The organism is Pseudomonas sp. GW531-T4, from assembly GCF_017349615.1.
GTDB lineage: Bacteria > Pseudomonadota > Gammaproteobacteria > Pseudomonadales > Pseudomonadaceae > Aquipseudomonas > Aquipseudomonas chlororaphis_I.
In genome coordinates, this window is record NZ_JACMZT010000050.1 from 1 (window position 1) to 40,403 (window position 40,403).

Annotated in this window: 45 protein-coding genes; 25 read left to right on the forward strand and 20 right to left on the reverse strand. The window is 63.4% G+C overall.

What is annotated here, in order from left to right:
- Window positions 1-21: 21 nt before the first annotated feature.
- Window positions 22-1,167, reverse strand: coding sequence for a sugar diacid recognition domain-containing protein (locus J4D28_RS26820; RefSeq protein ID WP_041983438.1), 1,146 nt, complete (start codon window positions 1,165-1,167; stop codon window positions 22-24).
- A 181-nt stretch (window positions 1,168-1,348) separates the two neighbouring features.
- On the opposite strand from J4D28_RS26820, the gene J4D28_RS26825 reads away from it, so the two are divergent.
- Both J4D28_RS26825 and J4D28_RS26830 read left to right on the forward strand, forming a co-directional pair.
- Window positions 1,349-2,659 carry an MFS transporter gene (locus J4D28_RS26825; protein ID WP_041983437.1) on the forward strand — a complete coding sequence of 437 codons (1,311 nt, stop codon included), beginning with the start codon at window positions 1,349-1,351 and terminating at the stop codon, window positions 2,657-2,659.
- Between the two features lie 204 nt (window positions 2,660-2,863).
- Window positions 2,864-4,765 (forward strand): acyl-CoA synthetase, encoded by a 1,902-nt coding sequence (locus J4D28_RS26830; protein WP_038632834.1) that lies wholly within the window; start codon window positions 2,864-2,866, stop codon window positions 4,763-4,765.
- A 258-nt stretch (window positions 4,766-5,023) separates the two neighbouring features.
- Here J4D28_RS26830 and J4D28_RS26835 read toward each other — a convergent pair whose 3' ends face one another.
- Window positions 5,024-5,434, reverse strand: coding sequence for a hypothetical protein (locus J4D28_RS26835; protein ID WP_009049326.1), 411 nt, complete (start codon window positions 5,432-5,434; stop codon window positions 5,024-5,026).
- Between the two features lie 160 nt (window positions 5,435-5,594).
- Here J4D28_RS26835 and J4D28_RS26840 point away from each other — a divergent pair, with 160 nt between their 5' ends.
- The 3 genes from J4D28_RS26840 to rarD all read left to right on the forward strand — a co-directional run bounded on the left by J4D28_RS26840 (window position 5,595) and on the right by rarD (window position 8,672).
- Window positions 5,595-6,494, forward strand: a complete 900-nt coding sequence (locus J4D28_RS26840; RefSeq protein ID WP_038578565.1) for a LysR family transcriptional regulator — start codon at window positions 5,595-5,597, stop codon at window positions 6,492-6,494.
- 103 nt (window positions 6,495-6,597) lie between these two features.
- The gene (locus J4D28_RS26845) at window positions 6,598-7,605 is read left to right on the forward strand and encodes an aldo/keto reductase (protein ID WP_023965756.1); all 1,008 of its coding nucleotides are present in this window, start codon (window positions 6,598-6,600) and stop codon (window positions 7,603-7,605) included.
- Window positions 7,606-7,790: 185 nt separating this feature from the next.
- Window positions 7,791-8,672: an EamA family transporter RarD gene (rarD, locus tag J4D28_RS26850; RefSeq protein ID WP_009049329.1), complete on the forward strand. Its 882-nt coding sequence runs from the start codon at window positions 7,791-7,793 to the stop codon at window positions 8,670-8,672.
- 123 nt (window positions 8,673-8,795) lie between these two features.
- Here the strand turns inward: rarD and hpaR are convergent, their stop codons facing one another.
- From hpaR to J4D28_RS26865, 3 genes are all read right to left on the reverse strand, one after another.
- Entirely contained in the window at window positions 8,796-9,218 is a 423-nt protein-coding gene (gene hpaR, locus J4D28_RS26855; protein WP_007921772.1) for a homoprotocatechuate degradation operon regulator HpaR, read from the reverse strand.
- A 144-nt stretch (window positions 9,219-9,362) separates the two neighbouring features.
- Complete coding sequence (hppD, locus tag J4D28_RS26860) at window positions 9,363-10,439, reverse strand: 4-hydroxyphenylpyruvate dioxygenase (protein WP_016702457.1); 1,077 nt, start codon at window positions 10,437-10,439, stop codon at window positions 9,363-9,365.
- Between the two features lie 252 nt (window positions 10,440-10,691).
- Window positions 10,692-11,639, reverse strand: a complete 948-nt coding sequence (locus tag J4D28_RS26865; protein ID WP_016702456.1) for a DMT family transporter — start codon at window positions 11,637-11,639, stop codon at window positions 10,692-10,694.
- A 79-nt stretch (window positions 11,640-11,718) separates the two neighbouring features.
- Here J4D28_RS26865 and J4D28_RS26870 point away from each other — a divergent pair, with 79 nt between their 5' ends.
- The 3 genes from J4D28_RS26870 (at window position 11,719) to J4D28_RS26880 (ending at window position 14,852) form a co-directional block, all read left to right on the forward strand.
- Window positions 11,719-12,594, forward strand: a complete 876-nt coding sequence (locus J4D28_RS26870; RefSeq protein WP_103331551.1) for a LysR family transcriptional regulator — start codon at window positions 11,719-11,721, stop codon at window positions 12,592-12,594.
- A 108-nt stretch (window positions 12,595-12,702) separates the two neighbouring features.
- The gene (locus J4D28_RS26875) at window positions 12,703-14,241 is read left to right on the forward strand and encodes an EAL domain-containing protein (protein WP_028682537.1); all 1,539 of its coding nucleotides are present in this window, start codon (window positions 12,703-12,705) and stop codon (window positions 14,239-14,241) included.
- Between the two features lie 245 nt (window positions 14,242-14,486).
- The gene (locus J4D28_RS26880) at window positions 14,487-14,852 is read left to right on the forward strand and encodes a histone-like nucleoid-structuring protein, MvaT/MvaU family (RefSeq protein WP_009049335.1); all 366 of its coding nucleotides are present in this window, start codon (window positions 14,487-14,489) and stop codon (window positions 14,850-14,852) included.
- A gap of 223 nt (window positions 14,853-15,075) precedes the next feature.
- Here the strand turns inward: J4D28_RS26880 and J4D28_RS26885 are convergent, their stop codons facing one another.
- On the reverse strand, window positions 15,076-15,603 hold the full coding sequence (locus J4D28_RS26885) for a DUF4946 domain-containing protein (protein WP_009049336.1): 528 nt from the start codon (window positions 15,601-15,603) through the stop codon (window positions 15,076-15,078).
- Between the two features lie 200 nt (window positions 15,604-15,803).
- On the opposite strand from J4D28_RS26885, the gene gloA reads away from it, so the two are divergent.
- Window positions 15,804-16,325, forward strand: coding sequence for a lactoylglutathione lyase (gloA, locus tag J4D28_RS26890; protein WP_009049337.1), 522 nt, complete (start codon window positions 15,804-15,806; stop codon window positions 16,323-16,325).
- A 150-nt stretch (window positions 16,326-16,475) separates the two neighbouring features.
- Here gloA and ahpF read toward each other — a convergent pair whose 3' ends face one another.
- From ahpF to J4D28_RS26905, 3 genes are all read right to left on the reverse strand, one after another.
- Complete coding sequence (gene ahpF, locus J4D28_RS26895) at window positions 16,476-18,041, reverse strand: alkyl hydroperoxide reductase subunit F (RefSeq protein ID WP_009049338.1); 1,566 nt, start codon at window positions 18,039-18,041, stop codon at window positions 16,476-16,478.
- Window positions 18,042-18,164: 123 nt separating this feature from the next.
- Window positions 18,165-18,728, reverse strand: coding sequence for an alkyl hydroperoxide reductase subunit C (gene ahpC, locus J4D28_RS26900; protein ID WP_007921754.1), 564 nt, complete (start codon window positions 18,726-18,728; stop codon window positions 18,165-18,167).
- Between the two features lie 151 nt (window positions 18,729-18,879).
- A complete protein-coding gene (locus tag J4D28_RS26905) occupies window positions 18,880-19,818 on the reverse strand; it encodes a site-specific integrase (RefSeq protein ID WP_103331552.1) in 939 nt (312 codons plus the stop codon).
- 179 nt (window positions 19,819-19,997) lie between these two features.
- Between J4D28_RS26905 and J4D28_RS26910 the strand changes: the two genes are divergently transcribed.
- Window positions 19,998-21,032, forward strand: coding sequence for a DNA-binding protein (locus J4D28_RS26910; RefSeq protein ID WP_103331553.1), 1,035 nt, complete (start codon window positions 19,998-20,000; stop codon window positions 21,030-21,032).
- Here J4D28_RS26910 and gorA read toward each other — a convergent pair.
- Together gorA and galU are read right to left on the reverse strand one after the other, a co-directional pair.
- Window positions 21,029-22,387, reverse strand: a complete 1,359-nt coding sequence (gene gorA / locus J4D28_RS26915) for a glutathione-disulfide reductase (protein ID WP_103331554.1) — start codon at window positions 22,385-22,387, stop codon at window positions 21,029-21,031. The genes J4D28_RS26910 and gorA overlap by 4 nt on opposite strands.
- A gap of 131 nt (window positions 22,388-22,518) precedes the next feature.
- A complete protein-coding gene (galU, locus tag J4D28_RS26920; RefSeq protein ID WP_009049342.1) occupies window positions 22,519-23,358 on the reverse strand; it encodes a UTP--glucose-1-phosphate uridylyltransferase GalU in 840 nt (279 codons plus the stop codon).
- A 293-nt stretch (window positions 23,359-23,651) separates the two neighbouring features.
- On the opposite strand from galU, the gene J4D28_RS26925 reads away from it, so the two are divergent.
- Both J4D28_RS26925 and J4D28_RS26930 read left to right on the forward strand, forming a co-directional pair.
- A complete protein-coding gene (locus J4D28_RS26925; protein ID WP_016702449.1) occupies window positions 23,652-23,840 on the forward strand; it encodes a hypothetical protein in 189 nt (62 codons plus the stop codon).
- Between the two features lie 155 nt (window positions 23,841-23,995).
- Window positions 23,996-24,277 carry a hypothetical protein gene (locus J4D28_RS26930; protein ID WP_007921741.1) on the forward strand — a complete coding sequence of 94 codons (282 nt, stop codon included), beginning with the start codon at window positions 23,996-23,998 and terminating at the stop codon, window positions 24,275-24,277.
- A 12-nt stretch (window positions 24,278-24,289) separates the two neighbouring features.
- Here the strand turns inward: J4D28_RS26930 and J4D28_RS26935 are convergent, their stop codons facing one another.
- The 4 genes from J4D28_RS26935 to J4D28_RS26950 form a co-directional block, all read right to left on the reverse strand.
- A complete protein-coding gene (locus tag J4D28_RS26935; protein WP_007921740.1) occupies window positions 24,290-24,520 on the reverse strand; it encodes a hypothetical protein in 231 nt (76 codons plus the stop codon).
- A gap of 68 nt (window positions 24,521-24,588) precedes the next feature.
- On the reverse strand, window positions 24,589-25,512 hold the full coding sequence (locus J4D28_RS26940; protein ID WP_103331555.1) for a c-type cytochrome: 924 nt from the start codon (window positions 25,510-25,512) through the stop codon (window positions 24,589-24,591).
- Window positions 25,509-26,180, reverse strand: a complete 672-nt coding sequence (locus J4D28_RS26945; RefSeq protein ID WP_038636667.1) for a cytochrome c — start codon at window positions 26,178-26,180, stop codon at window positions 25,509-25,511. The genes J4D28_RS26940 and J4D28_RS26945 overlap by 4 nt, the downstream gene beginning before the upstream one ends.
- Window positions 26,181-26,364: 184 nt before the next feature.
- Entirely contained in the window at window positions 26,365-26,715 is a 351-nt protein-coding gene (locus J4D28_RS26950) for a hypothetical protein (protein ID WP_009049346.1), read from the reverse strand.
- Between the two features lie 176 nt (window positions 26,716-26,891).
- Here J4D28_RS26950 and J4D28_RS26955 point away from each other — a divergent pair, with 176 nt between their 5' ends.
- The 5 genes from J4D28_RS26955 (at window position 26,892) to ada (ending at window position 30,043) form a co-directional block, all read left to right on the forward strand.
- Complete coding sequence (locus J4D28_RS26955) at window positions 26,892-27,194, forward strand: DUF1883 domain-containing protein (RefSeq protein WP_007921735.1); 303 nt, start codon at window positions 26,892-26,894, stop codon at window positions 27,192-27,194.
- A 34-nt stretch (window positions 27,195-27,228) separates the two neighbouring features.
- Window positions 27,229-27,399 (forward strand): hypothetical protein, encoded by a 171-nt coding sequence (locus J4D28_RS26960; protein ID WP_007921734.1) that lies wholly within the window; start codon window positions 27,229-27,231, stop codon window positions 27,397-27,399.
- Between the two features lie 102 nt (window positions 27,400-27,501).
- Window positions 27,502-28,218, forward strand: a complete 717-nt coding sequence (locus J4D28_RS26965; RefSeq protein WP_016702446.1) for a 2OG-Fe(II) oxygenase — start codon at window positions 27,502-27,504, stop codon at window positions 28,216-28,218.
- Window positions 28,208-28,882, forward strand: coding sequence for a DNA oxidative demethylase AlkB (gene alkB / locus J4D28_RS26970; RefSeq protein ID WP_103331556.1), 675 nt, complete (start codon window positions 28,208-28,210; stop codon window positions 28,880-28,882). Before J4D28_RS26965 ends, alkB begins: the two co-directional genes overlap by 11 nt.
- A gap of 87 nt (window positions 28,883-28,969) precedes the next feature.
- Window positions 28,970-30,043: a bifunctional DNA-binding transcriptional regulator/O6-methylguanine-DNA methyltransferase Ada gene (gene ada / locus J4D28_RS26975; RefSeq protein WP_028682528.1), complete on the forward strand. Its 1,074-nt coding sequence runs from the start codon at window positions 28,970-28,972 to the stop codon at window positions 30,041-30,043.
- Here the strand turns inward: ada and J4D28_RS26980 are convergent.
- Both J4D28_RS26980 and J4D28_RS26985 read right to left on the reverse strand, forming a co-directional pair.
- On the reverse strand, window positions 30,007-30,495 hold the full coding sequence (locus J4D28_RS26980) for a GyrI-like domain-containing protein (protein WP_041983416.1): 489 nt from the start codon (window positions 30,493-30,495) through the stop codon (window positions 30,007-30,009). The genes ada and J4D28_RS26980 overlap by 37 nt on opposite strands.
- A 49-nt stretch (window positions 30,496-30,544) precedes the next feature.
- The gene (locus tag J4D28_RS26985; protein WP_038632862.1) at window positions 30,545-31,528 is read right to left on the reverse strand and encodes an MDR family oxidoreductase; all 984 of its coding nucleotides are present in this window, start codon (window positions 31,526-31,528) and stop codon (window positions 30,545-30,547) included.
- A gap of 318 nt (window positions 31,529-31,846) precedes the next feature.
- Here J4D28_RS26985 and J4D28_RS26990 point away from each other — a divergent pair, with 318 nt between their 5' ends.
- The 6 genes from J4D28_RS26990 (at window position 31,847) to J4D28_RS27015 (ending at window position 37,801) form a co-directional block, all read left to right on the forward strand.
- Window positions 31,847-32,911, forward strand: coding sequence for a nitronate monooxygenase family protein (locus tag J4D28_RS26990; protein WP_103331558.1), 1,065 nt, complete (start codon window positions 31,847-31,849; stop codon window positions 32,909-32,911).
- Between the two features lie 173 nt (window positions 32,912-33,084).
- Window positions 33,085-33,852: a molybdate ABC transporter substrate-binding protein gene (gene modA, locus J4D28_RS26995; RefSeq protein WP_028682525.1), complete on the forward strand. Its 768-nt coding sequence runs from the start codon at window positions 33,085-33,087 to the stop codon at window positions 33,850-33,852.
- The gene (gene modB, locus J4D28_RS27000) at window positions 33,853-34,533 is read left to right on the forward strand and encodes a molybdate ABC transporter permease subunit (RefSeq protein WP_009049354.1); all 681 of its coding nucleotides are present in this window, start codon (window positions 33,853-33,855) and stop codon (window positions 34,531-34,533) included.
- Window positions 34,534-34,536: 3 nt separating this feature from the next.
- Window positions 34,537-35,625, forward strand: a complete 1,089-nt coding sequence (gene modC, locus J4D28_RS27005) for a molybdenum ABC transporter ATP-binding protein (RefSeq protein ID WP_103331559.1) — start codon at window positions 34,537-34,539, stop codon at window positions 35,623-35,625.
- A gap of 255 nt (window positions 35,626-35,880) precedes the next feature.
- The gene (locus tag J4D28_RS27010; protein ID WP_028682523.1) at window positions 35,881-37,521 is read left to right on the forward strand and encodes an ABC-F family ATP-binding cassette domain-containing protein; all 1,641 of its coding nucleotides are present in this window, start codon (window positions 35,881-35,883) and stop codon (window positions 37,519-37,521) included.
- A 70-nt stretch (window positions 37,522-37,591) separates the two neighbouring features.
- Window positions 37,592-37,801 carry a hypothetical protein gene (locus J4D28_RS27015; RefSeq protein ID WP_009049357.1) on the forward strand — a complete coding sequence of 70 codons (210 nt, stop codon included), beginning with the start codon at window positions 37,592-37,594 and terminating at the stop codon, window positions 37,799-37,801.
- A gap of 244 nt (window positions 37,802-38,045) precedes the next feature.
- On the opposite strand, the gene J4D28_RS27020 is transcribed toward J4D28_RS27015, so the two are convergent.
- Complete coding sequence (locus tag J4D28_RS27020; protein ID WP_028682522.1) at window positions 38,046-38,366, reverse strand: YbjQ family protein; 321 nt, start codon at window positions 38,364-38,366, stop codon at window positions 38,046-38,048.
- Window positions 38,367-38,576: 210 nt separating this feature from the next.
- Between J4D28_RS27020 and J4D28_RS27025 the strand changes: the two genes are divergently transcribed.
- The gene (locus tag J4D28_RS27025; RefSeq protein ID WP_009049359.1) at window positions 38,577-38,903 is read left to right on the forward strand and encodes an isochorismate lyase; all 327 of its coding nucleotides are present in this window, start codon (window positions 38,577-38,579) and stop codon (window positions 38,901-38,903) included.
- Between the two features lie 63 nt (window positions 38,904-38,966).
- On the opposite strand, the gene J4D28_RS27030 is transcribed toward J4D28_RS27025, so the two are convergent.
- Both J4D28_RS27030 and J4D28_RS27035 read right to left on the reverse strand, forming a co-directional pair.
- A complete protein-coding gene (locus J4D28_RS27030) occupies window positions 38,967-39,167 on the reverse strand; it encodes a hypothetical protein (protein WP_016704205.1) in 201 nt (66 codons plus the stop codon).
- A gap of 114 nt (window positions 39,168-39,281) precedes the next feature.
- Window positions 39,282-39,485: a DUF6021 family protein gene (locus J4D28_RS27035; RefSeq protein WP_009049361.1), complete on the reverse strand. Its 204-nt coding sequence runs from the start codon at window positions 39,483-39,485 to the stop codon at window positions 39,282-39,284.
- Between the two features lie 406 nt (window positions 39,486-39,891).
- Here J4D28_RS27035 and osmE point away from each other — a divergent pair, with 406 nt between their 5' ends.
- Entirely contained in the window at window positions 39,892-40,251 is a 360-nt protein-coding gene (osmE, locus tag J4D28_RS27040; protein WP_103331560.1) for an osmotically-inducible lipoprotein OsmE, read from the forward strand.
- Window positions 40,252-40,403: the final 152 nt, after the last annotated feature.

A 40,403-nucleotide genomic window follows, 5' to 3' on the forward strand; every position in this document is an offset into this window, starting at 1 on the left:
TACAGGGGTGGGCGCAAGGTTTTAAGGCGTGGTGGCGGGCGCATCGGTCTGCGGCAACAGCTGCACCCCCAGGTACAGCGCCAGCATGCCGTCGAGCTTGAGCGGGTCGACGCCGCTGAGTTCGGCGATGCGCTCCATGCGGTAGCGCAGGCTGTTGCGGTGGATGCCCAGGGCGTCGGCGCAGGCCTGGCTCTGGCCGTCGTGGTCGCACCAGCTGCGCAGGGTCGCCAGCAGCTGGCCATTGCTGTCCTTGGCGATGACCTTGCGCAAGGGGCTGAGCAACTCGTCCAGGGCATCGTCATTGCGATGGCGCCAGAGCATCACCGGCAAACGGAAACGATTGAGGGTCAGCAAGCGCGACTGGGGCAGCACGTCGCGGCCATAGGCGAGCAAGTCGCCGACCCGCCGGTAGCAGCGGCGCAGCCCCGCCAGCCCATCGGCCTGGCCGCCCACGGCGATGCGCAGGATGTTCCAGCCCAGGCTGTCGAGCTTTTCCAGCAGCCGCGGGTTGTCGACGCTCAGGGTCGCCGGCCGGCACCACAGCAACGAGGACTTGGCCGAGCTGACGCACCAGCTGTCCGGGTAACGCGACATCAGCCAGGCGCTCAGAGCTTCGACGGTCTGCCCCGCGCCCTGCGCCGCTCCTTCCTGGTCCGGGCCCAGCTCGAACAGATAAGGCGTGCGCGGCAGCTGCGGCTTGAGCCCCATCTGCTGCGCCTCGTCCACCAGCCGCGGCGAATCCCCGCTGTCGCTGAGCAGCAGCGCCAGCAGGTCGTCGCAACGCTGGCGGCGCCATTGCTGTTCGGCCTGCTGGTGACGCTGGCCCACCAGCATCTCGGCGGTCATGCGCACCAGCTCGGCATAGGTGCGCAGCAGTTCCGGCTCGCCGGTGATGCCCAGCACGCCGATCAACCGCTGGTCGTGCAACAGCGGCAGGTTGATCCCCGGCTGCACGCCCTTGAGGTGCTTGGCGGTCTGCGCGTCGATCTCCACCACCCGGCCGTTGGCCAGCACCAACTGCGCGCCTTCGTGGCGGGTATTGATGCGCTCGGGCTCGCCGCTGCCCAGGATCAGGCCCTGGCTGTCCATGACGTTGACGTTGTAGGGCAGGATGGCCATCGTCCGGTCGACGATATCCTGCGCCAGGTCGTGATCCAGTTCGAACATAGCGGCGTGATCCTAGGAAAGCGGGCTCGGGGCGATGACAAAGGCTTGTTCACCGGCACAGGGGATGCCGGCAAACCCTGTGCGCCGGCACAAAGACAGCGGCCCATGGGGTGACCGAGACTCTCGGGGCGATCAACGTTAACCTCGCATCGCAAAAAATCATAATAAAGAGAGACACGCCATGTCACAGAGCGCCGCTGCCACCCTGGCCACCGATGACGATAAAAACGCCGTCTACAAGCGCATCACCCTGCGCCTGATCCCCTTCATCTTCATCTGCTACCTGTTCAACTACCTCGACCGGGTGAACGTCGGCTTTGCCAAGCTGCAGATGCTCGATGCCCTGAAATTCAGCGAAACCGTCTACGGCCTCGGTGCCGGGATCTTCTTCATCGGCTACGTGCTGTGCGGCGTGCCGAGCAACCTGGCGCTGAACAAATTCGGCCCGCGGCGCTGGATCGCGCTGATGATGATCACCTGGGGCACGCTGTCGACCTGCCTGCTGTTCGTCACCACGCCGACCCAGTTCTACACCCTGCGCCTGTTCACCGGCGCCGCCGAGGCCGGCTTCTTCCCCGGCGTGGTGCTGTACCTCTCGCAGTGGTTCCCGAGCTTCCGTCGCGGCCGCATCATGGCCCTGTTCATGTCGGCGATCCCGGTGTCCGGCCTGCTCGGCAGCCCGTTCTCCGGCTGGATCCTCAACCACTTCGCCGCGGGCCAGGGCGGCATGGCCGGCTGGCAGTGGATGTTCCTGCTGCAGGGCATCCCTACCGTGATCCTCGGCGCCCTGGCGTACTTCCTGCTCAATGACAATTTCGCCCACGCCAAGTGGCTAAGCCCGCAGGAACGCGCGCTGCTGGAAGCCGACCAGGCCGAAGACGCCGCGCGCAAGCCGCGGACCACTGGCGACTCCCTAACCGCGGTGTTCAAGAACCCGGCCATCTGGGCTTTCGGCCTGATCTACTTCTGTATCCAGAGCGGCGTGTACGCCATCAACTTCTGGCTGCCGTCGATCATCAAGAACCTGGGGTTCAGCGACAACCTGGTGATCGGCTGGCTCAGCGCCATTCCCTATCTGCTGGCGGCGCTGTTCATGCTGATGGTCGGGCGCTCGGCCGACCTGCGCCAGGAACGCCGCTGGCACCTGGTGGTACCGATGCTGATGGGCGCCATCGGCCTGCTGATCGCGGTCAACTTCGCCGCCAACCCGACCGTCGCCATCCTCGGCCTGACCCTCGCCACCATGGGCGCCCTCACCGGCCTGCCGATGTTCTGGCCGGTGCCGACGGCGCTGCTGAGCGCCGGCGCCGCTGCGGGTGGCCTGGCACTGATCAACTCCATGGGCCAGATGGCCGGCTTCCTCAGCCCCTACATCGTCGGCTGGGTCAAGGACAGCACCGGCTCCACCGATGCCGCGCTGTACCTGCTGGCGGGTGTCATCGTCGCGGGTAGCCTGCTGGCCCTGCGCATGACCCGCACGTTGAAACGCTGACCGGCTTTACCGGGCTCACCTTCTGGTGGGCCCGGCTTCCCGGGACAAACCACGGGTTTGTTACCGCCTCGCTACAAAAAGCAACAGCCCGCCCGAGCACACCCGTGGTATATCGGACAGACGTCCGGCCGCGGCAGTTTTCCATTGGCTGGATCGATTGATGACCTCCCTCGCAGACCTTACCGAAGGAAGACCCACACGATCATGACCGCGCCCATCTCCCTCGCCCGCCTGAGCGACATCCAAGCCCTCGAACAACAGCAGCCCCTGGCCCAGCGCAATCTTCCCGCCAGCACCTATGAACTGTTGCAACGCTCGGCCAGCCGTTTCGGCGAGCGCACCGCCCTGACCTTCCTGCCCCAGGGCAGCATCCAGGACCAGCCCTGGAACATCAGCTACGCCGAGTTGTTCGCCCAGGTCACCCGCACCGCCAACGCCCTGCACCGGCTGGGCATCCGCCCGGGCAAGGCGGTGTCCTTCCTGCTGCCCAACCTGCCGCAGACCCATTACGTGATCTGGGGCGGCGAGGCCGCCGGGATCGTCAACGCCATCAACCCGCTGCTGGAGCCGGAACACATCGCCGAACTGGTCCGCGCATCCGGCACCACGGTGCTGGTGACCCTGGCGCCCTTCCCCGGCACCGACCTCTGGCAAAAGGTCGCCAACCTGCGCGAGCGCCTGCCGGAGCTGGAAGCCATCGTCACCATTGACCTGGCCAACCTGCTGCCCGAGCCACAACGCAGTGCGATCAAGAGCCAGCGCCCGGCGATGCCGGAGGGCGTGCTGGACTTCGACACCCTGCTCGCCGCCTGCCCCGCCGACCACCTGGAAAGCGGCCGGGTGATCCAGCCGGACGACATCGCCTCGTACTTCCACACCGGCGGCACCACCGGCACGCCGAAACTGGCACCCCACAGCCACCTCAATGAAGTGGCGATGGCCGAGATCATTGGCCTGCATGGCGATTACAGCAGCCACGACGTGCTGCTCTGCGGGCTGCCGCTGTTCCACGTCAACGGGGTGATACTCACTGGCCTCGCCGCCTTCCACCGCGGCGCCCGGGTACTGCTGGCCGGGCCCCAGGGCTACCGCAACCCGACGCTGATCAAGGATTTCTGGCACCTGGTGGAGCGTTACCGGATCAGTTGTTTCAGCGGTGTGCCGACCATCTTTGCCGCCTTGCTGCAGGTACCCAACGACGGCATCGATGTCTCCAGCCTGCGCTTTGCGGTGTGCGGCGCCGCGCCCATGCCGGTGGAACTGATCCGTCAGTTCGAGGCGCGCTCGGGGCTGAAGATCATCGAAGGTTACGGCCTCACCGAAAGTACCTGCGCCACCAGCTGCAACCCTCGGGACGGCGAGCGCCGGATCGGCTCCATCGGCCTGCGCCTGCCGTATTGCGAGGTCAAGATCGCCGTGCTCGACAGCGACGGCCATTACCTGCGCGACGCCGCCACCGACGAGCCCGGCAATGTCTGCCTGCGCGGGCCGACGGTGTTCAAGGGCTATCTGCAGGCCGACAAGAACCAGGGCCTGTGGCTCGACGGCGGCTGGTTCAACACCGGCGACCTGGGGCGCATCGACCGCGACGGCTACATCTGGCTGACCGGGCGCAGCAAGGACCTGATCATCCGCGGCGGCCACAACATCGACCCGCAGATGATCGAAGAAGCCCTGCACCGCCACCCGGCCGTGGCCATGGCCGCGGCGGTGGGCAAGCCGGACATCAAGGCTGGCGAGCTGCCGGTGGTGTACGTCCAGCTCAAGGCCGGCGCCAGCGCCGATCCGGCCGAGCTGCTGGAGCACGCCGCGCGGCATATCCATGAACGGGCCGCGCTGCCCAAGGACGTCTGGCTGCTCGAGCAGATCCCCCTGACGGCCGTGGGCAAGACCTTCAAGCCGGCCCTGCGCCTGGACGCCATTCGCCGGGTATTCGAAGACGAGGTGCGCCAGGTTGCCGACGGTATCCGCGTCGAGGCCGTCAGCGACGAGCGCCACGGGCAACGGGTGGATATCCATGTGCCTGACCTGGATGCGACCCGCCGCGCGGCCCTGGACCAGCGCCTGAGCGGTTACGCGGTGCGCTACCAGTTGCATTCGGCCTGAGTCGCCGGCGGCCCCGGCCATCGGGGTCGCCGCGCTGCAAGGCATTCACCTGTAGCCGCTGCCGCGGGCTGCGATCGGTTTGGGCGGCACTCCGTGCGAAGCGGCCGTGACCGGAGAGAAGCCGTTTTACTGACAGACCGCGTCATGGCTGATGGCGAGTCCTGCGGCCTCGATCGCAGCCTGCGGCAGCGGCTACAGTTTCGGCTTCTGCGCTGACGGACCAGATGCTTGCGCCCCCCGTATTGGTACGGCCATGTTTCATTCAGGCGCGCCGCCATCCGCTTCATAGCGATACCCCGGATGCAGGTCGGCGCCCGCCGGCGCATCCAGTTCCAACACCAGGCCACCCGGCATCTGCACGAAAATCTGCCAGGTGCCGTCCTGCGGCACCTGCGCCACCTGATGCGGCAGGCCGCTGGCCTGAACCCGCTGCAACACCACTGCGGCATCCTCCTCGGTCCTGAAGGCGATATGGCTAAGCGCCGTCTCGGCGAAGGTCGGCTGCTCGATCACATGCACCAGCGCCTGGCCGTCCTGGTACAGCCAGCGCCCGGGAAAGGGAAACGGCGGGCGCCGTCCGGCCTGCAGCCCGAGCAAGGCCTGGAAGGCCTGCTGCAAGGCGTCGCCCTCGGCGGTGTTGAAGGCCAGATGATCGAAATGCCAGGTCATGACGCACCTCCACCGCCGATAGCGGCGGTGCGATCCGGCAAGAACGTACTGAGCGGTTTCATGAGTTCACCCTGTGCGATGGAAGTGACTGCATATTCACAGCTTGATAAGCGAGGAAAAATCCCGGTAAAACGCAAGGATCTTTAAAGGATTTTTAGCAATGAGCTCGATTCTCGACCTTGAAGTCTTCGTCCGTACCGCCGACTCCGGCAGCATTTCCGCCGCCGCCCGCAGCCTGGAGTTGACCCCCGCCGCCGCCAGCATCGCCCTCAAGCGCCTGGAAACCCGCCTGGGCATGCGCCTGCTGGCGCGCTCGACCCGCAGCATGCGCCTCACCGAAGAAGGCCGGCGCTACCTGGACAGCGTGCGCGTGGCACTGGCGGCCCTGGCGGAAGGCGAGCAGGCCCTGAAGCAGCAGAGCCAGGGCCTCAGCGGTGTGCTGCAACTGGCGGCGCCATCGGACTTCGGGCGCAACCTGCTGCTGCCCTGGCTGGACGACTTCAAGCGCGAACACCCGCATATCCGCCTGCAATTGTTGCTCAACGACCGGCACAGCGACCTGTTCCGCGAGACCGTCGACGTCGCCCTGCGCTTCGGCGTGCCCAGCGACTCCAGCCTGGTGGCCCTGCCGATCCTGCCCCGGCATCACCGGCTGGCCTGCGCCAGCCCCGACTACCTGGCGCGCCACGGCACCCCGCAGACCCCCGCCGAGCTGAGCGAGCACAGCGCCCTGATCTATCTGCGCAACGGCCGCCCCTACAACAGCTGGCACTTCAGCCGGGATGGCGAGGTGCAGGAAGTCCAGGTGCGCGGCGACTACCTCAGCGACGACGGCGAAGTGGCGCGACGCTGGGCCCTGGCCGGCCACGGCATTGCCTACAAGGCCTGGCTCGACGTGGCCAGCGACATTCGCGCCGGGCGCCTGGTGCCCCTGCTCGGCGACTGGCAAGGCGAAAGCGTGCCGCTCAACCTGTTGTGCCCGCACCGTTTGCAGGTCTCGGAACGGGTGAAGGTGCTGCAAGGTTTTTTACAGGCCCGCTGCCAACTGCTGGCCGGATAATTCAGATTGCTCCCTACACCCGTTCTGGTATTTGATGGGCGTCCCATGACCGGTCGCTGGCCGCTGTCGCGCCGGCCTTACCTCACGCACAAGGATTTCGTACATGAGCTATCGCATCCTCGGCCATTCCGGGCTGCACGTGTCCCCCCTGACCCTCGGCACCATGATGTTCGGCGAACAGACCAGCACCGAGGACTCCCTGCGCATCATCGACAAGGCCTGGGACCAGGGCATCAACTTCATCGACACCGCCGACGTCTACACCGGCGGCCGTTCCGAAGAGATCGTCGGTGAAGCCATCGCCAGCCAGCGTGACCACTGGGTGCTGGCGACCAAGGTCGGCTTCGGCCCCGCCGATGGCGTGCCCAACCGCAGCGGCCTGAGCCGCAAGCACATCTTCAACGGCATCGACGCCAGCCTGACCCGCCTGGGCACCGATTACATCGACATCTACTACCTGCACCGCGAAGACCACAACACGCCGCTGGAAGTCACGGTGTCGGCCATCGGCGACCTGCTGCGCCAGGGCAAGATCCGCTATTGGGGCCTGTCCAACTACCGCGGCTGGCGCATCGCCGAGGTGATCCGCATCGCCGACCGGCTCGGCGTCGACCGCCCAGTGATCAGCCAGCCGCTGTACAACATCGTCAACCGCCAGGCCGAGACCGAGCAGATCACCGCGGCCCAGGCCTACGGGCTCGGCGTGGTGCCCTACAGCCCGCTGGCCCGCGGCGTGCTCAGCGGCAAGTACGCGCCGGATGTCGCCCCCGACAGCAACAGCCGCGCCGGTCGCCAGGACAAACGCATCCTGGAAACCGAATGGCGCGTCGAGTCGCTGCGCATCGCCCAGCAGATCCAGCAGTACACCCAGGGCCGCGGGGTCGGCATGGTCGAGTTCGCCATCGCCTGGGTGCTGAACAATGCCGCGGTCAGCTCGGCGATCGTCGGCCCGCGCACCGAGGCACAGTGGGACGCCTACACCAAGGCGCTGGAGGTGAAGATCAGCGCCGAGGATGAAGCCTTCATCGATTCGCTGGTCACCCCGGGGCATGCCTCGACCCCGGGCTTCAACGACGTCAGCCACTTCGTCTCCGGACGCACGCCACGCTGATCTCCCCACAGCGGTGGCCCCTTCCGCGGGCCACCCGCTGCCCCACTGCCGGTGAGTGGCGGCAAACGGGATATTTTCCCGCAACTTGCGATAAATCCGAGTAAACGTCTCGCGCCAAACCCTCTATATTCCCCGCAGTTTTTCCCTCCATCCCATTTGCCTGGTTCAGGTCACACGAGGACAGCTTGTCTAAAGGTATTGCTCTATCGGTCTTGGCGTCGGTGCTGTTTGCCGTCATGTATTTCTACACCTCCTTGCTGGCGCCCCTGACCGGAGTGGAGATTTTCGGCTGGCGCATGTTGCTCACCGCGCCGTGCATGACCGTGTTCATGCTGCTGAGCGGCGAATGGCGGCATGTCGGGGCGATCCTCAAGAGACTGCTGGGCCAACCGCTTCTGCTGCTGGCGCTGCCGCTGTCCGCGGCGCTGCTCGGGGTACAGCTGTGGCTGTTCATGTGGGCGCCGCTGAATGGCTACAGCCTGGATGTGTCGCTGGGGTATTTTCTGCTGCCACTGACCATGGTCCTGACCGGGCGCATCGTCTACGGCGAACAGCTGTCGCGGCTGCAAAAGATCGCCGCCGGCCTGGCGACCCTGGGGGTGCTCAACGAGCTGTATCAGGTGGGCAGTTTTTCCTGGGCGACCTTATTGGTGGCCATCGGTTATCCGGTCTATTTCGTGCTGCGCAAACGCCTGGCCTCCGACAACCTGGGCGGCCTGTGGCTGGACATGGCCCTGCTGTTGCCGATCGCGCTGTGGTTCGTGCAAGGCGGCGAGCAGGGTTTTGCCGTGGTCGATCAACACCCCTGGCTGTACCTGCTGATTCCGTTGCTGGGGTTGATCAGTGCCTCGGCGCTGGTGGCCTATATCATCGCCAGCCGCCTGCTGCCCTTCAGCCTGTTCGGCTTGTTGAGCTATGTCGAACCGGTGTTGCTGCTGGGCGTGGCCCTGCTGCTGGGAGAAAGCATCCAGGCCGGGGAATGGCTGACCTACCTGCCGATCTGGCTGGCGGTACTGGTGCTGGTGTACGAGGGGTTCAAGCATCTGATGCGCCAGCGCAGAAGCTGACGCGGCTGTTGCTGTCGCTGTTGTAGGAGCGAAGCTTGCTCGCGATGAATGCGACGCGGATCACCTGTTGCACCGCGTTGCCGGCATCGCGGGCAAGCCTCGCTCCTACAGAAGAAGATCGGGTCAGGGTTTGATTTGCTTCAGCTCATTGAGCAGGGCCAGCAAGGCCTGCATCTTCTCTTCGCCGAACTGCTGCTGAATGCGTTGGTAGTTGATTTCCATGTCGCCGCTCATGGACTCGAAACAGGCCTCGCCCTTTTCCGTCAGGGTGATGAACAGGCGGCGCTGGTCCTCGGGGGATTTGCGCCGACTGACGTATTCGTCGCGCTCCAGGCGGGTCAGCACGCCGGTCATGCTCGGCGGCAGGATGCAGGCCATTTTCGCCAGCTGATGGCTTTCCAGCTCGCCGTTCTGGCGCAGGATGCGGATCACCCGCCACTGCTGCTCGGTCAGGTCGTGCTGGTTGAGGGACGGGCGAAAGAATGCCATGGCCGCTTCGCGGGCCTGAAGCAGGGTCAATGTCAGGGAAGGTCTTGGGTTGGTCATGTGCGGGTCGTTCACAGGGCTGGATGGCGACGCTCGGCGTCACGAAGGCCGAACATTAACACATTCACAATTGCCAACCGACAGGCAAAACAAAGCCCGGTCGAGGATTCCCCGACCGGGCTTCATCGTCAGGCAGGTGGCGGCTTAGTCGGTGGACAGCACGCCACGACGGACCTGGTCGCGTTCGATCGATTCGAACAGTGCCTTGAAGTTGCCTTCGCCGAAACCATCGTCGCCTTTACGCTGGATGAATTCGAAGAACACCGGGCCCATCAGGGTTTCCGAGAAGATCTGCAGCAGCAGGCGCTTGTCGCCCTCTTCCGAGGAACCGTCCAGCAGGATGCCCCGCGACTGCAGCTCGTTCACCGGCTCGCCGTGGTTCGGCAGGCGGCCTTCGAGCATTTCGTAGTAGGTGTCCGGCGGCGCGGTCATGAAGCGCATGCCGATCTTCTTCAGCTGATCCCAGGTCTTGACCAGGTCGTCGGTGAGGAAGGCCACGTGCTGGATGCCCTCGCCGTTGAACTGCATCAGGAACTCTTCGATCTGCCCGGCGCCCTTGGACGACTCTTCGTTCAGCGGGATGCGGATCATGCCATCGGGCGCGGTCATGGCCTTGGAGGTCAGGCCGGTGTATTCGCCCTTGATGTCGAAGTAACGGATCTCGCGGAAGTTGAACAGCTTCTCGTAGAAGCCGGCCCAGTAGGCCATGCGCCCGCGGTACACGTTGTGGGTCAGGTGGTCGATGATCTTCAGGCCCGCACCTTGCGGATGGCGGTCCACGCCTTCGAGGTAGACGAAGTCGATGTCATAGATCGAGCTGCCTTCGCCGAAACGGTCGATCAGGTACAGCGGCGCGCCGCCGATGCCTTTGATCGCCGGCAGGTGCAGCTCCATCGGGCCGGTTTCGATGTGGATTGGCTGGGCACCCAGTTCCAGGGCGCGCTTGTAGGCCTTTTGCGAATCCTTGACGCGGAACGCCATGCCACACACGGACGGGCCGTGCTCGGCGGCGAAGTACGAAGCGACGCTGTGGGGCTCGTTGTTGAGGATCAGGTTGATCGCACCCTGGCGATACAGGTGCACGTCTTTAGACCTGTGGGTCGCGACCTTGGTGAAACCCATGATCTCGAAGATCGGCTCGAGGGTGTTGGGGGTAGGTGATGCGAATTCGATGAATTCAAAGCCCATCAGGCCCATCGGGTTTTCGAAGATATCTGCCATGGTTGGCGCCTCATCATGCTTTTAGAAATTAACGGATCGTTAGTTGCTAGCAATGCTGAGGCAGGCAGGTGGCGCGCAAGAGATGCCCCGCACGCTGCGCGCGAGGAAATCACCGTAAATCAGTTGAAACCCGAGAATCTTCATGTCGACCCTGTCTTACCGGCTGGGGGGCGAGGCTTCTGCTGCCAGAAGACTTTATTATTGTATGCGTAACCAGATTCTACACAGCGTAAAACTGTTTGTCCGCACTCTCTATAAAATCCGCTTTTTTTCCAGGCTCGCAAGGGGTTTGTTGCACTGGTAAATGCCCCACAGGATCAGCACGCCGCCCAGGCACATGGCCAGGCTCAGGCGCTCGTCCAGCAGCAGCGCGCCAAGGATCACCGCGGTCAGCGGATTGAGCGCGATAAACACCCCCGAACGGGTCGCGCCGATCTTGCGCAGGCCGTCGTAATACCAGATATACGCCAGGGCCGAGCCCAGCACGCCGAGGTACAGCAGGCTCAGGCCCTGCTCCAGGGTCAGGCTCGCCAGCGCCTCGAGGCGCACCTCGCCGCGCAGGGCGGTGGTGCTCCAGAGCATTGCCGTGCCCAGCAGGATCGAATAGGTCACGGTCTGCAACGGGCCCAGGGTCTGGTTCAGGTTGCGCGAAAACAACGAATAGACGCCCCAGCCCAGCACACAGCCGAAAATCAGCAGGTCCCCGCGCCCACTGCCCGGGCCGCTGGACAAGGCCCCCGGGTCGCGACTGAGGATCACCACCCCCGCGCCCCCCAGGCACAAGGCAATGCCGAACAGCTTGGCGCCGCTCAAGCGCTCCTTGAACAGCGCCCAGGACGCCAGGGCAATCACCGCCGGATTGAGCGCGACGATCAGCGAAGCACGGGACGCATTGATCGACTGCAGGCCCTCGAAGAAACACAGGTTGTAGAAAAAGATCCCGAAAAACCCCAGCACCGCCAACTGGGCGAACTGCGCCAGGCTCGGGCGCACCAGGGCAATCCGGGCGATCGCCATGAACAGCAGCAAGGCCAGGCTGGCCAGGAGAAAACGCAGGCTGGCGGCCAGCAAAGGCTCCAAGGTACCCGCCAATAGCCGCCCGGCAACAAAGGTGCCGCCCCAGATCATGGTGACCGCCGCCAGCTTGCAATACACCGGCAGATCGGAAGGCCCGGCACAGGTTTGATCGACAGTTTTCATAAGGCCCCGAGGCGCGGATCAAGGAAAGTTCGGGTATTCTTCGACTAATGCCCGATCATCGTAAAATGAGCTTTTACTCATGACCCTGAGCCAACTGCAGATCTTCTCCCTGGTGGCCGAGCTGCGCGGTTTCACCAGCGCCGCCAGCCGCCTGGGCATCAGCCAGTCGGCGGTGTCCCACGCGCTCAAGTCCCTGGAGCAGGAACTCGGGGTCGAGCTGATCCGCCGGCATCAGTCGCTGGTGGAACTCACCGATATCGGCCAGCAACTATTACTGCGAGCCCGCGCCATCCTCGGCCTGGCCGCCACCATGGAACAGGAAGCCGCCGATGCCCGCGGCATGAAACGCGGCACCTTGCGCATCGGCTCGTTCGGCCCGACCTCGTCGATGAAGCTGCTTCCGGCGATCCTCCAGCGTTACCGCGCGGCCCATCCCGGTATCGAGGTGCACATCGACGAGGGGCCCGACCGCCAAGTGCTGCAATGGCTGGAAGAACGGCGCATCGATGTCGGTTTCGTGGTGCTGCCCCAGGAGCGCTTCGACTGCTTCGCCCTGGTGGAAGACCAGATGGTGGCGCTGATCCCCAGCCAACATGGGCTGGCCGCCAAGGACTCGGTGAGCCTTGCCGAGCTGTGCGACGACCCGTTCATCCTCACCGAGGCCGGTTCCGCCGAGCTGGTTTCCCGGCTGTTCCTCGCGGCCAGGCTCAGCCCCAACATCCGCTATCGCAGCTCGCAACTGCTCAGCACCCTGGGGACCGTGGCCCGCGGCGATGCCCTGACCCTGGTCGCCCAATTGTCGCTGCCCGAGGCCAACGACCCGCGTTATCGGATCAAGGCGCTGTCACCCCCCGCCCGGCGCCAGGTAGGGCTGGCGGTGCTGGACCGGCGGCAGGCGTCGCCGGCGACCCTGGCCTTTATCGAGCAGGCGCGGAGTCTGTATCGCCGTGACTGAGCGCAACCCGGGGCCACCGTCTATCATGCCCATGGACCGGATGCCGCCGTACCGTCCAGCGGCTTTTGAGTGTTTTCTGGCCTCCATTTCGCCACAGGTTTTTCCTCCATGCCATTGACCGCCAAAGGCCCGCTGAAACGCTCTACCCGCAATCTGTGGACCCTGCTGATCGGCTTGCTGCCGGTAGCGCTGGGCGTGGTCATCCTCTATATGCAGGCCGAGCGCGCGCTGATCCACAGCAGCCAGCAGACCGCCGAGGAAGCGATCCGCCAGTTCGACCTGATGCTCGACAACACCGACATCGCCGCCCGGTCGCTGATGGCGCAAGTCGGCCAGCCCTGCGACGATTTCCGGCAACTGGCCCTGCGCGAACAGGTGACTCGCCGCCCGTTCGTGCGCTCGACCAATCTGGTGTGGCGCAATGACAATTACTGCAGCTCGCTGCTCGGCCCGTCCTCGTTCGAGCTGGACCCGGCCAACTATGTCGACGGCAAGCTGTGGTTGATGGACGGCAACCCGGTCACGCCCAACACCGCGCTGCTGGTCTATCGCCTGCAAGAGGGCGAACGCGCGGTCCTGGCCAGCATCGACGGTTATCACCTGAGCAACGCCTTGCGCCTGATCAGCCGCTTTGCCGAGCTGCAACTGCAAGTGGGCCCCTACTGGCTGGCCGACGATGGCCAGGTCCACGAATCCGTCGCCCCGCCGCCCCCGGTAGCCCCTTATCGGATGGCCTCTTCGCGCTTTCCCTACAGCGTCAACGCGGGGTTCCCCGAGGGCGATATCTGGCTCTACATGAAGTCCCAGTACCCTGCCCTGTTCAGCCTGCTGATCTTTTTCGGGGTGCTGGCGGCGGTCCTTGGCCACTGGCTGCAAAAGCGCTCGTCGTCCCCCAGTCATGAACTGCAACGCGCCCTGGAAGCGGCCGAGTTCATCCCGTACTTCCAGCCCGTGGTGCGTGGCGACACCAAGCAGTGGGCCGGCATCGAAGTGCTGATGCGCTGGAAACACCCTCGTGAAGGCCTGGTGCGTCCGGACCTGTTCATTCCCTTCGCCGAGCATTCCGGCCTGATCGTGCCCATGACCCGTTCGCTGATGCAGCAGACCGCCCTGCTGCTGGCGCCTCATGCCCATACCTTCATCGACGACTTTCATATCGGCATCAATATCACCGCCAGCCATTGCCAGGACCTGGAGTTGCTCGAGGATTGCCGGGAGTTTCTCGACCTGTTCCCGCCGGGCAAGGTGCGCCTGGTCCTGGAGTTGACCGAACGCGAACTGGTGGAGCCGACCGCGATCACCCACAGCCTGTTCGAGGAACTGCACAAGTTGGGGGTGATGATCGCCATCGACGACTTCGGCACCGGCCATTCAAGCCTGGGTTACTTGCGCAAGTTCAATGTCGACTATCTGAAGATCGACCAGAGCTTCGTGGCCATGATTGGGGTTGACGCCCTGTCCCGCCACATACTCGACAGCATCATCGAACTCTCGGGCAAACTCGAACTGGGGATAGTCGCCGAGGGTGTGGAAACAGCGGAACAACAGGACTATCTGGCCGCCCATGGAGTCGATTTCCTACAAGGCTACTTATTCGGCAGACCGATGCCCGGGGAAGATTTCCTACAAGCGCTGGCGCGCCATTAAATAGCCATTTCTGATGAAAATTTATTGAACTCGGCAATTGTTTCACGCACCAATTTGAATCAGAAGATGACAAATTGTGTGCACCAACAACGCCATGATTTACTTGCGCCAGATTAACTACTACAATTTTTCCAGCCTGTACAAGATTCGCAGGTGGGCCATTATAATCGAGTCGTTCTAAGGCTCTTGGCTTATAGCTTTGTTTGCGGTTGGTATCAGCCAAATACACTATTGGAGTAAAGATATTGTCCAGACTCGCTGAATTTCGTGCAGCAGAAAAGGCCCTTCAAGAACAGCTCGCCCAGCTGGAATCCCTGAAGAACGACGCCGGACTCAAGAAAGAAATCGAGTTCGAGGAAAAGCTCCAGGGCCTGATGAAGACCTACGGCAAAAGCCTGCGCGACATTATCGCCATTCTCGATCCTCATCCGGGCAAATCCGCTCTGCCGCTCTCGGGCGCGCCGAAAACCCGTCGTGCACGCGTGGTCAAGGTTTATCAGAACCCGCACACCGGCGAGTTGATCGAAACCAAGGGCGGCAATCATCGCGGCCTTAAAGCCTGGAAAGAACAGTACGGCGCTGCCACTGTAGATTCCTGGCTGCGCAGTTAAGTAACCGATGTATATAAAAGACCCTGCCTATGCAGGGTCTTTACCTTTAAACGAAGGCTGTTTGTTTCGAAATCGAATAAGTTGCAGCCCATAGATTGCCTGAGCGGCAATAAACACCCAGCCGAAACTGCAGCTGCACCCCCAATCCCCCTGCCCGATCCTACAACTTTGTATTTAGTTCAAAGGCGCGAACCGCGCTGGCCGACGTAGCACAATCGTCCTGTTAAAGTTTCAGGCTACTTCGCACCCCGCGGATTTCCTCCTGGCTTTCGGCATAAACCGCAGCCTGTCCGGCATAAGACAATACATAGGCCTTATCGCCATCGACAGCCGCCACCAGTGTTTGCGACAACACATGGCGGCCGTTTTCGGTAATGGTGCAAGTGGTTTCCAGCGCCGCCAGACGACTCAATGTCGTGTCATGAATGCGCGTGCACACACTTTGATAACCGCCGCGCCCAAAGTCCTTCTGCACCGACTTGCGCATCTCCAGCAAGACCGCCTGCAAATTGACCTGATGCCCACTTTCAACTTGAGTCATGGTCAACTCCATGACCATCAACGGTGTGCCGCCGGCATCGTTCTTCACCGCGCGCTGGCGGAATACCTTGGCCGGTTGTTCTTGCGCCTGTGGCAACTCTTCGATCTGCCAGCCGCTGGGCCAGGTGATCACCGGGTCCGCCGCCTCGGCCAGGGCCGGAAGCAGAAGCCAGGACGCAAGCAGGCACAGGGTTTTGAACGATAAACGCATGGTCATGAACACATAAGGGACGGGCCCTGAAGTCTGAGGCTGGCAGGAGTATCGAGCAACAGGTTCGTAGCTTTGTGTTTGGTGCGCCCTGCCGCTCTTGCGTATCATTGCCCGACCGCAAGGACGCCCGAAGCCCTGCAAGCCAAGGGACTGCTCGTCAGCGCGAGCGCCGTTTGCCCCACTTCTTTTCCGGAGGGCCCATGAGCCTGCACGAACTCAATACTTTCCCCGGCGTGACTGCCCAGCCTGACACCGCCACTACCAACTTTGTGTTCAACCACACCATGTTGCGGGTCAAGGACATCACCCAGTCCCTGGATTTCTACACCCGCGTCCTGGGTTTCTCGCTGGTGGAAAAACGCGACTTCCCCGAAGCCGAATTCAGCCTGTACTTCCTCGCCCTGGTGGACAAGGCGCAGATCCCGGCCGACGCCGCGGCCCGTACCGAATGGATGAAATCGATCCCTGGCATCCTCGAGCTGACCCACAACCACGGCACCGAGAACGACGCGGCTTTCGCCTATCACAACGGCAACACCGACCCGCGCGGCTTTGGCCATATCTGCATTTCGGTGCCGGATATCGTCGCCGCCTGCGAGCGCTTCGAAGCCCTGGGCTGCGATTTCCAGAAGCGCCTGAACGACGGCCGCATGAAGAGCCTGGCCTTTATCAAGGACCCGGACGGCTACTGGGTGGAGATCATCCAGCCAGCGCCGCTGTAACCCACCTGTATTGCCCGCGATAGGCACAACGCGGTTTGCCTGACTCACCGCGTTATCGTTGATCGCGAGCAAGCTTCGCTCCTACAGAAGCCACCAACAAAAAACCCCATGAGCCAAGGCTCATGGGGTTTTGTTTTTTCCGCTGTCGACTCAGGCCGGCGCGGAGGTGCGGATCAGGTGGTCGAAGGCACTCAGCGAAGCCTTGGCGCCCTCGCCTACCGCGATCACGATCTGCTTGTACGGCACGGTGGTCACGTCACCGGCGGCAAACACGCCGGGCAGCGAAGTCTCGCCACGGGCATCGACAATGATCTCGCCACGGGGCGACAGCTCGACAGTGCCCTTGAGCCAGTCGGTGTTCGGCAGCAGACCGATCTGCACGAAGATCCCTTCCAGGTCGACGGTGTTGAACTCGCCCGAATCGCGGTCCTTGTACACCAGGCCGGTGACTTTCTGGCCGTCACCCTTGACTTCGCTGGTCAGCGCGCTGGTGATCACTTTGACGTTCGCCAGGCTGTACAGCTTGCGTTGCAGCACGGCGTCGGCGCGCAGCTTGCTGTCGAACTCCAGCAGGGTCACGTGGCTGACGATACCCGCCAGGTCGATGGCCGCCTCGACGCCGGAGTTACCGCCACCGATCACCGCCACACGCTTGCCCTTGAACAGCGGACCGTCGCAGTGCGGGCAGAAGCACACGCCCTTGGCCTTGTATTCCTGCTCGCCGGGCACCCCCATCTCGCGCCAGCGGGCACCGGTGGCCAGGATCAGCGACTTGGCCTTGAGGCTTGCGCCGCTTTCGAAACGCACTTCGTGCAGGCCGCCGACTTCCTTGGCCGGCACCAGCGCGCTGGCGCGCTGCAGGTTCATGATGTCGACGTCGTACTGGCGAACGTGCTCTTCCAGGGCGCTGGCCAGTTTCGGCCCTTCGGTTTCCTGGACCGAGACGAAGTTCTCGATGGCCATGGTGTCCAGCACCTGGCCGCCGAAACGCTCGGCCGCGACACCGGTGCGGATGCCTTTGCGGGCCGCGTAGATAGCCGCCGACGCACCGGCCGGGCCACCGCCGACCACCAGGACATCGAAGGCGTCCTTGGCGCTGATTTTTTCCGCCTGCTTCTCGATGGCGCCGGTGTCGAGCTTGCCGAGGATTTCTTCCAGGCCCATGCGGCCCTGGCCGAAGTTCACGCCATTGAGGTAGACACTGGGAACCGCCATGATCTTGCGATCGTTGACTTCGTCCTGGAACAACGCGCCGTCGATGGCGACGTGGCGGATGTTCGGGTTCAGCACCGCCATCAGGTTCAGCGCCTGGACCACGTCCGGGCAGTTCTGGCAGGACAGCGAGAAGTAAGTCTCGAAGTTGAACTCGCCTTTGAGGGCGCGGATCTGTTCGATCACTTCGACACTGGCTTTCGAGGGGTGGCCGCCGACTTGCAGCAAGGCCAGCACCAGGGAAGTGAATTCGTGGCCCATGGGAATGCCGGCGAAACGCAGGCTGATGTCGGCACCCGGCCGATTGATCGAGAACGATGGTTTACGTGCATCGTTACCGTTGTCGAGCAAGGTAATCTGGCTGGAAAGACTGGCAACGTCTTTCAGCAATTCGAGCATTTCCTGGGATTTCGCACCGTCGTCGAGAGAGGCAACGATCTCGATCGGCTGGGTGACCCGTTCCAGGTATGACTTCAACTGGGCTTTAAGATTGGCGTCCAACATACGGGCGATTTCCTTTTATTCAGATCGAAAAAAAACGCCCGAGCGAATCTCGCCCGGGCGTTCTTGAGGGCGGTGCAGCTGACTTAGGTGCGGCGGTCCGCCCTGCTGTAGCGAGTCACAGGCTTAGATCTTGCCGACCAGGTCCAGGGAAGGAGCCAGGGTAGCCTCGCCTTCTTTCCACTTGGCTGGGCAGACTTCGCCTGGGTGGGCAGCGACGTATTGAGCGGCCTTGATCTTGCGCAGCAGCTCGGAAGCGTCACGGCCGACACCGCCGTCGTTGATTTCAACGATCTTGATCTGGCCTTCCGGGTTGATCACGAAGGTGCCACGGTCAGCCAGACCGGCTTCTTCGATCAGCACGTCGAAGTTGCGGGAGATGGCCAGGGTCGGGTCGCCGATCATGGTGTAGCGGATCTTGCCGATGGCTGGCGAAGTGTTGTGCCAGGCGGCATGGGCAAAGTGGGTGTCAGTCGAAACGCTGTAGATTTCCACGCCCAGTTTCTGGAATTCGGCGTAGTTGTCTGCCAGGTCTTCCAGCTCGGTTGGGCAAACGAAGGTGAAGTCGGCCGGGTAGAAGAACACGACGGACCATTTGCCTTTCAGAGTGGCGTCCGACACTTCGATGAACTCGCCATTTTTGAAAGCGGTTGCTTTGAACGGTTTGACTTGGCTGTTGATGATAGGCATCGGTGATTCTCCATCAGTGGGTAAAAACTTGGGTTGAAAACTTGATGGGGAGAATCCTAACCAATGATCCCAGCCGAGGCTCATTGGCAAAGCTGATGCTGCTGATTAGGTTTGGCTATTAGCGTGCAGTATTAATAGAAGAAATGCGTATTTACTCGGCGACCGGCTTTTCCTGGGTCAGGGCCATGCCGAGAAACGGACTGGCTTCGACGTAGCGCATCGCCGACTTGATGTCCTTCCAGCCGACATAGCTCATCAGCGACTTGAGGTCCCAGCCACTGCGATGGGCCCAGGTGGCAAAGCCGCGGCGCAAGGAGTGGCTGGTGTATTGCTCGGCGGCGACCCCGGCGCGCTCCAGGGCCTGGCGCAATAACGGAATCACACTGTTGGCGTGCAGGCCCTCCTCGCTCAGATGGCCCCAGCGGTCGATGCCACGGAACACCGGCCCGCGTACCAGGGCGGCGACATTGATCCACTCGATATAGGCCTGGACCGGGCACAGCCGGCGCAGCGCCGGGGTGTGCCAGGTCTTGCCGAGGTTGTCGCGGTCGCTCTTGCTGCGGGGCAGATACAGGCTGATGCCGGAACCCGCCACCGCCTGCACATGCTCGATCCGTAGCCGGCACAGCTCATCGCTGCGAAAGCCGCGCCAGAACCCCAGGAGAATCAGCGCGCTGTCACGCCGCGCGCGCAGCAGGGCCGGTTGATTGTCATCGAGCCGGGCCTGGCTGGCTTCCTGCTCCAACCAGGCGATTACCTGCTCCAGATGCTGCAACTGCAAGGGTTCGGCCTGTTTCTCCTGGGCCGGGTGCAGCGCGCGAATGCCCTTGAACACCTGGCGCACCACTGGCGCCTTGGTCGGGTCGGCGAAACCCTGGCTGTTGTGCCACTGCGCCAGGGCCGAGAGCCGCAGCTTCAGGGTGTTGATCGACAGCTCCCCCGCGTACGCCACCAGATAACGCGCCACGCTGTCGCTGGTCGCCGGCAGAAACCCGCCCCAGGTCACCTCGAAATGCTCGATGGCTGCCCGGTAACTGCGCCGGGTGTTGTCGCGGGTCGCGGCGTGCAGGTAACGATCCAGTTCACTCATGGCTTGCTCGACTCGTGTTGCGGTACGGAAATGGCGGGCTGAAACAGGGCGATCTAGCTATGACACGGGGTAATACCAGTATATCCCATGTCAATAATTCGAATATTTATCTTTGTTTTTATTGTACAATTACACTTTATACATACCACGTAAAAAAGTACGTAATCGTAGGAGATCCCATGGCTCGTGGCGGCGTTAACAAGGCGGTGGTGCAAATCGCCCGTTCGGCAATCCTCGCCCGCGGCGAACACCCCAGCATCGATGCGGTGCGCATCGAAATGGGCAATACCGGCTCGAAGACCACCATCCACCGCTACCTGAAGGAGCTGGAGCAGAGCGAAGCCCGCCGCGCCGCGCCCCAGGAAGCCCTGGAAGAAGAGCTGACGGAACTGGTCCAGCGCATGGCCCAACGCCTGCGCGAACAAGCCCAGGAGCCTGTGGAGCAGGCACAGGCACAGGTGGAGGAAATGAATCGGGAGCTGGTGGCGCAGCAGGCCACAGCCGAGCAGGCACAGGCCCAACTGCGGCAACAACTGCAGACCCAGGCGTCAGCCCTGGCCAGCGAAAGCGCGCTGCTGCAGGAGACCCGCTCCATGCTGCAGAGCGAACAGACGCGCAATGCCGGGCTGAACCAGGCCCTGGCGGACTTCGAGTTGCGCCTGAAAGACAAGGACGAGCAGATTCGCTCGCTGGAAGAAAAGCACCTGCACGCCCGGGATGCCCTCGAGCACTACCGCAGCGCGGTCAAGGAACAGCGCGAACAGGATCAGCGCCGCCATGAAGGCCAGCTACAACAGGTGCAACAGGAACTGCGCCAGGCCCAGCAAAGCGCCCTGGTGCGCCAGGACGAGATCACCCAGTTGCACCGCGACAACGAACGCCTGACCAGCGAGCAGCGCGCCACCCAGAAGGAGCTGCGCCAGGCGCAGGAGCAGGCACAGAAGACCGACAGCAAGCTTGGACAGTTGATGGAGCAATCCAGCCGCCTGAACAGCGAACACACCCTCCTCCAGGAACGCCTGCGCGTCGCCTTGCTGGAGAGTCATGAGTTCAAGCAGAACCTGGAGCGGCAGCTACAGGATAATCGACAACTGGAACTGCGCACCGCCAAGGCCGAGGCCAGCCTGGAGGCCCTGCAACTGGCTACCGCCGCGAAGGCCGAGGCGCAGCCAGCAACAGAAGAACAGCGGCCGGAGCCGCCAGAACAGGCTTAACCGGCGACCGGCGTGCGCATGGTGACGAACTCTTCGGCGGCCGTCGGGTGCACCCCGATGGTTTCGTCGAAGTCACGCTTGGTGGCGCCGGCCTTCAAGGCAATCGCCAGGCCCTGGACGATCTCGCCGGCGTCCGGACCGACCATATGGCAGCCCAGCACCTTGTCGGTGTCGGCATCCACCACCAGCTTCATCAGCGTGCGCTCCTGGCACTCGGTCAGGGTCAGCTTCATTGGCCGGAAGCGGCTTTCGAAAATCTGCACCTTGTGCCCGGCTTCACGCGCCTGCTCTTCGGTGAGGCCGACGGTGCCGATATTCGGCAGGCTGAACACCGCGGTCGGGATCATGTTGTAGTCCACCGGACGATACTGCTCCGGCTTGAACAGACGCCGCGCCACGGCCATGCCTTCGGCCAGGGCCACCGGCGTCAACTGCACACGCCCGATCACGTCGCCAATCGCCAGGATCGACGGCTCGGCACTCTGGTACTGCTCATCGACCTCGATGAAGCCACGCTTGTCGAGCTTCACCCCGGTATTTTCCAGCCCCAGGTTGTCGAGCATCGGCCGCCGGCCGGTAGCGTAGAACACGCAATCGGTGGCCAACTCGCGGCCATCCTTGAGGGTGACCTTCAGGCTGCCATCGGCCTGCTTTTCGATACGTTCGATATCGGCGTTGAACTGCAGGTCGAGCCCACGCTTGGTCAGCTCTTCCTGCAAGTGCTTGCGCACCGCGCCGTCGAAGCCACGCAGGAACAGCTCACCGCGATACAGCAGCTTGGTGTCCGCGCCCAGGCCGTGGAAGATCCCGGCGAATTCCACCGCGATATAACCGCCGCCCACCACCAGGATGCGCTTGGGCAGTTCCTTGAGGAAAAACGCCTCGTTGGAGCTGATGGCGTGTTCGCGCCCCGGAATATCCGGGATCTGCGGCCAGCCGCCGGTGGCGATCAGGATGTGCTTGGCGCTGTAGCGCTGGCCATTGATCTCCACCTGGTGCGGGTCGATCAGCCTGGCGTGGCCTTCGTGCAAGGTCACGCCGCTGTTGACCAGCAGATTGTGATAGATGCCGTTCAGGCGATTGATCTCGCGATCCTTGTTGGCGATCAGCCTGGCCCAGTCGAAATCGGCCTCTCCCAGGCTCCAGCCGAAGCCTGCGGACTGTTCGAAGTCCTCGGCGAAGTGGGCGCCGTACACCAGCAGTTTTTTCGGCACGCAGCCGACGTTGACACAGGTACCGCCCAGATAGCGGCTTTCGGCGACCGCGACTTTCGCGCCAAAACCCGCGGCGAACCGCGCCGAACGCACACCGCCGGAACCGGCGCCAATTACATAAAGATCAAAATCGTAGGCCATTTCACTCTCCCAGGCAGGCTGACAGCATAACCGCAGATGCGCATGCGGTCAGCGCTAGAGGATTTACATAGGGGCATAAAACGAAAAAGCCACCCGAAGGTGGCTTTTCAGTACAAGGACCAAGCGGGCTATCAGTAAGCCTTGCCGGTCTTGTAGAAGTGTTCGAAGCAGAAGTTGGTCGCTTCGATGTAGCCTTCGGCGCCACCGCAGTCGAAACGCTTGCCCTTGAACTTGTAGGCAATCACACAACCGTCCTGCGCCTGCTTCATCAGGGCGTCAGTGATCTGGATCTCGCCGCCTTTGCCTGGCTCGGTCTGTTCGATCAGGCTGAAGATGTCCGGGGTCAGGATGTAACGACCGATGATCGCCAGGTTCGACGGAGCGTCTTCCGGCTTCGGCTTCTCGACCATGTTGCGCACGCGGTAGAGGTCGTCACCGATCAGGTCACCGGCGATCACCCCGTACTTGTTGGTTTCCTGCGGGTCGACTTCCTGGATCGCGACGATGGTGCAGCGATACTGCTTGTACAGCTTGACCATCTGGGTCAGGACGCCGTCGCCTTCCAGGTTCACACACAGGTCGTCCGCCAGGACCACGGCGAACGGCTCGTCGCCGATCAGTGGACGGCCGGTCAGGATCGCGTGACCCAGGCCTTTCATCTCGGTCTGACGGGTGTAGGAGAACGAGCACTCGTCCAGCAGCTTGCGGATGCCGACCAGGTATTTTTCCTTGTCGGTGCCCTTGATCTGGTTTTCCAGCTCGTAGCTGATGTCGAAGTGGTCTTCCAGGGCGCGCTTGCCGCGACCGGTGACGATGGAGATTTCGTTCAGGCCGGCGTCCAGTGCTTCTTCAACGCCGTACTGGATCAGTGGCTTGTTCACCACCGGCAGCATTTCTTTGGGCATGGCTTTAGTCGCTGGCAGGAAGCGAGTACCGTAACCGGCTGCTGGGAACAAGCATTTCTTGATCATATGAGTCCTTAAAAGGGCTGTACGTACGAATTTCGGCGCAGTCTAATCAGGCCGCGTGCACCTTACAATGGGCCGCGCTGGCTAACCGCTGCCATCTAAGAGAAATATTGCCGCGGATAGTTCCGCACTGGCTGCGAACATAGCTGCGCAGCATCGTACAGATAACCCGCGCCGTAAACCGCCATCTGGCCGCAAAGCCTTGATTTTCTGCGTTTGAACCCTCGTCCGCACTCTTGCAGCGGCTCGTTTACCGCTATCATGGCGCCCTTGAACCCCGCCAACGAGGCAGATAGATGTCGGCAACAAAAAGCGTAAACGGTTATCAGATCAAGCAGTTGAAAGACGGCCAGTGGTGTCTGGTCAGTGCCCAGGGCGAGAACGTCGCCGGGCCTTTCGCCAGCGAGGCGATGGCGGTCGAAGTGGCATCGGTGTTCGAGGATTCGGCCGGCCACGCCTCGGCGCGTCGCAGCCCCAAGTCCTGAGACTGTCCCCGCACCGAAGAGCCCTGCCCCGCGCAGGGCTTTTTCATGCCGATCTGTACCGCAGTGGCGGTTCGCTATAGCATCTTGTCCCAGACGCTCGCCAAGGGTGTCCAGCCCTCCCCCGGGGCTCAAACTTCTCGACGACGACCACACCCATGCACAAACTTCTGGCACTGACTGCGGTACTGGCCCTGAGCGGATGCGCCACCGTTTCCGATACCTACCTGGAAAACGGCGAACAAGGCCTGAGCATCGATTGCTCCGGCGAGGCCAGCTCCTGGGCCAGCTGCTATGAAAAGGCCGACGCCTCCTGTGCCGGCACCGGCTATCGGATCATCGGCACCGACGGCACGCCGTCACTCAAGGAAAGCGACAAGACCCTGGGGGCGGATGTCGGCAACTACAAAAGCCGCAGTGTCGTAGTGGTCTGCAAGTAACAGACACCCGGCCTACATATGAATCTCGGCAAACTTGATGCCCAGGTTGCGAATGGTTTCGATCAGGTCGTCCAGCCGGTCGAATGACTCGACTTCATCGTTGTCATCCACAAGAAAATAGCTGCGCCCCGCGCTTTTCTTGAAGAACACGATCCATTCCCCGGAATTCGCCGGATTCTGAATCACATGGGTCGCAGAGATATGCCCCTCTGCATGCCTCTCCCGGACTGTTTCGCGCTTCATGCTTTCTCCCAAAAAACGATGCCGCCGAAACCTGGATTTCGACGGCATCTTTGACAATGGCCGACAGTTTATCGGATGCCCTGGCCAATCAGCACGCCATCTACCGTCTGGCCATACAGATTGACCCCGTCGTTGGCGTGGAACTTGAGCCGAGTCTTCTCGATCGAGCCCTCCACCAGCCGCGGATCCTGCGGCCGCTCATGGCGATTGACGAACGCCGCCACGTCCCAGGCCTGCTGGTCGCTCAAGCTGCCGGCCTTGCCCAGGGGCATGTTGTATTTGATAAAGGACGCGGCGGTGTTGATCCGGTGCATGCCGGCGCCCCAGTTGTACGAGTCCTTGCCCCAGAGCGGCGGCATGACATAGTCGGCACCGACCTTCTGGCCCTGGCCGTTATCGCCATGGCAGACCGCGCATTGCGCCCGGTACACCTGCTCGCCGCGGGCCAGGTCGTAGCCCTGGGCCGGTTGCGGCACCTCGGGATAACCACGCCCGGGCAACTCGACACCGATCGGTGCCTTGCTCGCCAGCCAATAGGAGTACACCGACAACGCGGTGATCTCGTAGCTGTCGGCAGCCGGCGGCGTGCCGTTCATGCTGAACTGGAAGCAACCCTGCAAGCGCTCGGCGTAGGTGTTCACCTTGTTGTTCTTCTTGCGATACGCCGGGTACATCGGATAGGCGCCCCACAGCGGCGCGGAGTTGGCCAGCCGCCCCTGATCCAGGTGGCAATTGCTGCAATTGAGCCCATTACCGACGAACTTCGGCGCCAGGCGCTTGGTGTCGACGAACAGCGCATAACCGTCGCGGACCATCTTGCCGTAGGCATTGTCTGGCAGTTCGCTCTCTGCTGGTGGCTGGAAATACTGGGGATGGACAGCACTCGATGCCGGCTCCCGCAACTGTGATTGGTCTTCCATGGTGACCGCGGCGCCATGAACCTGGGTCGCCAGCAAGACGAGGGAAAAGCCCAATAGAAGATCACGGTTCATGGCTTGGGCTCCTGGTTATCGGCCTTGGCGGACAGGCTGCCGACCTTGGCAAAGTAGTCGGCCACCGCCGTGATTTCCTCGGGGCTCAGGGCCTTGGCGATGTGTCCCATCAGATCGTTCGGGTCGTTGCGGCGCGTGCCATCGCGCCAGGCATTCAACTGCCCGATCAGATAAGCCGCGGGCTGCCCGGCCAACGGCGGAAAGGCGTCTCCCACACCCACGCCACCCGGTCCATGGCAAATCACGCACTCCGGAACCTGCCGCTCCCAGGCGCCACGCAGGGCCAGCCTTGCACCGACCCCCTCGGCCATGGCGCTGCGGTTGATCGGCGCTGGCGTCACAGCCGGCATGGCCGCCAGGGTCTGGCTGACCGCGTCTATCTCGTCATCGCTCAGGGCCTTGGCCAATGGCTGCATGACCGGATTGCTGCGCGCACCGCTGCGAAAATCTTCCAGCTGCTTGCGCAGATAACCCGCCGACAATCCCGCCAGACGTGGAAATCCGGCGGCTGCCAAACCCAGACCATCACCACCGTGACAGGCCAGGCAGGCCGTGGCGCCGGGCTGCGCTCCACCCTGGGTAAACACTTTCTGCCCATCCACGGCCTGGGCACTGGCGACAAAAAACAGCATCAGGCTGCTCAGCAGTATTCGATCCATGGGGATCATGGCGAACTCCATTTTTCTAGTTATATCCTTAGGCTTATTTTATATAAGCCTACAAAGAGTAGGCCAATAGACCTTTGGCTACAACGCGAAACCCACCGAGCCTGCCTTGTCACCGGGCACAAAAAAGCCCGCCCTCGCCACGGAAATCCGGGCCAGGGCGGGCTCTTGAAAAATCCCTCGGCGATCAGCCGGAAATGCAGTCCTCCGCCGCCTTGCGGATATCGCCCGGACGCATGGGCACATTGGACATGCTTTCATGCAGCTTGATGCTGCTGCCGCCGGAACGTTCCTCGATATCGAACACCGCGGTCGGCCCTGCCGACAGTTTCTGCGGAACGATAACGCGCATACCGTCCTTATGCGGTTCGACCTGCAACTGGCCACGGCTGTCAGCCAGTTTGTCGCTGACGCACTTGGCGTACTCCTGCGGCTTTTTCCCTGAAATCACGTTCAGGGTGGGCAGTGTCTGGTTAATGTCCGAGACTGTCGCACAACCACTGATCGCCAAGGCCAGAATCAACACACCCCACTTCATACATTTCCTCCGATAAAGACCGTCCGACCGCAGAAATGGCATTTTTCTCCGGATCAGTCAGATTTATCCTAAATAATCGGCAAATAACTGTTTTAAATTGTCAAAGCCGCCGGCCGCGGCCTGATAAACTGCGCCATCGTTTTGATTTTGTAGCAAAAGCCCTTCTGGAGGCGCCCATGAAATTTATCCACCAGCGCGAGCACCTCAACGAAGACGATATCGTCGTCATCGAATGCTCCCAGGTCTGCAACATCCGCCTGATGAACGACGCCAACTTCCGAAGCTTCAAGAACGGCGGACGTCACACTTATCATGGCGGCGCGTTCGACAAGTTCCCGGCCAAGATCACCGCACCGAGCACCGGCTTCTGGAACATCACCATCGACACCGTCAACCGCCGGCCCATCAGCGTCACCCGCAAGCCGAACCTGACCCACTCGATCAAGATCATCCGCCGGTCCAGCTCGAAACTGCGCTGAACCCCGCCCCAGTCCGCGACAAACAGGTATCACCGTGGCCCAAACGACCAAGTACGTCATCAAATACAAACTCAACGGCGAACGCCGTTTCGAGTTCGCCCAGCTGGAAAGCGGCACCCAGGAAGAAGCCAAGGCCGCACTGGAAGCCCTGCACGGCCAGACCGACGACGTCATCAGCGACGTCAGCGTGAGCAAGGCGCTGTAAGCCCCTGCTTCTGTGACGAATTCGAGCGCAAGCAGCGGAGTGTGAGCGGCCCGCGCGCTTCCTAGACTGGCGGATATCAGCCTCTGCCTCAGGAACGCCAGGATGTCCGCCCCCGCCCTCGCACAACGTCTTGCCTGCCTGGACTGGCCCTCGATCGAGCGGCAGCTCAATCAGGACGGCAGCACAGTGATCGGCAACCTGCTCAGCGCCGATGAATGTCATGAGCTCAGCAGTTTGTATCCGCGCAGCGAATTGTTTCGTTCGCGAGTGGTCATGGCCAGGCACGGTTTCGGCCGCGGCGAATACCAGTATTTCGCCTACCCCTTGCCGAAGCTGGTCGCCGAACTGCGCGGCCAGCTCTATCCGCACCTGATGCCGCTGGCCAACCGCTGGAACCAGCTGATGAATATCCCCGTGCAATATCCGCCCCGGCACGAAGACTTTCTCCAGCGCTGCCACGCCGCCGGTCAGCAGCGGCCGACGCCCTTGTTGCTGCAATATGGCCCGCAGGATTACAACTGCCTGCACCAGGACTTGTATGGCGACAACGTATTCCCCTTGCAGGTGGCGATCCTGCTGTCACGCCCCGGCGCCGACTTCAGCGGCGGCGAATTCGTCATCACCGAACAGCGCCCGCGCATGCAGTCGCGGCCGCAGGTCATCGATCTGAAGCAGGGTGATGCGCTGATCTTCGCCGTGCATCATCGTCCGGTACCCGGCGTGCGCGGCCATTACCGGGTGACGTTGCGCCATGGCGTCAGCCGCCTGCACAGCGGCCGCCGCCATACGCTAGGAGTGATCTTCCACGATGCCCAGTAACGCTAACTTCACCGCCGAGCTGTTCGGCGAACCCGAACTGCAACAGGCGCCCCGCACCGAACAGGTCGGCCCGCAGTCCTTCGTGTTCCGTGGCTTCGCCCTGCCCTGGGTCGAGCGCCTGCTGCCAGCCCTGCGTGACGTACTGCGGGCCGCGCCGTTCCGGCAGATGGTCACGCCGGGCGGCTTCACCATGTCGGTCGGCCTGAGCAGTTGCGGCGAGCTGGGCTGGACCACCGACCGCAGCGGCTACCGTTACACCGCCATCGATCCGCAGAGCGGCCAGCCCTGGCCGGCGATGCCCGAAGTGTTGCGCGAACTGGCCCAGGCCGCCGCGACCCAGGCCGGTTTTGCCGGGTTCGATCCGGACGCCTGCCTGATCAATCACTATGTGCCCGGCGCCCGCATGTCCCTGCACCAGGACAAGGATGAGCGCGACTACGACGCGCCGATCGTCTCCGTCTCCCTGGGCTTGCCGGCGGTGTTTCAGCTGGGTGGCGAGCGGCGCAGCGACCGCCCGTTGCGGGTGCCGCTGCTGCATGGCGATGTGGTGGTCTGGGGCGGCGTCGACCGCCTGCGCTATCACGGCGTGCTGCCGCTCAAGGACGGCACGCACCCGCTGCTGGGCCCACGGCGCATCAACCTGACCTTTCGCCGGGCCGCTTGATCCCGCGGGAATTCAAGCGCAAGACTCGGAGTGCCAGGCCCCCTGCCCTTGGTTAATCTGAGCGACAACCGCCACCGAGTAGAGTCCATGACCATGGTCCAGCCCAAGCCCACCACCGCAAGCGATCCCCGCTGGCTCGCCGTCCTGGCCCGTGATGCGCGCGCCGATGGCCAGTTCGTCTATGGGGTGAAAACCACCGGGGTCTACTGCCGCCCCAGCAGCCTGTCGCGCCTGCCCCGGCCGGAGAACGTCGAGTTCTTCGACACCGCGGAACAAGCCGAGGCCGCCGGTTACCGGCCGAGCAAACGCAGCGCCAGCGACCAGACCCAGGTAGCCGCGCACCATGCCAGCCTGGTAGCGGCCGCATGCCGGCAGATCGAGTCGGCCGAAGCGCCGCCCAGCCTGAAACAGCTGGCCGAGCAAGCCGGCATGAGCAGTTTCCACTTTCACCGGGTATTCAAGGCCGCCACCGGGCTGACCCCCAAAGGCTACGCCAGCGCCCACCGTTCGCGGCGGGTGCGGCGCCAGCTGGAGCACGGCCATTCGGTGACCGACGCGCTGTACGACGCGGGTTTCAACTCCAACAGCCGCTTCTATGAAACCGCCGACCAGTTGCTCGGGATGAAACCCAGCGACTACCGCGCCGGCGGCCTGAACGCCGATATCCGCTTCGCCGTCGGCCAGTGTTCCCTGGGGGCGATCCTGGTCGCCCAGAGCAATCGTGGGGTCTGCGCGATCCTGCTGGGCGACGATCCCAATGCCTTGGTGCAGGACCTGCAGGACAAATTCCCGCGGGCCAACCTGATCGGCGCCGACCAGGATTTCGAGCAACTGGTGGCCAAGGTGGTGGGGTTTATCGAAGCGCCGGCCATTGGCCTCGACCTGCCGCTGGACCTGCAAGGCACGGCGTTCCAGGAGCGGGTGTGGCTGGCCCTCAAGGAGATTCCGCCGGGCAGCACCGCCAGCTACGCCGAGATCGCCCAGCGGATCGGCGCGCCGAAATCCTTTCGCGCCGTGGCCCAGGCCTGTGGCGCCAACAGCCTGGCGGTGGCGATCCCTTGCCACCGGGTGGTGCGCAGCGACGGCCACCTGTCCGGCTACCGCTGGGGCGTGGAGCGCAAGCGTCAGTTGCTCGAGCGCGAGGGCTCGTCCGAGGCTTGAATGCCGATGTACACCGACACCGATTCCGGCCCGGTGTACACCTCGAAGTCCGTGGCGAAGCGCCGACGGACCTGCGGGTTGTCCTCGAAGTAGGCCCAGACCAGGCCCCAGGTCTGGATCACCACCTGCGGCATCGGCCCCTTGGCGGAGAACGCCAGGTACTCGCCACCCTGCACCTGCACCAGCGGATAGTCGGCATTGCCCTCACCCACCGCCACACCGGCGGTGACATCGAAGTGCCCCAAGGCATCGGACTCGTAGTTGGAGTACACGCCGTAGATGAACGAGTCCGACTGCCGGTGGCCGATGCTGTCGAACAGGCCTTCGACAAAAAACCGCTCCCACATCGGCCCGATCCGCGCGCTGTCCGCTTGTTGCTCATCGACATTGCAGGTACGCACCTGCAAGCCCGAAACGCAGAAAGGCTGAACCTCTCGCAGTTTGACATCCATGCTTCGTACTCCTGTCTGGCGTTTATCTGGGTGACCGGTGCGCACGGTATCAGCGATTCACATCCACCACCACGCGCCCGCGCAACTCGCCGGCCAGCAGGCGCGATGCGGCAGCGATGGCTTCGCTGAGGCCGATCTCATGGCTGATCAACGGCAACAGGGCCGGGTCCAGATTACGCGCCAGGCGCTGCCAGGCCTCGATGCGCCGGGCCTTGGGCTGGGTCACGCTGTTGATCCCGACCAGGGTCACGCCCCGCAGAATGAAGGGCGCTACCGACGCCGGGAAGTCCATGCCCTGGGCCAGCCCGCAAGCGGCCACAGTGCCGTTGGCCTGGGTGCTGGCGCAGGCATTGGCCAGGGTATGGCTGCCCACCGAGTCGATCACCGCCGCCCAGCGCTCCTTGGCCAAAGGCTTGCCCGGCGCGGACAGACTGGCGCGGTCGATGATCTCGCTGGCGCCCAGGCGCTTGAGGTAGTCCTGCTCGGCAGTGCGCCCGGTGGATGCCACCACCTGATAACCGAGCCGGGCCAGCAGGGCTATGGCAAAGCTGCCGACCCCACCATTGGCCCCGGTGACCAGCACCTCGCCCTGGTTCGGAGTCAGGCCGTGGCGCTCCAGCGCCAGGATGCTGAGCATCGCCGTGTACCCGGCCGTGCCGATGGCCATGGCCTCGGCCGCGCTGAACGCCTGGGGCAAGGGAATCAGCCAGTCGCCGTCCAGCCGCGCCTTCTGCGCCAGCCCGCCCCAGTGTCCTTCGCCCACGCCCCAGCCGTTGAGCAACACCTGGTCGCCGGGCTGGTAATCCGGGTGGCTGCTGTCTTCGACGATGCCCGCCAGATCGATCCCCGGGACCATGGGAAACTTGCGCACCACCGGGCTGCTGCCGGTGATGGCCAGGCCATCCTTGAAGTTCAGGGTGCTGTAGGCCACCCGCACCGTCACATTGCCCTCGGGCAACTGCGCTTCGTCAATCTCGCGCAGCGCCGCGCGATAACCGGCGTCGTCTTTCTCGATCAAAATACCCTTGAACATGACTGCCTCCCGATGGGCCCTTGGCCGGGCCGTGAACTTGAGTTTCAGCTTGCAAAGCCCCCACCTTCCCAGCCCGTGCGGGAAAAATCCACGCTCTTTTCGTCGTAGGCCACACCCTGCCCGTAGGAGCGAGGCTTGCCCGCGATAGCCTTATCACTGGCAGCCCAGGTGGCGGCCCTGATCCCGTCTCGCGAGCAAGCTCGCTCCTACAGGGGATCGCCAGGCTCCGGCCAAAGTCGACTGGCCTTGGTCGTCCATCTCCTGATACAACCCCCCGGGTTGCCGTCCTTATCTCTTGACGTCGGAGCATCATTCAACATGAGCCAATGGCCTGACACCCGTATTCTCGACCTGCTGAGCATCGAGTTGCCGATCATCCAGGCGCCCATGGCCGGTGCCACCACTACGGCCATGGTGATCGCCGCCGCCCAGGCCGGCGCGCTGGGCTCCCTGCCCTGCGCCATGCTCAGCCCCGAGCAGATTCGCCAGGACGTGCAGAGCATTCGCCAGGCTACATCTGCCCCGCTGAACCTGAACTTCTTCTGCCACCAGAACCCGATACCCGACCCGGAACGGGAAATCCGCTGGAAAAACGCCCTGGAACCCTACTACCGCGAACTCGGCGCCGACTTCGAGGCGCCGACCCCGGTCAGCAGCCGCGCGCCCTTCGACGCCGTCAGCTGCGAACTGGTGGAAGAGCTGCGCCCGGAAATCGTCAGTTTCCACTTCGGCCTGCCGGAGCCGGCCCTGCTCGCGCGGGTCAAGGCCACCGGGGCGAAGGTGCTGTCGTCGGCCAGCACCGTCGATGAGGCGATCTGGCTGGAGCAGCGTGGCTGTGACGCGATCATCGCCATGGGCTACGAGGCCGGCGGCCATCGGGCGATCTTCCTCAGCGAAGACCTCAACACCCAGGTCGGCACCATGGCCCTGGTGCCGCAGATCGCCGATGCGGTGCGGGTGCCGGTGATCGCCGCCGGCGGGATCGGCGACGCCCGCGGCATAGTCGCCGCCTTCGCCCTCGGCGCCTCGGCGGCGCAACTGGGCACCGCCTACCTGTTCACCCCGGAAGCCAAGGTCAGCGCCGCCCATCACCAGGCCCTGCGCACCGCCAAGGACAGCCAGACCGCCCTGACCAACCTGTTCACCGGCCGCCCGGCGCGGGGCATCGTCAACCGGGTGATGCGCGAGATCGGCCCGATCAGCCCGCTGGCCCCGGCCTTTCCCCTCGCCGGTGGCGCGCTGATGCCATTGCGCGCCAAGGACGAAGCCGACTTCGCCAACCTCTGGTCCGGCCAGGCTCTGCGCCTGGGGTTGGAACTGCCGGCCTTCGAGCTGACCCGCACGCTGGCCGAGCAAGCCCTGGCCAAGCTCAACAGAAGCTAAAAGCCCCAGGGCCGCGAGTCCGCTCGCGGCCCGCTGCCCACTCCAGCTCCTGCCCCAGTTCCGTTCGCTGGCGATTCGCTATATATTTCCGTATACAGCGTTTCACCCACCCCCGGTGCAGTCCCTTTCCATATCCCCCACTGCCCAACGTCCTTTTGCCACTGGAGCTGTTCATGAACCGTCGTTTCTCAGGTTTTGCCCCAACCTGCCTTGCCGCTGTGCTCGCCGCCTGCGCTTTCGGCTCGGCCCAGGCCGATGAAGTCCAGGTCGCGGTCGCCGCCAACTTCACTGCGCCGATCCAGGCGATCGCCGCCGACTTCGAGAAAGACACCGGGCACAAGCTGGTGGCCGCCTATGGCGCGACCGGGCAGTTCTATACCCAGATCAAGAACGGCGCGCCGTTCGAAGTCTTCCTCGCCGCCGACGACAGCACTCCGGAAAAACTCGAAAGCGAAGGCGCCACCGTCAAGGGCTCGCGCTTCACCTACGCCATCGGCACCCTGGCGCTGTGGTCGGCCAAGGATGCCTACGTCGACAGCAAGGGCCAGGTGCTCAAGGACAACCACTACCAGCACCTGTCCATCGCCAACCCGAAAGCCGCGCCTTACGGCCTGGCCGCCACCCAGGTATTGGCCAGGCTGGGGCTGACCGAGCAGGTCAAGGGCAAGATCGTCGAAGGCCAGAACATCACCCAGGCCTATCAGTTCGTCTCCACCGGCAATGCCGAACTGGGCTTTGTCGCCTTGTCGCAGATCTACAAAGACGGCAAAGTCAGCAGCGGCTCGGCCTGGATAGTCCCGGCGCAGATGCACGACCCGATCAAACAAGACGCGGTGATCCTCAACAAGGGCAAGGACAACCCGGCGGCCAAGGCCCTGGTTGACTACCTCAAGGGAGCGAAAGCCGCGGCCGTCATCCAGTCCTACGGTTACCAACTCTAAATGCCGCTATCGAGTGCCGACTTTTCCGCCATCTGGCTGACCCTGCAACTGGCGTCGCTGACGACCCTGATCCTGCTGATCGTCGGTACGCCGATTGCCTTGTGGCTGTCGCGCACTCGCTCGTGGCTGCGGGGGCCGATCGGCGCCATCGTCGCCCTGCCCCTGGTCCTGCCGCCGACGGTGATCGGCTTCTACCTGCTGCTCGCCCTCGGCCCCAACGGCTATATCGGCCAACTCACCCAGGCCCTCGGCCTGGGCACCCTGACCTTCAGTTTCAGCGGCCTGGTGATTGGCTCGGTGATCTATTCCATGCCCTTTGTCGTGCAGCCGCTGCAGAACGCCTTTACCGCGATCGGCACCCGTCCGCTGGAAGTGGCGGCGACCCTGCGCGCCAATCCCTGGGACACCTTCTTCAGCGTGATCCTGCCGCTGGCCAGGCCGGGCTTCATCACCGCGGCCATTCTCGGGTTCGCCCACACCGTCGGCGAGTTCGGCGTGGTGCTGATGATCGGCGGCAATATTCCCGAAAAAACCCGGGTGGTCTCGGTGCAGATCTACGACCACGTCGAAGCCCTGGAATACGCCCAGGCCCACTGGCTGGCCGCCGCCATGCTGGTGTTCTCGTTCCTGGTGTTGCTGGCGTTGTACTCCAGCCGCAAAACCCGCGCTGGCTGGAGTTGAGTCGTGAGTGCATCGATCCATGTGCGCCTCAAGCGCCGTTACAAAACCTTCGACCTGGATCTCGACCTGGAGCTGCCGGGCCGTGGCGTCACCGCCTTGTACGGGCATTCCGGCTCCGGCAAGACCACCTGCCTGCGCTGCATCGCCGGCCTGGAGCAGGCCGAACAGGGCCTGGTACGGATCAACGACGAAGTCTGGCAGGACAGTGAACGTCAGCTGTTTATGCCACCGCACAAACGTTCCCTGGGCTACGTGTTCCAGGAAGCCAGCCTGTTCGCCCACCTCTCGGTGCAGGCCAATCTGGAGTTCGGCCTCAAGCGCATCCCCCGCGCGCAACGCCGTGTGGACATGGCCCAGGCCACCGAGCTGCTGGGCATCGGCCACCTGCTGCAGCGCCATCCGCACAACCTGTCCGGCGGCGAGCGCCAGCGCATCGGCATTGCCCGCGCGCTGCTGACCAGCCCGCGGCTGCTGCTGATGGACGAGCCCTTGGCGGCCCTCGACAGCAAACGCAAAAGCGAGATCCTGCCGTACCTCGAACGCCTGCATGACGAGCTGGAGATCCCGGTGCTGTACGTCAGCCATTCCCAGGATGAGGTGGCGCGCCTGGCCGACCATATCGTGCTGCTGGAAAACGGCCGCGCCCTGGCCAGCGGGCCGATCGGCGAAACCCTGGCCCGTCTCGACCTGCCCCTGGCCCTGGGCGACGACGCCGGGGTGGTGATCGAAGGCCAGGTCAGCCACTACGACGCCGGCTACCAGCTGCTCGCCCTGCAACTGCCCGGCAGCCAGTTGCGGGTGCGGGTCGCCCATGCGCCGATGGCCATCGGCAAGCACCTGCGCTTCAAGGTCCAGGCGCGGGACGTCAGCCTCAGCCTGCAAGCCGGCGAACACAGCAGCATCCTCAACCGCCTGCCGGTGACGGTCAGCGGCGAAATCCCCGCCGACAACACCGCCCATGTCCTGGTGCGCCTGGACGTCGCCGGCACCCCGCTGCTGGCGCGAATCACCCGCTATTCCCGCGACCAGCTGCAACTGCACCCGGGCCAGCAACTCTGGGCGCAGATCAAGGCGGTGGCCGTGCTCGCCTGAGCCGGGCGCCGGGCGCAAGCGTTTCTCGCGAGCAAGCTCGCGCCTACCAGGGCGAGTATTGGATCTGTAGGAGCGAGCTTGCTCGCGATAGCCGCGCCGCGGGTTGTCATCCGGCCCACCCGCGCGTTAGGCTAGCCGCCCTTCCCCCTCACCGGACGATTGCCGACGTGAACAACTAAGCCTTCCAGAAATGTATTCGCGACAAGCCGCCTTGCTGCGCTTGTTGGCCTTTTTCGACATTCTCCGGAGGTGCTGATGACTCACGTCACACGGCTGCCTGCGCTGGTTTCCCTGAACCAGCTGACATTCCAGTTCGCCCATGGCGAAACCCTGTTCGATTCACTCGACCTGACATTCGATGCCTTGCCCACCGGCATAGTCGGGCGTAACGGCACTGGCAAGAGCGTGCTCGCGCGCCTGATCGCCGGCGAGCTTGCGCCGTCCTCGGGCAGCGTCACGCGCTTCGCCCGCCTGGCTTATGTGGCCCAGGAACACCTGGCGCAGGAGGGCCAGAGCGTTGCCCAGGTCACCGGCATCGCTGAGGCCCTGGCCGCCCTCGAGCGCCTCGCCGCGGGCCAGGCCTCGATGGCCGACCTGGCGCAGGTCGACGAGCGCTGGGACCTTGGCGAACGCCTGCGCCGCCTGCTGGACGAGGCCGGTCTCGACACGGTCGGCCCCGACGATCCGGCCGCCAGCCTCAGCGGCGGGCAACGCGCGCGTATCGCGGTGATCGGCGCCCTGCTCAGCGATGCCCAGCTGCTGATACTCGACGAACCCAGCAACCACCTCGACGAGCCCGGTCGCCAGTGGCTGCTGACGCAGCTCCAGCAGTGGCGCGGCGGACTGCTGCTGATCAGCCATGACCGCCAGCTGCTGGCGCAGATGCAGCGCATCGTCGAACTCACGCCTCACGGCGCGCGAGTCTACGGCGGCAACTACGCGGCATTCCGCGCCCAGCGCGAAGCCGAGCACGGCGCGGCGCGGGCCGCCCTGGAGCACGCGCGAACCGAACGCAGTCGCGAACAGAAGCGCCTGCAACGCGAACACGACACCATCCAGCGCCACGCCGCCGGCGCCCGACGTTATGCCGACACCGCCAACATCGCCAGCTTTGAACGGAGGAAGATAAAAAGCGCCGCCCGGGACATCATGGGTCAGGTGCGCAACCGTCAGCAGGGCCACAAGAACAACCTCGATCAGCAGGTCCGCGACGCCTATGCGCGGGTGGTGCCGGAGGCGCCAACCCTGGTGACGCTGCCCGGCACCACGGTGCCCCAGGGGCAACAGGTGTTCTGCCTGACCCGAGCGCAATTGCCCTGGCTGCCGCCCGAGGCCGCCTCCAGCTACCTCGACCTGACCGTCACCGGGCCCATGCGCATCGCGGTCAGCGGGCCCAATGGCTGCGGAAAATCCACGCTGCTGAAGATGCTGGCCGGCGAGATCCAGCCCTTGAGCGGCCAGTGCCAGGTGCGGCTGGCCAGTGCTTGCCTTGACCAGCGCCTGTCGCTGCTCGATCCCGAGCGTTCGATCCTCGACCACCTGGGGGCGCTCGACCGGCCACTGCAGGAAGGCCTGCTGCGCAGCCGCCTGGCCTGGCTGCAACTCGATGCCCAGCGCGTGACCCAGCCCTGTGGCCGGCTCAGCGGCGGCGAACGCCTCAAGGCCGCGCTGGCGATTGCCCTGTGGCGTGAGACGCCGGCCAAGCTGTTGCTCCTGGACGAACCGACCAACCACCTGGACCTGGAATCGGTGGAAGCCTTCGAAAGCGCCCTGCGCGATTTCCCGGGCGCGATGCTGGTGGTGTCCCACGACCGCGAGTTCCTCGCCGCCATGGCACCCAGCCACCGGCTGCAATGGACGGCAGCGGGCTGGAGACTGGACGAGGCCGGCCAATGAACAGGCTTTTGCGCGAATTTCAGAGTTGCTTCTATAGTTGCTCTGAGCAGCTATCAACCAGGGAAGCGCCATGGAAGACATTTTTGTCGTAAAGCGCTGCAACAAGATCATCATTCAGGGTCGACGCGCCGGGGAAGCCGCCCACGGCGCGCCGATCGCCGCCCACTGGTACCGCATCGCCGACACCCGCACCGACGGCTTCATCGGCGATGGCTACGACCTGGAAGAGGACGCCATGCGCGAGTGCCGCCGGCTCAATGCCGCCAGCCGCCGCGCCTGAAACCGTGGACAACCGGGTGGTGCAGCCACTCGCCGGCAATGATGAAATTTCTTTCACTGTGAACCTGCCAAGGCTTCGCTAAAGTGGCTCACGCTTATTGAAGACTCCCGACTGGCCCACCGCTCCCCCGGTGGGTCTTTTTTATGGGCGATCGCCAAGGGCCGGGCGGCGGTCTGGCAGAGGATGCCAGGCATAAAAAAGCCCCGCACACGGGCGGGGCTGCGTGATGCGGGGAGACGCCGCTTTACTTGAGCCTGACGGCGGTGCCGGTGACAAAAACCACCACCATGCCGCCACGGCTGCTGGGCATGCTGATCTCGTAGTCCAGGCCGATCACCGCATCCGCGCGAATATCGCGGGCACGTTCCTTGATCTCGTCGGTCGCCTGCACCCGGGCTTCTTTCAGCGCCCGTTCCAGGGTCTGGGAACGCCCACCGAAAAAGTCGCGCATTCCGGCGAAGACGTCACGCACGACGTTGATCCCCTGCACGGACTCGGCGCTCACGATATCCAGGTACTCGGCGATCTCTCGCCCCGCGATCGCGTGGGTGGTAGTGATAATCACGGCATTCTCCTTTGACCGGCGCGACCCTGCCCTGAACCCGGGCGGGGTCGCAAAAAAACGCGATGGTAACAGACGCTCGGCAGGCAGCCATGCAGAGCATGCCGCGCGAGGCTGGCGCAGCGGCCTGCACGGTGCTGCCAAGGGCGAGCCTGTCCGTGATTAAATCCGCCAGCGGATAACCGCAGATCCTTTCCCCACTGGAGTATTCACATGGACGTCATTCAGTCGCTAGCCCCCGAACAATGCGCAGGCATGGAGGATATCCGCCGCGAGATCGATCGCCTCGACCAGGTTGTCATCCAGCTGCTGGGCGAACGTTTGCGCTACGTCATGGCCGCATCGAAATTCAAGACCTCGGAAACCGCGGTGCGCGCGCCCGAGCGTTTTCGCGCCATGCTCCTGCAACGCCGGGAATGGGCCCAGGCCGAGGGTCTGAACGCCGATGCCATCGAAAAGCTCTACAGCGACCTGGTGCAGCATTTCATCGCAGAGGAGCTCAAGGGCTGGAAGTCCGCCCAGGCCCAGTCGCCGGCCTGAGGGCAAAAGAACACCCGACAGCCCGGGAACATGCCAGGCTGTCGGGCAGGGTCGTGGATGGGGTTATCGGGTGTTGGCCCCTTGCGCAATTTTCTTGGCCTTCGCCTTGTAGGCCGGCAAGGCTGCCGCGTAGGCCAGGGCCTCTTCCCGGGTGCCAAAGGAGCCAAGACGGTCGCCCTTGGTGCAGACCCGCCAGGGGCCGCTGTTGACGCTGACCACGTCATAGCCGTTCATGTGCATCTTGTTCAGCATTGGAACGCTCATAATCGCCTCCCTTTCGGTAGAGATCGTCCGAGGTTGTCGCGAACACCTTACACCCGGTCCGCGCGGGCGTGGGTTCCATCCATCGCTACGAAGCCGGAGTACCCTGCCTGTGTTTCACTTGGGCTTCAGGTTCCCCAGCGGGTCATACGCCCGGGACTTGGGTTCTTTCTCCGGCTTGTTGTCCCTGGGCGCTTTCGCCGGACCTATGGGGTCCACCTGCGGATCAGCCAGGTCCGGGGAGTCAGGGTCGAAGCCCAGTTCGTCCTTGCCGGAAGCGTGCTCGGATGAACGCGGGCCAGTGGGCCTGTTCGTATTCATGGATACCTCCCGACCAGGATGGAATGTTCTTTCAATAAGAGGGCCATTCCGGCGCGGGGTGCAAAACAGCTGACGAATGGCACTCGAGCAAACGACCTTTTTCCACCGTGCTTATGGCGTTTTGGAAGGTCTGCCGCAGTCGAATCATGAGCTGCGTTATCAGTCCGCGCCAAGGCCTGCGTTTCGTCGCCCTGTCGTTGCTAGGGCCATAGCGCAAGCGCACACTGGCTGCAGCTGACGGATCAGCTCCCCCTCTGCAAAAAGCCCGCCCATGCGGGCTTTTTGTCTATCCGCCATCCCCTCGTCCCGCCCTTTGCGAATACTGCTCGCCGCCCTCGTCGCTCGGCTTTACTTCAACTGATGCATCAGGCGTCTCTTCACGACACCGACCATCGGGAGCCCTGCCATGAGCAAAACACTTATCGTCATGATCATCCTGTTATCAGCTGCCTCCGGTTGCACCAGCAATTCCCACGTCTACCGCAATCAACCGCTGGTGGCGAAGGTCGAGACCGGCATGACCCAGGACCAGGTCCGACAGATCGGCGGCGAACCCTTGTCCGTCACCCCGCGCACCGTGGAACTCGGGACCTGCTTCGACTATGTGTTGACCCAGGCCGGTCATAACCAGCCGTTCAATGTCAGCTTCGACGGCAACGGCAAAGTCGACCACACCAGCTTCCTCACCTGCGCCGAATGGAGCCACGCCCAGCAGAAAGCCAGGGCTCCAGGCAGCGGCACGAGTGATATGGGTGGCGGTTATTGAGCTGAGCTGGCCAGAGTCGGCGGCGATTGCGGGTGGGTACGGCCAGATGAAATTTCTTTCACTGTGAGCCGGGCGCCAGGCGGGTAGATTTCACCCTGCTCATTCAACTATTGGCCCGCTCCCCGCGGGCTTTTTTTTGGTTCTTCACGGAA

What these genes read in the sequence shown, in the direction of transcription:
- J4D28_RS26820 (WP_041983438.1), bottom strand. Translation starts at nt 1,167, where the DNA reads ATGTTCGAACTGGATCACGACCTGGCGCAGGATATCGTCGACCGGACG.
- J4D28_RS26825 (WP_041983437.1), top strand. Translation starts at nt 1,349, where the DNA reads ATGTCACAGAGCGCCGCTGCCACCCTGGCCACCGATGACGATAAAAAC.
- J4D28_RS26830 (WP_038632834.1), top strand. Translation starts at nt 2,864, where the DNA reads ATGACCGCGCCCATCTCCCTCGCCCGCCTGAGCGACATCCAAGCCCTC.
- J4D28_RS26835 (WP_009049326.1), bottom strand. Translation starts at nt 5,434, where the DNA reads ATGACCTGGCATTTCGATCATCTGGCCTTCAACACCGCCGAGGGCGAC.
- J4D28_RS26840 (WP_038578565.1), top strand. Translation starts at nt 5,595, where the DNA reads ATGAGCTCGATTCTCGACCTTGAAGTCTTCGTCCGTACCGCCGACTCC.
- J4D28_RS26845 (WP_023965756.1), top strand. Translation starts at nt 6,598, where the DNA reads ATGAGCTATCGCATCCTCGGCCATTCCGGGCTGCACGTGTCCCCCCTG.
- hpaR (WP_007921772.1), bottom strand. Translation starts at nt 9,218, where the DNA reads ATGACCAACCCAAGACCTTCCCTGACATTGACCCTGCTTCAGGCCCGC.
- hppD (WP_016702457.1), bottom strand. Translation starts at nt 10,439, where the DNA reads ATGGCAGATATCTTCGAAAACCCGATGGGCCTGATGGGCTTTGAATTC.
- J4D28_RS26865 (WP_016702456.1), bottom strand. Translation starts at nt 11,639, where the DNA reads ATGAAAACTGTCGATCAAACCTGTGCCGGGCCTTCCGATCTGCCGGTG.
- J4D28_RS26870 (WP_103331551.1), top strand. Translation starts at nt 11,719, where the DNA reads ATGACCCTGAGCCAACTGCAGATCTTCTCCCTGGTGGCCGAGCTGCGC.
- J4D28_RS26875 (WP_028682537.1), top strand. Translation starts at nt 12,703, where the DNA reads ATGCCATTGACCGCCAAAGGCCCGCTGAAACGCTCTACCCGCAATCTG.
- J4D28_RS26885 (WP_009049336.1), bottom strand. Translation starts at nt 15,603, where the DNA reads ATGCGTTTATCGTTCAAAACCCTGTGCCTGCTTGCGTCCTGGCTTCTG.
- gloA (WP_009049337.1), top strand. Translation starts at nt 15,804, where the DNA reads ATGAGCCTGCACGAACTCAATACTTTCCCCGGCGTGACTGCCCAGCCT.
- ahpF (WP_009049338.1), bottom strand. Translation starts at nt 18,041, where the DNA reads ATGTTGGACGCCAATCTTAAAGCCCAGTTGAAGTCATACCTGGAACGG.
- ahpC (WP_007921754.1), bottom strand. Translation starts at nt 18,728, where the DNA reads ATGCCTATCATCAACAGCCAAGTCAAACCGTTCAAAGCAACCGCTTTC.
- J4D28_RS26905 (WP_103331552.1), bottom strand. Translation starts at nt 19,818, where the DNA reads ATGAGTGAACTGGATCGTTACCTGCACGCCGCGACCCGCGACAACACC.
- J4D28_RS26910 (WP_103331553.1), top strand. Translation starts at nt 19,998, where the DNA reads ATGGCTCGTGGCGGCGTTAACAAGGCGGTGGTGCAAATCGCCCGTTCG.
- gorA (WP_103331554.1), bottom strand. Translation starts at nt 22,387, where the DNA reads ATGGCCTACGATTTTGATCTTTATGTAATTGGCGCCGGTTCCGGCGGT.
- galU (WP_009049342.1), bottom strand. Translation starts at nt 23,358, where the DNA reads ATGATCAAGAAATGCTTGTTCCCAGCAGCCGGTTACGGTACTCGCTTC.
- J4D28_RS26925 (WP_016702449.1), top strand. Translation starts at nt 23,652, where the DNA reads ATGTCGGCAACAAAAAGCGTAAACGGTTATCAGATCAAGCAGTTGAAA.
- J4D28_RS26930 (WP_007921741.1), top strand. Translation starts at nt 23,996, where the DNA reads ATGCACAAACTTCTGGCACTGACTGCGGTACTGGCCCTGAGCGGATGC.
- J4D28_RS26935 (WP_007921740.1), bottom strand. Translation starts at nt 24,520, where the DNA reads ATGAAGCGCGAAACAGTCCGGGAGAGGCATGCAGAGGGGCATATCTCT.
- J4D28_RS26940 (WP_103331555.1), bottom strand. Translation starts at nt 25,512, where the DNA reads ATGAACCGTGATCTTCTATTGGGCTTTTCCCTCGTCTTGCTGGCGACC.
- J4D28_RS26945 (WP_038636667.1), bottom strand. Translation starts at nt 26,180, where the DNA reads ATGATCCCCATGGATCGAATACTGCTGAGCAGCCTGATGCTGTTTTTT.
- J4D28_RS26950 (WP_009049346.1), bottom strand. Translation starts at nt 26,715, where the DNA reads ATGAAGTGGGGTGTGTTGATTCTGGCCTTGGCGATCAGTGGTTGTGCG.
- J4D28_RS26955 (WP_007921735.1), top strand. Translation starts at nt 26,892, where the DNA reads ATGAAATTTATCCACCAGCGCGAGCACCTCAACGAAGACGATATCGTC.
- J4D28_RS26965 (WP_016702446.1), top strand. Translation starts at nt 27,502, where the DNA reads ATGTCCGCCCCCGCCCTCGCACAACGTCTTGCCTGCCTGGACTGGCCC.
- alkB (WP_103331556.1), top strand. Translation starts at nt 28,208, where the DNA reads ATGCCCAGTAACGCTAACTTCACCGCCGAGCTGTTCGGCGAACCCGAA.
- ada (WP_028682528.1), top strand. Translation starts at nt 28,970, where the DNA reads ATGACCATGGTCCAGCCCAAGCCCACCACCGCAAGCGATCCCCGCTGG.
- J4D28_RS26980 (WP_041983416.1), bottom strand. Translation starts at nt 30,495, where the DNA reads ATGGATGTCAAACTGCGAGAGGTTCAGCCTTTCTGCGTTTCGGGCTTG.
- J4D28_RS26985 (WP_038632862.1), bottom strand. Translation starts at nt 31,528, where the DNA reads ATGTTCAAGGGTATTTTGATCGAGAAAGACGACGCCGGTTATCGCGCG.
- J4D28_RS26990 (WP_103331558.1), top strand. Translation starts at nt 31,847, where the DNA reads ATGAGCCAATGGCCTGACACCCGTATTCTCGACCTGCTGAGCATCGAG.
- modA (WP_028682525.1), top strand. Translation starts at nt 33,085, where the DNA reads ATGAACCGTCGTTTCTCAGGTTTTGCCCCAACCTGCCTTGCCGCTGTG.
- modB (WP_009049354.1), top strand. Translation starts at nt 33,853, where the DNA reads ATGCCGCTATCGAGTGCCGACTTTTCCGCCATCTGGCTGACCCTGCAA.
- J4D28_RS27010 (WP_028682523.1), top strand. Translation starts at nt 35,881, where the DNA reads ATGACTCACGTCACACGGCTGCCTGCGCTGGTTTCCCTGAACCAGCTG.
- J4D28_RS27015 (WP_009049357.1), top strand. Translation starts at nt 37,592, where the DNA reads ATGGAAGACATTTTTGTCGTAAAGCGCTGCAACAAGATCATCATTCAG.
- J4D28_RS27025 (WP_009049359.1), top strand. Translation starts at nt 38,577, where the DNA reads ATGGACGTCATTCAGTCGCTAGCCCCCGAACAATGCGCAGGCATGGAG.
- J4D28_RS27030 (WP_016704205.1), bottom strand. Translation starts at nt 39,167, where the DNA reads ATGAGCGTTCCAATGCTGAACAAGATGCACATGAACGGCTATGACGTG.
- J4D28_RS27035 (WP_009049361.1), bottom strand. Translation starts at nt 39,485, where the DNA reads ATGAATACGAACAGGCCCACTGGCCCGCGTTCATCCGAGCACGCTTCC.
- osmE (WP_103331560.1), top strand. Translation starts at nt 39,892, where the DNA reads ATGAGCAAAACACTTATCGTCATGATCATCCTGTTATCAGCTGCCTCC.